Below are 57,400 nucleotides of genomic sequence, written 5' to 3' on the forward strand. Positions count from 1 at the left end.
CCATGAGCAGGGCCAGCGGCGTCACGAACACCATCGCGATGCCGTAGTTGCGACCGATGAACAGTTCAGCCGCGGTCTGCAGGAGCACCACGATCGCGATCACCGCGAGAGGGGGCAGGGCGAGACCGAGGACGGCCGCCGCGACGAGCACTCCGACCAGCGTTCCGAGCAGGCGCTGGATGCCGCGGATCACGCGCGCCGACGTGCGGGCACCGCTCACCGCGGCGACGGCGCCGACCATCGCCCAGTACCAGTGCGACTCCACGATGAGGAGTGCGGCGATGCCGGCCGCGAGCGTGGCGACGCCGACCGTCAGCGTCATCTCCCACGCGACCGCCCCCACGGGCAGGCGGGTCCTGCCGGCCGTCACGGGCGCCCGCCGCAGAACCACCGCGACCGTCGAGGTCACCGCGAGGGAGAAGAGCACGCTGATCCCGGCGACCCCCAGAACCGATGCGAACGACGAGGCGGTGGCCGGGATGCTGGCGCACGCGCCGGTGGCGAACACCGGGAAGAGAGCGCCCGGCGGGTGCCACCTCAGCGTGTAGCTGAGAAGGGTGACCCCCGAGGCGATCGCCGCGACGACGACGACACTGACGGCGGCGGGTGCGCCGACGACGGACAGTGCGGTTCCGCAGAGCATCGCGGCGATCATCATGGCACCGGCGCCCGCCTGCATGCGGATGCGGTCGCGGAACGGATCGTGGCGGCCGTACAGCGAGGCGAAGGCTCCGAAGCTCGCGTAGATGCTGAGATCGAGTCGCCCCAGAGCCCACAGCACGAGGAGGGGTACGGCGATGCTGACCGCCGCGCGGAGAGCCGCTCGGTGGTCGCCCTGGTGGGGTGCGACGCGGAGCACGCCGGTCCACACGCGTCCTCGGGAGTCTTTCACCGACCCAGCCTAGGCACGGGTCGGCCGCGATCGGTCGGTGCGCTCCCACTCGCCAGGAAACGACGAGGACCCCCGGCGCACGGCCGGGGGTCCTCGTGAGTCGGGGAAGCTCAGCGCACCTGTTCGGAGGCGATGAGTTCGGCGATATCGATCGGTTCGGTGGGCAGGTCCGGGAAGTGCATGCTGCGATTGTGCGGGGTGCGCGCGGGCGGAAGGCGGCCGTTGCGGCGATGCCCGCGAACCGCTAGGGGCGGCGCCGTCTGGCGAGAGGGCGGAACAGGCGCGCGACGGGCGCCGTCAGCATGAGCAGCAGCAGCGGGTAGTACGTGGTCGCCGGAACGAGGAGCGACACCACGAGGGCGATCGCGAACAGCGTCGTCGTAGCGAGTTGCACGCTGAGGCCGCGCGTGAGGTGCTCGGGATCGGCATCGAGCAGGTCGGGGTGGGCGCGCAGGTAGAGCCGTGTCACAAGCATGAGCAGACTCGTGACGAGCATGCTGCCGATGTAGACGAGTCGCACGAGCAGCCCGTCATCGCTGAACTCGCTCGACATGGCCGTGGCCACCGGGAGCCAGACGATCGTCAGCAACCACGCCATCGTCAGCCAGAGCAGCCCGCCCGAGACCCGTTCGACGTGGGCGTACATGCGGTGGTGGTTGATCCAGAACATCGCGATGATCGCGAAGCTGAGCACGAAGCTGAACAGCTGGCCGTCGTGCTCGGCGAACCAGTCGGAGGCCGAGGTGCTGGCACCGCCGGCGTCGCTGATGCTCTCCATGAGCGGCAGGATCAGCAGCGTCATCGCGATCGCCACGACCGCATCGGCGAAGGTCTTGGCGCGTTCGGCGGAGATCAGGGGCGAGAGCTGCTCGGCGGTCGCGTCGTTCTCGCTCATGGCGTCGATCGTACGCACCACGCGGTCAGACGATGCGACCGGATTCCATCCGCACCACCAGGTCGGCCGCGGCGAGCACCACCGGATCGTGCGAGACGCACACCACCGCCGCACCGCGGGCAGCCTCTGAGCGCAGGGCACCGCGGATGAGCCGGCCGCTCTCGGCGTCGAGCCCGGTGGTCGGCTCATCGAGAAGCAGCAGATCGGCGCTGCGCGCAAGACCCTGTGCGAGCAGTGCCCGCTGGCGTTGTCCTCCCGAGAGCGAGACGAACGGATGCTGCGACAGCCCCTCGATCGCGAGCCGCCGCAGGGCCTCGTCGATGGCGGCGCGGGCCGCCGCATCCGTTCTGCGCCAGGGGCCGAGCGCGCCCCAGGTGCCCACGGCGACGACGTCGCGCACCGACACCGGCAGGCGATCGGACGCCGCGGCGCGCTGGGGGACGAAGGCGATCGCGCCCCGAGCGAGCCGCTCGCCGGACGACGGCGGGCGCGTGCCCGCGATGACCTCGATCAGCGTCGATTTGCCCGCGCCGTTCGGCCCGGCGATGACGGTGATCGCGCCGGGAGCGATGTCGAGGTCGACGTGGCAGAGGGCTTCGCGACCGCCGAAGTCGACGTGCACGGCGCGCAGTCGGGCGACGTGCTCGGTGAGGGTGGGGGAGGATGGCACCCACCCATCATATGAGTTTGAGAATCGTTCTCAATAAAGCTACGGTCGACACTCGTGACCCTCCCGACCGATGCGCTCCTCGCGCCCTTCGCCCTCGACTTCGTGCAGCGCGCCTTCGCCGGCGGAGCACTCGTCGCCATCCTCTGCGGCATCGTCGGCACCTGGGTGATCGTGCGCGGCATGGCCTTCCTCGGCGAGGCGCTCGCCCACGGCATGCTGCCGGGCGTCGCCCTCGCGACCGTGCTCGGGGCCCCGGTGCTCGTGGGCGGAGCACTCAGCGCCGTCGCGATGAGTCTCGGCATCGCCGCCGTCCAGCGCCGCGGGCGGCTGTCGTACGACACCAGCATCGGTCTGCTCTTCGTCGCGATGCTCGCCGTCGGAGTGATCGTCATCTCGCACTCGGGCAGCTTCGCCACCGATGCGACGTCGATCCTCTTCGGCGACATCCTCGCGATCGCCCCGATCGATCTGGCGCTGCTGGCCGGTGCGACCGTCGTCGGCGTGATCGTCGCCGCGGTCTTCCACCGCCCGCTCGTCGCCCTCGCGCTCGACCCCCGTGTCGCATCGGTGCTGGGGCTGCGCCCCCGCCTCGCGCAGGCCGCACTCGTCGGGCTCGTCACCCTCGCCGTCGTCGCCTCGTACCAGGCCGTCGGGTCATTGCTCGTCGTCGGGTTGCTGCTGGCTCCCGCCGTCGCGGCGAGTCCGTGGACGACGCGCATCCCGACGCGGATGCTGCTCGCCGCGGGCCTCGGCGTCGTCGCCGTGCTCGCGGGGCTGCTCGTGTCGTGGCACGCAGCCACGGCCGCGGGCGCCTCGATCGCCGCCGCAGCGATCGCGCTGGCGGCGCTGTCGGGCGCCGCTCGCGCCGCGGTCGACGCGTTTCGTTCGCGCGGTACCCGCCCGCGTCGGCCTCCGCGCGGTACCCGCCCGCGTCGACCCGGAGTCGACGCCCACCGACCGGGTGTGCTCGCGTGATCGGCGCAGCATCCGTCGTCCCCCCTCGAAAGGACCCCGTGCGCTCCCGCATTCTTCCCGTCGCCGTCGCCCTCGCCGGCTCGCTCGCCCTCTCCTCCTGCGCGTCCGCCGCGCCCGAGCAGCGTGCGTCGACCCCGACCGGCGACGGTCACGGCGAGATCGCCGGCGCCGTCGAGCTCGCGGAGCCGGCCCTCGGGCTCACCTCCGTCGACGCCACCGGCACCGTGCATCATCTCGACCTGCTCGAGGAGAGCGTCACCGAGCTCGGGTCCACCGCCCCGCCGGTCGGCATGACGACAGACGGGCGCTACCTGTTCGTCGAGACGGCCGGCGGAGTCGAGATCGTCGACAGCGGCGTCTGGACCTGGGACCACGTCGACCACTTCCATTACTACCGCGCCGAGCCTCGCCTGCTCGGCACTGTCGAGGGGGAGGGCCCGGTGACCGTCGCGACGACGAACTCGTCGACGACCGGCGGCACGGGTCTGTCGTTCGAGGGCTCCGGTGAGTCGGTGCTGCTCGACACCGAGGCGTTGTCGAAGGGCGAGGTCGTCGAGCGGTTCCGGCTCGACGACGGCGGTCTCGTGGTGCCGGTCGGTTCGTTCGCCCTCGTGGGGCTGGGCGATGAGGTCGCCGTGCGGTCGGCCGACGGAGAGCCCACCGGGCAGAGCGCCGCGTGCGTCGACCCCGGCGGCACGATCACGACCCGCGTCGGCGCGGTGATCGGGTGCGACGACGGTGCGCTTCTCGCCACCGTCGCCGCCGACGGGGTGGTGATCGAGCGCATTCCCTACCCGGAGGGCACGACAGCCCCGCGTGCTGTGGCGTTCGCGAACCGCGAGGGGCGGCCGACCGTCGCCGCGCTCGCCGGCGACAGCGCCGTCTGGCTGCTCGACACGCGCCAGCGGGCGTGGACGCTGCTGCCCGTGCCGACGCCACTCGCCGCGGTGACCGCGGTCGACGATGCCGACGGGCACGTACTCGCGCTCGCGAAGGACGGACGGATGCTGGTGCTCGACGGCGCGACGGGCGCACAGCGCGCCGCGACCGAACCGCTCGTCGCCGCGTCGCTGTCGTCGGGCGCCGCCCCCGCGCTGATCGCCGATCAGCAGCGCGCCTACCTCAGCGCGCCGGCCGAGCAGCGGATGTACGAGATCGACTTCGCCGACGGCGCGCGCCTCGCCCGCACCTTCGAGACCGCGTCGGCCCCGGCGTTCGTCGCGGAGACGGGCCGATGATCGTGCGTCGGATCGGTGCGGTCGTGGCCCTCGCCCTGATGACCGTCCTCAGCGCGTGCACGCCCGGCGGCGGCGACCGGCCGCTCGTCGTGGTGTCGACGAACATCCTCGGCGACGTCGTCGGCGAGCTCGTCGGCGATCAGGTCGAGGTGCTCACCCTCATGAAGCCGAACGCCGACCCGCACTCGTTCGAGATCTCGGCGCAGGAGGCCGCCCGCGTGCGCTCTGCCGACCTCGTCGTCTCGAACGGACTCGGGCTGGAGGAGGGGCTGCAGCAGCACCTCGACGCGGCCGCCGCCGACGGTGTTCCGACCTTCGTCGCCGGCGAGACGATCGACGTGCTCGCCTATGCCGGAGGCGATGCGGAGGGCGCGCCCGACGCGCACTTCTGGACCGATCCCGCCCGCATGATCGACGTCGTCGACGCCCTCGAGCCCGCGCTCGCCGACATCGACGGGATGGATGCGGCGGCCCTCGCCGTGCGCACCGAGGCCTACCGGGAGCGTCTCGGACAGCTGGACGCCGAGATGACGGAGGCATTCGCCGCGATCCCCGCCGAGCGGCGGGCGCTGGTGACAAACCATCACGTGTTCGGCTATCTCGCCGACCGGTTCGACTTCACCGTGATCGGGGCCGTGATCCCCGGCGGCACGACGCTGGCCGCTCCCAGTGCCTCCGATCTCGCCGATCTGGTCGATGCCGTCGAGCAGACCGGAGTGCCGGCGATCTTCGCGGAATCGTCGTCGCCCGACCGGCTGGTGCAGGCCCTTGCGAGCGAAGCCGATGTGCACGTCGACGTCGTGGAGCTCTTCACCGAATCGCTCACCGGGCCCGACGGCGGAGCCCCCGACTACCTGACCATGATGCGCGTCAACACGCAGCGCATCGCCGGCGGACTCTCGCCCTGAGAATCCGCACACCGAGAGAGAAAGAAGCATCCATGCACCTCCCCACCGCACGAAGAATCGGACTGACGGCCCTCGCGCTCGGCGCCGCCGCAACGCTGGCCGCCTGCTCGACGCCGACGGCGAGCAGCCCGGGCGCCGCCGTCAGCACCACCCCGGAGGCGGGTGCGCGCGTCGCGGTCGCCTATGAGGGAGGCATCGTCGTTCTCGACGGCGACACCCTCGAGACCGTCGCCGACCTCGCCAGCGAGGAGTTCACGCGCCTGAACCCGGCCGGCGACGACCGGCACGTGATGGTCACGATGAGCAAGGGCTTCCAGGTGCTCGACACGGGTGCGGGCTCGACCGACCAGGCCGAGCTGACCGACCTGGTGTTCGCGGCCGACAAGCCCGGTCACGTCGTGCGCCACGGCGGCAAGACGATCCTGTACGCCGACGGCACGAGCGACACGACCGTGTTCGAGACCGCCGAGCTCGCAGCATCCGATGCCCTGCCCGAGGTCGAGACGATCGCGGGCGTCGACGCGCACCACGGTGTGTCGCTCGTGCTCGAGGACGGGACCTTCCTCACAACGGTCGGCAACGCCGACGGGCGCACCGGCATCACGGTGCAGGACTCCTCGGGTGCGACGGTCACCGGGAGCGCCGACTGCCCGGGCGTGCACGGCGAGGGCACCGCGGCGAACGAGGCCGTGGTCTTCGGCTGCGAAGACGGCGCGCTGCTCTACCGCGACGGCGAGATCACGAAGCTCACCGCGCCCGACCAGCCCTACGGGCGCATGGGCAACGCGTACGTCAGCGAGACGAGCCCGCTCGTCGTGGGCGACTACAAGAACGACCCCGACGCCGAGGGCTACCTGCTGCACGCGGTCACGCTGATCGACACCGAGGCCGGCACCTACGACGTCGTCGACCTGCCCGAGGGCGTGGAGTACACCTTCCGCGACATCGCGCGCGGACCCGGCGACCTCGCCTACATCCTGTCGGCCGACGGATCGATCCACGTGCTCGACCCCGCCACCGGCGAGATCATCGACGCGTACCCGGTCGTCGAGCCGTGGGAGAGCCCGATCGAGTGGCAGGACCCGCACCCGGCGATCGTGGTCTCGGGCGACATCGCCTACGTGACAGAGCCCGCCGCGAACGCGGTGCACGCGGTCGACCTCACCACCGGCGAGATCGTCGCGACGGCCGACCTCGCGGTGACGCCGAACGAGATCGCGGTGGCCGCGGGCTGATTCGCATCAGCTGGTGTCCCACTTTCGCCGGGAAAGTCCCGCCTGTTCCCGGCGGGAGTGGGACATCGTCGCCGGTGGAGAGGGTCAGGCCACCGGCACCGGCGCGCCGACCATGCCGAAGAGGTCTTTCGGGTCGTCCGGCTCGGCGATGAGGTCGATCGACTCGCTGAAGCGCGTGTGGGCCGTCGCGTCGCGGGTGTAGCGCAGCGCGGTGAAGTCCTCGATCGCGAAGCCGACCGAGTCGAACACGGTGATCTCGTCGGCGGAGACGCGTCCGGCGGCGAGTCCGGTGATGACGGTCCAGAATTCCGTGACCGGCCAGTCGGGCGGCAGCTGCTGCAGCTCGCCCTCGATGCGTGTCTGCGCCGTGTGCTCGACGAACAGCCGGTTGTCGCGCACGAGCGCGAGGTCGAGCTCGGTCTTCCCGGGGCAGTCGCCGCCGATCGCATTGATGTGGGTGCCGGGGCGCACCTCGTCGGCGCGCAGCACGACCGCGTTCGCCTTGTCGGCGGTGCACGTCGTGATGATATCGGCGTCGGCGGATGCGGCGGCCGCCGAGTCTTCGACGGTCACCTCGAATCCGAGCGGCCGAAGGTTGCGCGCCGTCGCCTCGGCCGCCGCCCGATCGGTGTCGAACAGGCGGAGCGTGGTGACCCCGAGCTGGGAACGGATCGCGAGGGCTTGGAACTCGGCCTGCGAACCCGCGCCGATCATGGCATGGACACGGCTGTCGGGCCGGGCGAGCCAGCGCGCCGCGAGGCCCGACACCGCGGCGGTGCGCAGGGCCGTGAGCAGCGTCATCTCGGAGAGGAAGAGCGGGTAGCCGGTCATCACGTCGGCCAGCACGCCGAACGCGGTCACGGTCTGGAAGCCGCGCGACGGGTTCGCGGGGTGCCCGTTGACGTACTTGAACGCGTACAGCTCGCCATCGCTCGTGGGCATGAGCTCGATCACGCCGATCGGGGAGTGGCTCGCGACACGCGGCTCGCGCTCGAAGCGCTCCCACCGGCGGAAATCGAGCTCGAGAGCATCCACCATGCCGGCGATGATCGCCTCGGGACCGGTCTCGCGGATCCACGCGGCCATATTGGTGACGCTCACGAAACGCATGACGGACGTCCTTTCGGGGGAGGATGCTGCGGGTATCGACATTCTCCAGAGCCCGTGAGTCGGCGCGATTGCGCGCACCGGCTGTCGCAATCCCGGGTTGGTCGAATTGCGGTGTACGGCGACGGTGCCGTGCCGGGCGCGCGGATACCGCGAGACTTCACCCCCGCTACGAGACTGCGCGTGGGGGGTGGAGTCTCGTATCCGGGATGACGTCTCGCGGTCGGGGACGGGTCAGCGCGCGGCGAGCTGCTCGCCGCGGCGGGCCGTGCGGGCGATGCCGTCGGCGAGCACGGGCCAGAGGGCGGGCGGGATGAGGTGGCCCATGCCGGGGTGGATCTGCAGCTCGGCCTCGGGGAGGGCGGCGGCCATGTCGATCGCCGCAGCCTGGCCGCAGACGTCGTCGTCGCGTCCGTGGAAGACGAACGCGGGAGCGGCGACCCCGCGCAGCTGCTCGAGACGTTCGGGGGCGCGCAGGAGGGCCGCCCACTGCCTCGCGAAACCCTCGGGCGCATCGCCGCGGTCGAACGCCTCGCCGGCGGCCCACCGCATCCACTCCGCGTCGATCGGATACCGCTCGCTGCCGGCGACGAGGGCGTACGCACCGGCACCCTCGACCTGCACCTCGCGCGGAAGCCGCACCGGCGGCTGCTGCAGCTCGGGCCGGTCGTCGTGGAGCACGTACCGCGGATCCTGTCCAGGGATGGTCGAGAGCAATCCGAGGCTCCGCACGCGCTCGGGGTTCCGGATGGCCACCATCTGGGCCATCATCCCGCCCATGGAGTGGCCGACGAGGTGCGCGGCCGGCACGCCCAGGTGATCGAGCACCCGCACGACGTCGTCGCCGAGGTCTTCGAGCCCGTAGCCGCCGTCGACGTCGTCGCGCCCGCCGAAGCGCGGAGAGAGTCCGGTGTCGCGGTTGTCGAACCGCACGACACGGAAACCCCGGTCGGTCAGCAGCCCGATGAACTCCTCGGTCCACGACAGCAGCTGCGCGCCACCGCCGGAGATCAGCACGACAAGCGGGGCGGTCGCGTCGCCGAACTCCTCGAAATAGAGGTGTACGTCGGTGGTGTCGGTGTAGGGCATCAGGGTTCCTCTCCGGTCTCAGTCTCGCGGTCAGTCGACCAGCACGGGGCGGTGGTCGATGCCGCCGGTGGGATTCGCCGCCGACCCCACGCCGAAGGTCGAGATGTCTTCGGTGGTCTCGCCGTCGACGGCGAGCTCGGCGAGGATGCGTCCGATGGTCGGAGTGAACTTGAAGGCGTGGCCGGCGCCGAGCGCGACGATGATGTCGGGATGCTGCGGCACCGGCCCGATCACGAAGTTGCGGTCGGGCGTGATCGCGTATTGGCAGGTGACCGTGCGGAGCGCCTCGCCGCTGCCGGGGATCGTCCTCCCCATGAACGAGGTGAGCTCGTCGAGGAGCTCCGGCGACGGGACGAACGTGCGCTCGTCGGGCGTCATGAGGTTGTCGGAGCGGTCGCGCGCGGCCTTGATGCTCGGCTCGCCGTAGGTGGGGAACCCGTAGAAGCAGAGCTCGTCCTCCCAGATCCACACCGGGAAGTTCGCGCGGTCGAAGGCCGCGGGGTCGCCGGGGGAGAAGTACGTCACCTGCTCCTGCATCGTGATGAGCGGGATCTCGGCGCCGAGAGGCCCCAGAAGGGTGTTCGTCCACGCGTCGGCGGCGAGCACCACCTTGCCGGCGTGCACGTCGCCGCTCTCGGTGTGCACGACCACCCCGGTCTCGTCGGGAGTGAGACGCAGCACCGGGGTGCGGTCGCGGATCACCGCGCCCTGCGCTCGCGCGTGCATCTGCAGCGCGGCGACCGACCGCGACGCGTGCACGATGCCCGAGTCGGGGGTATAGATCGTCTCGACGTCGTCGGGCAGCGCGAACTGCGGCCATCGCTCGTGCACCTCGTCGGGCGAGAGCAGCTCGTACGGCACCCCGACCTCGCCGAGGCTCGCCACGAAGTCGGATGCGGCGAACGGGCCGTTTCGGGGGATGAACACGAGCCCGCCGGTGATCGTCGTCACCCGCTCGCCCGAGACCTGCTCGAACTCGGCCCAGTCGCGATACGACGACTGCGCCAGGCGCACGTACGGCGGTGCGCCGTAGGAGGTGCGGATGATCCGGGAGGTGTCGTGCGAGGCGCCCCGCACGTGCCCGAGCTCGAACTGCTCGAACGCGACGGTTCTCGCACCCTTCCGCGTGAGGTGGTAGGCGGCGGCGCTGCCGAGTGCGCCCATGCCGACGACGGCGACGTCGAATTGCTCCATGTTTTCCAGCTCTTTCCTGCGGGGAGGCGGGTGAGCCCATTATTCGAAGGGCGTGGGTCGGCGCTGTTACCCTGCTCGCCAAGCGCAACTCTCAGACTCCGGGTTTGAGCATTCTGCGCAGGCGAGATGGAGAACGACATGACCGCACGGGTCGCGCTGGGGCTGCGCGTGATCGATCTCGTCGGCTCGCGCCTCGATCCGACCGCCCCGGTCGCGGTGGGGACGATCGCCCGTGAACTGGCCGTCCCTCTCAGCACGGCCTCGCGGCTGTGCGCCGAACTGGCAGGCCTCGAGATGCTCGCGCCCGGCGAGGGCTACGGCACATACCGGCTGGGTCGCGGTGCGATCCGCCTCTCCGGTCGGGCCGCCGCGCCGTCGGCCCCCGCCGTCCGATACGCCCTCACTCGCATCGCTCAGGAGACGGGAGAGACCGCGTTCCTCGCCGCACCCGCGCCACGCGGAGTCCGCGTCGTCAGCGTGGTCGAGTCGCCCTGGACGCTGCACGCACCCGCCGAGGTCGGCGAGTGGGCGGCTGGCCGCAGCGCGATCGTGCAGGCCTCGGAGCGCGGCGTGCAGACGACCGGAGCGCAGACCATCGAGACGACCGCGGGGAAAGTCGTCGAGGTCGCGGCCCCCGTTTTCGGGCCGTCGGGCGATTGCGTGGCGGTGCTGGCGGTGCGGATGCCGGTCTACCGCGCCAAGCGCGGTGCGCGACAGGCTGCCGCGGCCATCGTCACGGCCCGCCGCATCGTCGAGAAGGCGCTCGCCGCCGCACCGGTTCGACAGACGCCCGCCCCGGCGAGCACGCCCGCCGATGGGGCGTCCGCACTGGCGGCGGCGCTCAGCATCCTGTTCCACCTCGCCGACGGAGCCGATGCGCTCGTGGGCACCGCCCGCGCGGTGGGTCTGCGCGCCGACCGCACGCGCCGACTGCTGGAGTCGTGCGTGCGATCGGGACTCGTCATCGAAGATCCCGACGGCGGGTACCGCGTCTCCTGGGTGGTGCACGGCTGGTACCGCGCGGCCGCACCGCGCACGCTCGTCGACGAGGGGGCGCCGTTCGTGGCCAGAGCGGCTCATGAGACGGGGGCCTGCGCGTTCCTCACGATCCTCAAAGGCATGAGGAGCTTCACGCTCGTCGAGGAGCTCGCGGTGCTCGGAGAGGGCCTGCGGATGCGGGAATGGCTGGGCAGACCGCATCCGATCGTCGGATCAGACGGCGGGCCGACGCTCGTGATGGATCTCCGCGCCGAGGAGCTCGCCGAGATCTTCCCGTCGCGGCACACGCCTCAGGAGCTCGACGGGTTCCTCGAGCGGGTGGCGCGGGTCGTCCGCGACGGCGTGCTCTCGATCGGGTCGATCGAGGAGGTCGGCATCACGTCGGTCTCGGCCCCCGTGCGCGATGCGAGCGGCACAGTCGCCGCGGCCGCCTGCATCGTCGGCGCGACCGAGTCGGTGACCCCGCGCCTGCCGGAGTTCGAGCGCGCGGCGCGCGAGCTGGCCGCCCGGGTGTCGGCGCTGCTGGTGTGACCGGCGGAGGAGATCTCACGGGGGGAGGAGCATGCGGGTGCCGGGCGTCCTCCACCCGTGAGGTCTCCTCCGCTCGTTGCCGGCGGGGGCGGTCTACGCCGCGATCTCGTCGAACGCCTGCTGCAGAGCGGTCTGCACGGCGCGCAGAGCGGGGCGGCGCGACGCCCCCCGTCGCACGGCGGTGAAGACGTCGCGGCGCGGAGTGCCGGGCAGGTCGAACAGGCGCACCGGTGGCTCGTCGCCGGCGAAGACGAGGTCGGGGACCATCCCGACGGCGAGCCCCGACGCCACGAGGCGCACATGCGCCGTGAGGTCGGTGAGTTCGTAGGGCACGTCGGGGTCGAAGCCCGCGGCCCGGCACTGCTGCGTCGCCCACTGGCGGGCGGCGGTGCCGACGGGCTCCATCACCCAGGGGCGGTCGCGGAGCGCCGCGAGGTCGGTCTCGCGCTCGTCGGGGCCCAGGGCGAGACGGATGCTGTCGAGGCCGAGCAACGTGCGTTCGAGCCCCTCGCGGTGCTCGCGCGTATGGCCCGGGTACTGCTCGGCGACGACGAGGTCGAATCCGCGCGCGGCGAGTTCGAACAGTCCCTCCTCGGGAGGCAGCTCGGTCACCTCGAGCCGCAGCCCCGGCGCGCTCTCGTCGAGGAGGGCGAGCACCCGCGGGATGAGCCCGTGCACGGCCGACTGCATCGCGGCGATCCGCACGGGGGCGAGCGAGGGGCGCATCCGCTCGAGCTCGCTGCGCACCTCCTCGTCGGCGGCGAGCATACGCGCGGCGTGAGCGGCGAGGGCCTCGCCCTGGGCGGTGAGCCGCACGCGTCGCCCGTCGGGCTCGAGCAGGGCGACGCCCGCCTCGCGCTCGAGTTGGGCGAGCTGCTGCGAGATCGTCGACGGGCTGTAGGCGAGGGCCTCGGCGACGGCGGCGAGCGTGCCCCGCACCGAGAGCTCGTGCAGCAGCCGCAATCGTCGGAGGTCGAACACGAAGCATCCATTCATCGATGAAGCCGAACAGTACTCATCGTAAGCGGTCGCTTTTCTCGATGGGTCTCGACGCCGCAGACTGAGCGCATCCACGGAAGGACTCCCATGACTCCGCGCACCGCCTCCGCCGTCGCTCCCGCCGACGTGCGGCCCGCCGACCTCGCCGACGACGCCATCGCGCTCGTCCGGCAATGGCTCGAGCAGAGCCGCGCCGAGCCCGTCGATGCATCGGCCGAGCGTCTCGCCGGGGTGCTCCGCGACCCGCGCGGCCTTGACTTCACCGTCGGCTTCGTCGACGGGGTGGTGCGGCCCGAAGACACCCGCGTGGCCGCCCGCAACCTGGCCGCGCTGACCCCGCTCATCCCGTCGTTCCTGCCGCTGCCGCTCAGGGCCGCGATCCGTCTGGGAGCGTTCGCCGCGCCGATCGCGCCGGCGATCGTGGTGCCCGCCGCCCGCGCGGCGCTGCGGGCGATGGTGCGTCACCTCATCGTCGACGCGACCGACCGCAAGCTCGGCCCCGCGATCGAGAGGATCCGCGGCGGGGAGGGCGTGCGACTGAACGTCAACCTGCTGGGCGAGGCGATCCTCGGCAAGAAGGAGGCCGCTCGGCGCCTCGCCGGTACGCGCAAGCTCCTGATGCGCAGCGACGTCGACTACGTCTCGATCAAGGTCTCCTCGACCGTCGCCCCGCACACGCCGTGGGCGTTCGAGGAGGCGGTGGCGGATGCTGCGGCCGCGCTCCGTCCGCTCTACCGGGTCGCCCGTCAGGGGCGGAAGTTCCTGAACCTCGACATGGAGGAGTACAAAGACCTCGACCTCACCCTCGCGGTGTTCATGCGCATCCTCGACGAGCCCGAGTTCCGCGACCTCGAAGCCGGCATCGTGCTGCAGGCCTATCTGCCCGATGCGCTCGCCGCGATGATGCGCCTGCAGGAATGGGCCGCGGCCCGCGTCGCCGACGGAGGTGCCCCGATCAAGGTGCGCGTCGTCAAGGGCGCGAACCTGCCGATGGAGCGCGTCGACGCCGACATCCACGACTGGCCGCTGGCGACGTGGGAGTCGAAGCAGGCGACGGATGCGTCGTACAAGGCCGTACTCGACTACGCGCTGCGCCCCGAGCACACCGCGCACGTGCGGATCGGCGTCGCCGGCCACAACCTCTTCGACATCGCCCTCGCGTGGCTGCTCGCCGAGCGACGGGGAGTGACGTCGGGGATCGACGTGGAGATGCTGCTGGGCATGGCCACGGCCCAGGCCGCCGTCGTGCGACGCACGGTCGGGTCGATCCTGCTCTACACCCCGGTGGTGCACCCGCAGGAGTTCGATGTCGCGATCGCCTACCTGATCCGCCGCCTCGAGGAGGGGGCGTCGGCGGAGAACTTCATGTCGGCGGTGTTCGATCTCGACACCGACGCGGGGCTGTTCGCCCGCGAGCGCGACCGCTTCCTCGCCTCTCTCGCCGCCATGCCGACCGAGGTGCCCGCCGCGCACCGGGTGCAGGACCGCACGGTCGAGCCCGCCGCCTCGCCCGTGGTCGGGTTCGAGAACACGCCCGACTCCGACCCGGCGATCGCGGCGAACCGCGACTGGGCGGGCAGCATCCTCTCGCGCATGGAGCGCTCCGCCCTCGGGGTCGAGACGGCCGAGACCCACGTGCTGGCCGACGAGGCCGCCGTCGACGCGGCCGTCGCGGCCGCCGTGGCCGCGGGAGAAGCCTGGCGCGCGCTCGGCGCTGCCGGGCGCGCGGTGATCCTGCATCGCGCCGGCGACATCCTCGAGCGTCGCCGCGGCGACCTCATCGAGGTCATGGGTTCGGAGTGCGGCAAGGTCGTCGAGCAGAGCGACCCGGAGGTGTCGGAGGCGATCGATTTCGCGCACTACTACGCCGAGCAGGGGCGCCGCCTCGACGACGTCGACGGCGCGACGTTCACCCCCGCCCGCCTCACGATCGTCACCCCGCCGTGGAACTTCCCGGTCGCGATCCCGGCGGGCTCCACGCTCGCGGCGCTCGCCGCCGGCAGCCCCGTCATCATCAAGCCCGCCCGGCAGGCGCGTCGCTCGGGCGCGGTCATGGTCGAAGCGCTGTGGGAGGCGGGCGTTCCCCGCGAGGTGCTCACCTACGTGCAGCTCGACGGGCGCGCACTCGGCGAGCGGCTCGTCGCGCACCCGTCCGTCGAGCGCGTCGTCCTGACCGGTTCGTACGAGACCGCGCAGCTGTTCCGCTCGTTCCGTGCCGACCTGCCGCTCCTCGCCGAGACCAGCGGCAAGAACGCCGTGATCGTGACGCCCAGCGCCGACCTCGATCTCGCAGCGAAAGACGTCGCGTTCTCGGCGTTCGGACACGCGGGGCAGAAGTGCTCCGCCGCATCCCTCGTCATCCTCGTCGGCTCGGTGGGCTCCTCCGACCGCTTCCGCGGGCAGCTCGTCGACGCCGTCACCTCGCTCGAGGTCGGCCTGCCGTGGCAGGCGGCCACCCGCGTCGGGCCCCTCATCGGACCCGCTGACGGCAAGCTGCTGCGGGCGCTCACGACCCTCGAGCCCGGGCAGCACTGGCTCGTCGAGCCGCAGAAGCTCGACGCCGACGGGGCGCTGTGGCGGCCCGGCATCCGCGACGGCGTGCGCGCGGGCTCGGAGTTCCACCTCACCGAGTACTTCGGCCCCGTACTCGGCGTGATGACCGCAGCGACCCTCGACGAGGCGATCGACCTCGTCAACGCCATCGACTACGGCCTGACCTCCGGTCTGCATTCGCTCGACGACGGAGAGATCCAGACCTGGATGCGGCGCGTCGAGGCCGGCAACGCCTACATCAACCGCGGCACCACGGGCGCCATCGTGCAGCGCCAGCCCTTCGGCGGCTGGAAGAAGTCGGTCGTCGGCGCGGGCACCAAGGCCGGCGGACCGAACTACCTCACGGGCTTCGGCACGTGGGCGGATGCGGCGCCCGCGGCCGTTCGCACGCGACCCGACACGTTCGCGTCCGCCGCTCTCGCGGCCGTCCCGGCCGACGACCGGCCCTGGCTCTCCGCCGCCCTCGCGAGCGATGCGGCGGCATGGAACGACGAGTTCGGGGTCGCCCGCGACGCCTCGGGCCTGGAGTCGGAGCAGAACGTCTTCCGCTACGCGCCCGTGCCGGTGACGGTGCGGGTCGAGAGCGCGCCCGACGTCGCCCTCGTTCGGGCGGTCGCGGCCGGCGTGCGTGCCGGTGCCGAGATCGCCGTCAGCTCCGCCGAAGCCCTGACCCCCGCCGTGCGGGCGTGGCTCGAGGGCTCGGGGGTGTCCGCCCGCGTCGACGACGCCGCATCCTGGACCCGCCGCGCCGCAGCCCTCGCCCGTTCGGGCGGACGCGTGCGGCTGCTCGGCGGATCGGCCGCCGACTTCGCGGAGGCCGTCGGCGGTTCGCCCGCGGTGGCGCTGTACGACAACCCGGTCGTCACGGCCGGGCGCATCGAGATGCTGCCCTTCCTCCGCGAACAGGCCGTGTCGATCACCGCGCACCGGTTCGGAACCCCGCGCCGCTACCCGGTTCCGGCGGCCGCCGGCGGCGTCCGATGAGGCACACGCCCGACTACGCCGTCGGCGATGCGGAGTGGGTGAAGACCCTCGTCCGCGAGAACCCGTGGGCGTCGATCGTGTCGTACGTGCCGGGGAAGGGGCTCGTCGCCTCCCACTATCCCGTCCTGCTCGAGGAGGACGCGGAGGGCATCGTGCTCGTCAGCCACGTCGGTCGCCCCGACGAGCGTCTGCACGAGCTCGGTCAGCACGAGCTGCTCGTCATGGTCTCCGGACCGCAGGGGTACGTCTCGCCGGGGTGGTACGACGTATCGCCGGCCGTGCCGACCTGGAACTTCGCGGTCGTGCACGCGTACGGCACCCCTGAGCTGCTCAGCGACGAGGAGAACCTCGCCGTCCTCGGCCGCATGGTCGAACACCTCGAGGGTCCGCTGCCCGAGCCCTTCCTCATGACGGCGACCCTTGAGAACGACGGTTACGCGCGGCGGATCGTCGGCGGCACGGTCGGGTTCCGCATGAAGGTCGATCGCTTCGAGGCCAAGGAGAAGATGAGCCAGGACAAGCCGCAGGCCGTCGTCGATCGCGTGCTCGACCGCTTGCGCGAACCGGGTCCGTACGAGAACCGGGCTCTCGCCGACAGGATGGAGCGGGTGCACCACCCCCGCCGAGGAACGGAGAACGCATGACCGCCCCCGACCTGCTGCTGCGCGGCGCCCGAACCTACGACGGCGGTGCTCCGCTCGACGTCCGCCTGTCCGGAGGGCTCGTCGACGCGATCGCGCCGTCGGGCATGCTCGACGCCGACGGTGCCGAGACGGTCGAGCTCGAGGGCCGGTACATCGGGCCCGGACTCTGGGACGCGCACGTGCACTTCACGCAGTGGGTGATCCAGCAGCGCCGGGTCGATCTCGCCGGAACGAGGAGCGCGGCGGACGCGGTCGCCGTCGTGCGCGAGGCGCTCACGAACGGATTCCCGTCCACCGACGGCGTGCTCTTCGGCTACGGCTATCGCGACGGCCTGTGGGGCGAACCGGTGACACGGGCCGCGCTCGACGTGTTCGCGCAGCCGGTCGTGCTCATCAACGGCGACCTGCACAGCGCGTGGATGAACTCCGCGGGAGCGGCACGGCTCGGCCTCCACCCCGACGCGACCGGTGTCGTGAGCGAGGGGGAGTGGATCGGCACGCTGCAGCGCTTCCACGCCGAGGCCGCGCTCCCCGTGGGCGACTACCGCACCGCCGCAGCCGCGGCCGCCGCCCGCGGCGTCGTGGGCGTCGTCGAGTACGAGAACGTGCTCAACATCGACGAATGGGCCGAGCGTGTCGCCGCCGGGGTCGACAGCCTGAGGGTGGATGCGGCGGTCTGGCCCGACGAGCTCGACACCGCGCTGGCGCGAGGACTGCGCACCGGCGACCCCGTCGAACCGACCGGACTCGTCACGATGGGGCGGCTGAAGGTCGTCGTCGACGGGTCGCTCAACACCCGCACCGCCTACTGCTGGGATCCGTATCCGGGTCTCGACGCGCATTCCGCGCACGGCTGCGGCGTGAGCAGCATCCCCGTCTCCGAGCTGCGCGACCTGCTCGTCCGTGCACGCGCAGGTGGCATCGAGGCCGCCGTGCACGCCATCGGCGACCGTGCCAACACCGAGGTGCTCGATACCTTCGAAGAACTCGGGATGAGGGGGATCATCGAGCACGCGCAGCTCGTGCGCAGCGACGACTTCGCGCGGTTCGCCCGTCTCGGCCTCATCGCCAGCGTGCAGCCCGAGCACGCCATGGACGATCGCGACGTCGCCGACCGCTACTGGGCCGGTCGCACCGACCGCGCCTTCGCCTTCGGGTCGCTGCACGCGGCCGGGGTGGCGCTGCGGCTCGGATCGGACGCACCCGTCGCTCCGCTCGATCCGTGGCACGCGATCGCCTCGGGCGTCTCGCGCAGCCGCGGCGACCGCGCGGCGTGGCACCCCGAGCAGTCGCTGCCGCTCGACGTCGCGCTCGGCGCGAGCACGCGGCATCCGCTCGCCGTCGGCGCCCCGGCCGACGTCATGATCACCGACGCCGACCCGTACGCGCTCGACCGTGACGCCCTCCGCGGCATGCCGGTCTCGGCCACGCTGCTGGCAGGTCGCTTCACCCACCGCGCGCTCTAGCGCGTGCCGCCGGGCCGTTCGGCGAGCTCGGGGACCGGCGGGGCGGTGAGCGACCCGCAGGACCCGGGCGCCGCGAGGCCCGGGCGCTGGGCCCGTCGATGCGTCCACCGCCGGGTCAGACGTCGAGGGTGAGCGCGGGGGTCAGCGAGCGCGAGACGCAGGAGTAGACCACCGAGGTGCCCTCGGTGCCGAGCGAATCGCGGTGCTCGGGTACTCCGTCGAGCACCGGCAGGGCGCACGAACCGCACACGCCGCGCAGGCACGATCCGGGCGCCTCGACGCCGGCTCCTCGAAGGGCCTGCAGCATCGTCCACTCCGCGGGCACCGCGACCTCGCGTCCGCTGCGGGCGGCCCTCACCGTGAACGCCTCGTTCGGGCGGAACTCCCGCTTCGCCGGCTCGAACCGCTCCAGGTGCAGGCGCGATCCCTCGGGCAACGCCTCGCGCAGCCCGGTCAGCGCATCGGCGAAGCGCTGGGGTCCGCAGGCGTAGACGTCGGTGCCGGATGCTGCCGAGCCGAGCACCTCGCGGAGGTCGACCCTGCCCTCGGTGCCGCTGAGGTGCACGCGCACCCTGTCGCCGAACGCGGCGAGCTCTTCGGTGAACGCGACGTCTTCCGCGCGGCGGCTCAGATACAGCATCCGCCACGGCGCCCCGACGGCGTCGAGGTGCCGGGCCATCGCGAGGATGGGCGTGATGCCGATCCCGGCGGCCAGCAGCAGGTACCCGGGAGCCTGGCCGAGCGGGAAGAGGTTGCGCGGCGGGCGCACGTACACGCGGCGTCCGACCTGGAGGTGCCGGTGGATGTAATGCGATCCGCCGCGCGACAGCGGCTCGTCCAGCACGGCGATGCGGTAGCCGCGCGTGTCGGCCGGATCGCCGCAGAGGGAGTACTGGCGCTCCTGACGCGTGACGAGCTGCACGTCGACGTGCGCGCCCGGCTCCCATGGCGGCAGCACGTCGCCGTCGGGGCGGGCCAGGCGGATGCTGACGATGGACGGCGTCTGCCGGACGATCTCGCTCACGACGAGCGGCATCATGTCGCTGCGGTCACGCATTCAGTACAGCACCCGGTTGCCCTCGACGACCGCGCGGTCGATCGCGTCTCCGACCTCGGCATCGAGCCCCGACATACTGGCCCAGATCGCGCCCGACGTCGGCACCTCGTCGGCGAGGTCCTGCATGTCGGCATCCCAGATGCCGCCGCGCAGGAGCGCCCGCCCGCAGTGCAGGTACACCTCCTCGGTCTTCACGACGATCGCGAGCTCGGGCACCGAGTGGTCCTGCTCCAGCATCTGCAGCAGACCCGGGTCGTCGGTGATGAACGCGGTTCCGTTGATGCGCAGCGTCTCGCTCATGCCGGGCACGAAGCACAGCATGCCGACGTGCGGGTTCTCGAGCATGTTGCGGAACGAGTCGACCAGCCGATTGCCGAGCCGGTCGGGGACCACGAGCGTCCGAGCGTCGAGTGCGCGCACGAATCCGGGGTAATCGCCCCTCGGCGAGCAGTCGCAATTGCCCTGGGCGTCGGAGGTCGACAGGCAGAAGAACGGCGAATGCGCGAGGAAGCGCAGGCAGTTGTCGTCGAGATGATCGAGGATCTTGTCGACGGCGGCCTGGCTCGGTTCCCCGAGTTTGGCGCGGATGCCGTCGAGGTCGACCCGCGCGAATTCCGTCGAGAGCATCCTTCGACGATAGGCGAACCGCCCCGGGAAGCAACGTGCCCCGGGCACAGCGTTTCCCTTCGAGATGTGCTTCGAACACAACTCCTGCAATCCATCCGTCAGGTAGCACGACACGCCGCGGGTCGCCGGTCCGCGGGGCGCCGTGCAGGAGTCGTGCCCGCGCGGCGGAGCGCGGTCAGCGGCTCCCGCCGAGGAGGCGCACGCGGCAGGCGAGTTCGACCGAGAAGCGGATGTCGGGGTCGTCGAGGTCGAGCTGCAGCACCTCGCGGATGCGTTTGAGCCGATACCCGACGGCGTTCGGGTGGAGGTTCAGCTCGCGCCCGGCGCTCGCGAGCGAATTGCGGTGGGCGAGGTACGCGAGGAGGGTGCGCACCGAGGTCGTCGCCCGTTCGGCCCCGAGCGCGTCGAGCGGCGCGAGCACGTCGTGCAACAGGCTCCGGCTGATCGGCGAGGCGTAGAAGTCGAGCAGCACGCGCTGCAGGCCGGTGACGTCGGTGAGCTCCACTCCGCCCGGGCGGCCCGAGGCGACGGCGGAGTCGGCGGCGATACGCGCCTCCGCAGCCGACTGCCGCAGCCCGATCGCCCCGAGCTGCGGCGTGCCGAGGCCGAGCGTGTACGCCCACCCCGGGCCTGCGAGCCGCCGCGCCTGCTGCTGGAGCCGGATGCCGACCTCCCGCAGCCGCCGTTGGTGATCGCCCGCGCCGTGCTCCTCGGTGCTGACGAGCAGCATGTCGTCCTGGATGAAGGCGACGTGCCACATCTCGTCGCGCCCCTCGACGAGCTGCAGCGCGAAGAGCTCCAGCGCGGGCTCGACCCCGCGCGGCGGCCGCGCGTCGGGGTCACCCAGCGCGGTCGGCTTGAGCCAGCCCGCGACGTGCGAGAGCTGCAGCGGGAAGCCGAGCCGCGCGGCCTGCCCGACGAACGCCTCGACCCTCGACGACTCCGCGAGCACGAGCTCGACCAGCAGGTCGGCGCGGGACTGGGTCGGGGCGTAGCGGTCGCGCATCTGGCGCTGCATCGCGCGGGAGAGGAGCGACGCGACGACCGGGCGCGCGACGTCGGCCGCCGCATCGGTCCGGTGCGCGACGAGCCGGCCGATCGGCACCTCTCCGACGCAGACGGCGTCGTTGTCGCTCCAGAGCACCGTCGGGTCGTCTTCGAGCGACAGCGGCACGCCGAGCGCGCGGCCGGCGGCCTCGAGGATGTCGTCGACCGAGCCGTCGGCTCCGGCGGCTGCGGCCGTCGCCTGCTCGATCGCGTAGGCGGCCCGCGTCATGGCCTCCGAGGCGCCGCCCGACAGGAGCCGGTCGATCGCGACGGCGAGGTCGGAGGGCTTCGCGTGCGGGGCGGCCAGCACCGGCACGCGCCCGCGCTCGGCGAGCGCCACCGCGGTCTCGGCCAGGGCGAGGTCGGTGGTGAAGACGAGGCCGGCGAGCCCCCGTGCGCTCGCCCGGCGGAGGGCGACGTCGAGGCGGTAGGGGGCGGGGTTCTCCTCGCCGGGGATGATCGCCAGCGTGCCCGCCGCGAGAGCGTCGAGAGTGTCGAGGGTCGCGATGTCGACGAACTCGATGTCGGTGCCGCTCGGGGGTCCCGCGGCGAGGTCGAGTCCCAAACGCTCGCGCTCGGCGAGGAGATCTCGTACGGAGAACTGTGCCATGGGCACAAGTGTGCCGGATTCTCTAGGGGTTGGGCACATTGTCGGCCACCGGAACCGTGCCTACTGTCGGTACATGGTCCACGCCCCTACCGATGCCCCGACGCGCGAACGGCTCACCTCCGTCGCCGCCGCAGACGTCGCTCCGCTCGCCGCCGGTTGTGCCATCTTCGGCACCGGTGGCGGTGGCGCGGTCTACACCTCGCAGCTGGCGACAGAGCAGGCGCTGGAGGCCTCCGGTCCCGTCGAACTGGTGACCGTCGACGACCTCGACGCCGACGACGCGGTCATCATCATGTCGGGCATCGGCGCTCCCACGGTCGGCATCGAGATGCTCTCGTCGGCCAGCCAGATCGAGGCGCTGCTCGCGGGTGCCGAGGCCGCCGCCGGTCGCCGGATCACGACGCTGATGGCCGCCGAGATCGGTGGCAGCAACGGCGTGAGCCCCGTCGGCTGGGCCGCACGCCTCGGACTGAAGCTCCTCGACGCCGACGGCATGGGCCGTGCGTTCCCGGAGGCGACGATGATCGCGATGAACGTCGCCGGGGTCGCGTGCGACTTCGCCGTCATGGCCGACGTGGTCGGCAACGTCGTCACGATGAAGACCGTCGACCTCGCCTGGCTCGAGCGCCACGCCCGCGCCGTCACGGTCGCCAGCGGCGGCCTGTGCCTCGGAGCGCACTACCCGCTGACGGCCGAGACCGCGCGCGGCGCCGTGATCGAGGGCACCGTGAGCGCCGCCGTGCGCGTCGGCCACGCGCTGCTCTCGTCATCGGAGCCCGTGCGCGCCGTCGCCGACGAACTCGACGCATCCGTTCTCATCTCGGGCAAGGTCATCGACGTCGCTCGGCGCACCGAGGGCGGCTTCGTGCGCGGGTCGGTCACCATCGCCGGGGTCGGCTCCGACCGGGGGCGCCTCCAGCGCATCGAGCTGCAGAACGAGAACCTCATCGTGCTCGAGGACGGCGAGGTGCTCGCCACGGTGCCCGACCTCGTCACGATCGTCGACTCCGAGACCGGCCACGCGATCTCGACCGAGATGCTGCGCTTCGGCCAGCGGGTGTCGGTGCTCGCCTGGGCGTGCGATCCGCTGTGGCGGACCGTCCGCGGACTCGAGCTCGCCGGCCCGCAGGCCTTCGGCTACGACCTGCCCTACGTGCCGTTCGAGGGAGCACAGCGATGAACGACCCCCGCACCCTGTCGATCGGCGTTGACGTCGGCGGAACCAACACCGACGCGGTCGTGCTCGACGAGCTCGGCACCGTGATCGCCTCGACCAAGCAGCCCACGACCCCCGACGTCACCGGCGGCATCCGCGCGAGCATCGCCCACGTGCTGGGGCAGATCGGCGACGACCGTTCCCGGGTCTCGCGCGTCATGCTCGGCACGACCCACGCGACGAACGCCATCGTCAGCCGGCGCGAGCTCGGACGGGTGGCGATGGTGCGCCTCGGCGCCCCGGCCGCGACCGAGTACCCGCCGCTGAGCGGGTGGCCGGCCGATCTCACCGCGACCGCTCTCGCCGGAACGGCCATGCTCGGTGGCGGTCACATGGTCGACGGCACCCCGATCTCGACGCTCGACCGCGACGGCATCCTCCGTTTCCTCGACGGACTGGACGGGTTCGACGCCGTGGCGGTGGCGGGCATCTTCAGCCCGTCGTTCCCCGAGCAGGAGCTCGAGGTCGCCGCTCTCATTCGCTCGCACTTCGGCCCCGACGCGCAGGTGTTCCTGAGCCAGGACATCGGTCCCATCGGCCTGCTCGAGCGCGAGAACGCCACGGCGCTCAACGCGGCGCTCTACGGCGTGGCACGATCGGTCACGCGCGCCCTGCTCACGGTCGTCGACGAAGAGGGCCTCGACGCCGTCACCTACTTCGCGCAGAACGACGGCACGCTCATGTCGCTCGACTACGCGGCCCAGTACCCGGTGCTCACGATCGGATCGGGGCCTGCGAACTCCATCCGGGGCGCCGCCTATCTCTCCGGCGTCGACGATGCGATCGTCGTCGACGTCGGAGGCACCACCTCCGACCTCGGGGTGCTCGTGAACGGGTTCCCCCGCGAATCGACCCTTCCGCGCGAGATCGGCGGGGTGCGCACGAACTTCCGCATGCCCGACATCCTGAGTCTCGGCGTCGGCGGCGGCACGATCGTCGACCCCGCGACGGGCCGCGTGGGCCCCGGCTCCGTCGGCTACCGCATCGAGAGGGAGGCGCTGCTGTTCGGCGGAACCGTCCCGACGCTGACGGATGCTGCGGCCCTCGCCGGCGCGTCGGTCGACGGCCGGTCGCTCCCGAGCCTGCCGGCCGCCACCCGCACGGCGCTGCGGTCGGCTCTGGGGCGCGCGCACGAGCGTCTCGAGGAAGCCGTCGAGCGCCTCTCTCTCGGGCGCCTCGACCTGCCGCTCGTCGTCGTCGGCGGGGGAGCGTTCCTCGTGCCCGACGACCTCCCCGGCGCCGGCCCGGTCATCCGCCCGAACCACGGCGGCGTGGCCAATGCCGTGGGTGCGGCGATCTCCCTCGCCGGCGGACGCGCCGACCAGATGAGCGACATCGAAGACCGGGATGCGGCGATCGAGGCCGCCTCGAAGGCGGCGATCGCGAAGGCCATCCAGGCCGGCGCCGATCCGCTGCAGGTCGCGGTCGTCGACGTGCTCGAGACCCCGGTCTCGTACACCACCCGTCCCACCGTCAAGGTCTCGGTGAAAGCCGCCGGTCCTCTCGCGCACCTCGGTGCGTTCGCCCCCGCCGCGACCTGACAGCACCACCCGCAACCGCACCAGCAACCCGAGGAGTAATCATGCACAGACGCAGCACCATCCCGGCGTTACTCGCCGGTGGAGTCATCCTCGCGATGACCGTCACGGCCTGTTCCGGTTCGTCGAGCGAAGATCCCGCCGTCGTCAGCGGTGGCACGTTCGTCCAGGCCATCAGCGCCGACCCGGGCGACCTGAACCCGATGCAGGCGATCGACTTCAGCACCTTCGAGGTCATCAACATGGCGTACGAAGCGCTTATCTACATCGACCCCGAGGGTGAACTCCAGCCCTGGCTCGCCGAGAGCTGGGAGTCGACCGGCAGCGAAGTCACCTTCACGCTCAAGGACGGCATCACCTGCGCCGACGGCTCGCCGTTCACCGCCGAGACGGCCGCCGCCAACATCGCTTACAACGTCGATGCCGAGAACGCCACCTTCTACTACGGCTCGCAGGTCACCGACGGCATGACCGCCGCCGCGGACGGCAACACCCTCACCGTCACCAGCGCGACCAACAACCCGTTCCTGGTCGAGAACATCGGCACCATCCTCATGGTCTGCGACAAGGGTCTGGCCGACATCCCGTCGCTCTCCGACAGCACCGACGGCACGGGCCTGTTCCCGCTGACCGCGTCGGAGCCCGGCACGACGTACTCGTTCACCAAGCGCGCCGACTACACCTGGGGCCCGGGCGACGTGTCCAGCGACACCGAGGGTCTTCCCGACGACGTCGAGCTGCGCGTGCTGAGCGATGAGAGCACGATGGCCAATCTCCTCCTGTCGAAGGAGGTCAACGCCGCGGTCATCACCGGCCCGGAGCGCAGCCGCCTCGACGGCTCCGGACTGGAGTACACCGGGGTGCGCAACCCCGTCGGCGAGATCATGTTCAACGAGCGCAGCGACCGCCCGACCTCCGACCCGCTCGTGCGCGAGGCGCTCGTGACGGCTCTCGACCGCGACGAGGTCGGACCGGTCATCGCCGGCGGCGAGGCACTCCCCTCGCAGTCGCTCGTCGTGCGCAACCCCCTCCTGTGCGTTCCGGACGAACCGTCGTGGACCCTCCCCGACACCTCGCTCGAGCGCGCGGGCGAACTGCTCGACGAAGCGGGCTGGACCCTCGGTTCCGACGGACTCCGCTCGAAGGACGGCCAGCCGCTCTCGGTGAAGTTCATCTACGACGCCCCCACGGCCACGCACGCCCCGGCGGCCGAGCTGGTCTCCGAGACGTGGCAGGAGCTCGGCGTCACCGTCGAGCTGTCGGCCAACGACGGCGCCGCATGGTCGGAGCAGCTGTACTCGACCTACGACTGGGACAGCGGATGGGTGCAGGTCGCCCCGGGCGGCCCCGCCGTGCTCTCGCTCTTCTTCGCCGGTGCCACACCCGACCAGGGCGGTCTGAACTTCGGATGGGTCGACAACCCGGAGTACAACGCGCTCGTCGCCGAGGCCGCGCAGGCCTCGCCGGAGGACGCGTGCGGTCTGTACCTCGAGGCCGAGGCGGAGCTGATCAACCGCTTCGACATCTTCCCGCTGGCCGACAACATCCTGCCGACCTACTACAATGGCGCGACGTTCGACCAGCCGAACTTCATCATGCCGACCACGATCCGGATGGTGGGCTGATCCGATGACCGTCTCCCCGCTCGCTCAGGCCGCACCCGGCGGAGTCACGCCGCTGCCCGGGCGGCGGGGAGACCGTCGCGTCCTCCCCGCGATCCCACCCCGTCTCGACTTCCTCCTCCGGCGCCTCGGGCGCCTGGTGATCTCGCTCGTCGTGGTCGTGATCGCCACTTTCCTCATCATCCATCTCGTCCCTGGCGACCCGGTGCGCGCGGCGCTCGGGCCGAGCGCCAGCCCGGAGCTCGTCGCCGGCATCCGTGCCGAGCTCGGACTCGACAAACCGATCTGGCAGCAGTTCGTCGACTACGTCGGCGGTCTCCTGCGCGGAGACCTCGGCGTCTCCATCAGCACGCAGCGCTCCGTGGGGGCGACCATCGCGCAGAGGTTCCCCGCCACTCTCACCCTGGCGGTGCTCGCCTTCGTCGTCGCCCTGTTCGGCGCGCTGGTCATCGGTATCCTCTCGGCCGTCTCGGTGCGCAGCGCCCGCCACCGCGCGAGCGACAACGTCTTCACCGGCTTCCTCGGGACGCTCATCGCCATCCCCGACTTCCTCCTCGCCGTCGGCCTCATCGCGCTGTTCAGCGTGACGCTCGGCTGGTTCCCCGCCGCGGGGTGGGGATCGCCCCAGCAGGCGGTGCTCCCCGTGCTCGCGCTCTCGCTCGGGCCGATGGCCTACCTCTCGCGCATCGTGCAGGTCGAGATGATCGGCGTCCTCGGCTCGACGTACATGATCACGGCCCGCAGCAAGCGGCTGCCGGCCCGCCTCGTCTACATCCGTCACGCACTGCCGAACATCATCACGGCGTCGTTGACCGTCGGCGGACTCCTCCTCAGCGGTCTGACCGCGGCGACGGTGCTGATCGAGACCGTCTTCGCGATCCCCGGCATGGGGCAGGCGACGGTGGCCGCCGTCGGCAGCAAGGACTACCCGATGATCCAGGGCGTCGTGCTCGTCTACGCGCTGACGGTGCTCGGCATCAACCTGGTCGTCGACCTCATCCTCATCACCATGGATCCCCGATCCTCGATCGTGGAAGGCTGACACATGAGCCGAACGACCGCCCGCTCCCGCCTCCTCTCCGCTCCCGCCATCGCGGCGATGGTGGGCGCGCTCCTCCTCCTCCTCATCGCGCTCTTCGCCGAGACGATCTGGGGCGCCGCCGCGACGACGACCGTCGTCCCCGAGCGTCTGCTGGGCCCGAGCCTGTCTCATCCGTTCGGCACCGACGACCTCGGGCGCGACGTGTTCGCCCGGGTGATGGTCGCCACCCGGCTGTCGCTGCTCCTCACGCTCGGTGCGACCGCCATCGGCATGACCGGCGGCATCGTCGTCGGACTGGTCGCCTCGATCCTGCCTCGGCGGCCGCGCCGGGTGGTGACGGGGTTCATCGACATCCTCCTGTCGTTCCCGTGGCTCCTGCTCGTGCTCTTCTTCTCGGCCATCTGGGGTGCGAGCGCCCTGGGCGCCATGCTCGCGATCGGGTTCGCCGGCATCCCGTCGCTCGCCCGACTGGTCTACACGATGGCGTCGTCGCTGTCGGGACGCGACTTCGTCCGCGCCGCGCGCGTGGTCGGCGTGGGCACCTTCGGAGTGCTCGGCCGGCACGTGCTCCCGAACATCGCGAACCCGTTGCTCGTGAACACCGCCGCCGCGGCGAGCGTCACGCTGCTCTCCTTCGCGGGGCTGTCGTTCCTCGGGCTCGGCGTGCAGGCGCCCGAGTACGACTGGGGTCGCCTGCTCAACGAGGGAATCCTCCGCATCTACATCAACCCGATCGCTGCGATCGGTCCCGGACTCGCGATCGTGCTCGCCGGCCTCGTCTTCACCTTCACCAGCGAAGCCCTCACCGCGCGCCGCGGTGCCGGCATCCGCGCCGTCTCGCGCCTGGCCTCCCGCGCCGTCGGCATCCCCGCCGAAGACGAGGACCTGCTCGAGACGGATGCGGCGAAGCGGCCCGTCGCCGAGACCCGCGGCCTCCGGATCGCCTTCCCCGACGGCGAGGGCGGGTCGGTCGACCGGGTGCGAGGAGTCGACCTGGTCATCGCCCCGGGCGAGACCGTCGGCATCGTCGGCGAGTCGGGATCGGGGAAGTCGCTCACGGCGATGGCGCTCGCCGGGCTCCTGGAGGAGCCCGCGGTCGTCACCGCCGACGTGCGCCGTTTCGACGGGATCGACATGTCGCGCCCCCTCAGCCGCGCCGAGGCGAGCCGCGTCGGTCAGGAGCTCGGCATGGTCTTCCAAGACCCGCTGACGTCGCTGAACCCCGCGCTCACGATCGGCCGGCAGCTCACCGAGGTGCCCGAGGTGCACATGAGGATGTCGCGATCCGACGCCCGCACGCGTGCCGCGGACGCCCTCACCTCGGTGAGCATTCCCGACGCCCGCGAGAAGCTGCGGAAGTTCCCGCACGAGTTCTCCGGCGGCATGCGCCAGCGCGCCATGATCGGCATGGCCCTCACCGGCCGCCCCCGGCTGATCATCGCCGACGAGCCCACGACGGCCCTCGACGTGACGGTGCAGCGTCAGGTGATGAGCGTCCTGCGCCGCGCGCAGCGCGAGACGGGGGCCGCGATCGTCTTCATCTCCCACGACATCGCGCTCGTGTCGGCGTTCTGCGACCGGGTCGTGGTCATGAAGGACGGGCTGATCGTCGAGGAGCTGGCGGCCGACCGCATCCGCAAGGATGCGCAGCATCCGTACACCCAGGCCCTGGTCCGGTGCCTGCCCGACATGAGCTCCGACCGCACGCGGCCGCTCCCGGTGATCTCCGCCGAAGCCGCCGCCCCGATCGCGGAGGCGACACCGTGAACGCACTCGAGATCGACGACCTCGTTGTCCGCTACAAACGCGAGACGGCGGTAGACCGCGTCTCGCTCGCGGTGCCCCACGGGCGCACCGTCGGCCTCGTCGGGGAGTCGGGGTCGGGCAAGAGCTCGATCGCCGGCGCCATCGTGGGCCTGGTGAAGCCGTCCGGCGGCGACATCCGCGTCGAGGGCGTCAGCATCGTCGGGCGGGGCGCCGAGGCGACGCGCGCGCGCCGGCGCACGCAGCTCGTCTTCCAGGACCCGTTCTCGGCCCTCGACCCGCTGATGTCGGTCGGCGAGTCGATCGCCGAGGCGACGCGCGCCACCGGTCGCCGGTGGAGCGCCGCGCAGAAACGCGACCGCGTGCGCGAGCTGCTCCGGCAGGTGCACATCGACCCCGATCGCGCCGGCGAGAAGCCCTCGGCGTTCTCGGGAGGGCAGCGCCAGCGCATCACGATCGCCCGAGCCCTGGCGGGGGAGCCCGCCGTGCTCATCGCCGACGAGGTGACCTCGGCCCTCGACGTCTCGGTGCAGGGCGCGGTGCTGAATCTCCTTCGCGAGCTGCAGCAGAAGCTCGACCTGTCGATCCTCTTCATCTCGCACAACCTCGCCGTCGTCCGCTACATCAGCGACGAGATCTGCGTCATGCGCCACGGGCGGATCGTCGAGGCCGGCGAGACGGAGAGCCTGCTCGACAACCCGACCGAGACCTACACGCGCGAGCTGCTCGACGCGGTGCCCGTGCTCGGTCGCCGCATGGAATTCGGCGAGTGACGCCGCGATGACGCTCGATGACTGACCCCGGATATGTTCGAGGAGTGACCCCTCCGATCATCGCCCCGCCCGAACTGCTGTCGTCGCTCGTCTCGCTGCGACGGCTGCTGCACGCCGAGGCCGAGGTCGGGCTCGACCTGCCCCGCACGCAGCGGCGCATCATCGAGGCGCTCGCCGACCTCGATCTCGAGATCACGACGGGCGAGCGGCTGAGTTCGGTCACGGCCGTGCTCCGCGGAGGCCGGCCGGGGCCGGTCGTGCTCTTGCGCTCAGACATGGACGCCCTGCCGGTCGTCGAGGCGACGGGGCTGCCGTTCGCCGCCGACGGTGCGATGCACGCCTGCGGTCACGACCTCCATATGGCGGGTCTCATCGGGGCCGCGCGGCTGCTCGCGGCGCACCGCGATGAGCTGCCGGGCACCGTGGTCTTCATGTTCCAGCCCGGGGAGGAGGGCTACGGCGGCGGGCGCATCATGCTCGAGGAGGGTGTGCTGGATGCTGCCGGCGACCGCCCCGTCGCCGCCTACGCCGTCCACGTGGACTGCACGACCGAGGGCGGCACCGCCGTCACCCGGCAGGGACCGATCATGGCGAGCGCCAGTGGGCTCCGGGTGCGCGTGCGGGGAACCGGCGGCCACGCCGCCTGGCCCGAGAACGCGATAGACCCGATGCCCGTCGCCGCCGAGATCGTGCTCGCCCTCCAGTCGTTCGTCTCCCGCCGTGTGCCCGCGACCGACCCCGCCGTGGTGTCGGTCACCCGCATCTCCTCCGACTCCGCGGCCGGCAACGTGCTCTCGGCGACGGTCGACCTCCAGGCGAGCGTGCGCACGCTCTCGCCTCAGACCCTCCAGCTCGTCCGCGAGGAGCTCCCGCGCCTGGTGACGGCGATCGGCGAGGCGCACGGCTGCACCGTCGACGCCGCGTTCATCGAGGGCTACCCGGTGACCGTGAACGACCCCGACGAGACCGCAATCGTCCTCGGCATTCTCGACGAGCTCTACGGGGCCGACCGGGTGGTGCGCATGCCCCAGCCGTCCATGGCCTCGGAGGACTTCGCGTACGTGCTCGAGGAGGTGCCCGGCACGCTCGTGTTCCTCGGCGTGCGCCCGGAGGCCACGCCCGCAGCATCCGCCCCGGGCATGCACTCCGAGGGGGCCGTCTTCGACGACGGACTTCTCGACGCTCACGCGGTGCTGCTCGCCCAGCTCGCCTGGCGCCGCCTCATCCGCTGAGCCCCGCATCGTCCCCTCCCCAGAGGTCGTTCTCGGGCCGGGAGTCGCGGATGCCGCGCAGCACCGGTCGCAGAACGCGGCGCGTGACAGGATGGAGGCGATTCCGTCGCGGAGGAGGACCACCATGACCGCTCCCCACTCACCGTCCCCGTACTCCGGGCCCCCCGCTCCGGCGGACCACGAAGGCACGCCACGTCCGCAGCTGCTGCGCTGGGCGATCTGGGTCGCGATCTTCGCGCTCATCGCCGCGGCCATCGTCTGCGTCGTCTGGGTGCTCGTCGGTCCCGAGAACGGGCTCATCGGGCGTGCGTTCCTCACGATCCTGCTGCTGGCGGCCTTCGCCGGCGTGGCGATCCTCGAGACGCATCTCGCTCCGCGCCGACCCGACTGGTTCGCGCTGACGAGCATGGTCGTCTGGGTCGTCACGCTGCTGCTCGGCGCGTTCCTCATCTGGATGCCGGTCGACCCCTTCGACTACACGGGCGGCTTCGGGCGCTTCGTGTCGTTCCTCGCGATCATCCTGGTGCTGCAGCTGGCCGTGCTCCACGTGCGCCTGTTCGCCAAGGCGATGGCGCGCAACAGCACCGGGTTCACCCGCGCCACCGGCTTCATCACCATCGGCCTCGTCGCCGTCCTCGCGGTGCTGCTCGTGCTGCCGCTCACCTTCCACGAGTTCATCGACTTCCACGACCTGTACTGGCGCATAGTGGTCGCCGTGACCATCCTCGCCGCGGTCGGCACCGCGCTGGTGCCCCTCGTGAACGCGCTGTTCGCGCCCAAGCGCGAGCGTCCGGTGCCCGATGCGTCCGGATACGCACCGGTCGCGCAGGCGCCCGGGTACGCCCCCGGCTACCCGCAGCAGCAGCAGACTGCGGGCTACGCGCATCCCGCCCAGCCGGCCGCGCAGCCGTGGCCGACCTACGCCGACGGGGTCACTCCGCTCCCGGTGCTGCCTGACGGCTCGCCCGACTGGAACGCGTACTACACCGGCCAGCCGAGCCAGCCCGCTCCGCAGCATCCGCCCGTCGACCAGCAGGCGCCGCAGCCGCCCGCACCGCCGGCCGGCTACCAGGGCTTCCCGCCGCCGCCCCCGATGCCCCCGAGCTGACCCGTCGTTCCTGAGATGCCCCGATCCGGGCCCACCGCCGTGTGGGAGGCCCCGGGTCGGGACATCTCGCGCATCAGGCGCCGAGGAGCTCCAGGGCGGCCATCGCCGCATTGTGTCCGCCGATGCCGCTGACCGCACCTCCGCGGCGGGCCGACGACCCGCACAGCAGCACGCGCTCGTGTCCGCTGTCGACGCCCCAGCGGGCCGCCGGGCGGTCGAGGTCGTCGTCGTCGTCGGCCCATGGCCACGAGAGCGGGCCGTGGAAGATGTCGCCCCCGACCATCCCGAGCGACCGTTCGAGGTCGGCGGTCGTGCGCGCCTCGATGCACGGCGTGCCGTCGGGCGCCTCGTAGACGACATCGGCGATGGGCTCGGCCAGCACCGAGTCCAGCGAGCGCTGCGCTGCGGCCAGCAGGGCGGCGCGGCTCGCCGCAGCATCCGTCCCCTCGACCAGCCGGTGCGGAACCTGCAGCCCGAACAGGGTCAGGGTCTGAGCGCCCTCGGCGCGCAGCTCCGGGCCGAGGATCGAGGGGTCGGTGAGCGAGTGGCAGTAGATCTCGGCCGGGAGCGGTGACGGCACGCGCCCGGCCACGGCCTGTGCGTAGGCCGTGTCGAGCTGGGTCATCGTCTCGTTGACGTGGAACGTGCCGGCAAACGCCGCCTCGGGGGCGACCGTCTCGTCATGCAGGCGGGGGAGCCGGCGCAGCAGCATGTTGACCTTGACCTGCGCGCCCTCGGCGACCGGGGGCGCGGGGGTCGGCGGGGGAGTGACGTGGGCGGCGGCGCCGGCGGCCAGCAGCCGTTCGAGCACGTCGCGCCCGACGCCGCTGAGCACGAGGCGTCCGCGCAGCACCTCGGGATCGCGGCCCCCGACGTGCACCTCGCCGTCGGGGGTCACCGAGGTCACGTCGGCGTTCACCCGCACCTCGGCGCCGGCCTCGCGCGCGGCGCGTTCGAGTTCGGCCGAGACGCGTCCCATGCCGCCGACGGGCACGTCCCAGTCGCCCGTGCCGCCCCCGATCACGTGGTAGAGGAAGCACCGGTTCTGGGCGAGAGAGGGGTCGTCGGCCGATGCGAAGGTGCCGATGAGCCCGTCGGTGAGTGCGATGCCGCGGACGAGGTCCGACTCCAGCGAGCGCCGCAGCGCCGTGCCCAACGGGCGCTCGACGACGTCGGTCCACAGGGCGTCGTCGCCGAGCCGCTCGCGCATGGCCGCCGCAGTCGTGAGGGGTTCGGTCATCGACGGGAAGATCGTGCGCGCGAGCGGCCCCATCCGCGACGTGAACGCCGCGTAGCGGGCGGCCTCGTCGGGGTCACCGACGGTGCGCGCGAAAGAGGCCTCGGTGGCCGCCGCATCCGCCGTGTCGACGAGGATCCCGCGGCTCGGGTCGGCCGGGTCGGGCGTGTACGACGAGAACCGTCGGCGTCGCAGATCGATGCGCAGGCCGAGGTCGTCGACGATGCGGCGGGGGAGCAGGCTCACAAGGTACGAGTAACGCGACAGCGACGCATCCACGCCGGCCCACGGGCGCTCCGACACCGCGGCCCCGCCGACGGCGCCGAGGCGCTCGAGCACGACGACGCTGCGCCCCGCCCGCGCGAGGTACGCGGCGGCGACGAGCGCGTTGTGGCCCCCTCCGACGATGACCACGTCGTGCGTGCGGGAGAAGGGTGCGCGGCTCATGCCTCCACGCTACCGACCTCGCCCGCCGGGGTTCACGGCTTGCGAGGCAGCCGTCGGTCGGAGCGAGCCGGGCACGGGGAGGAGGGGCGAGGACGGATGCTGCGCGCCGCACTAGCGTGGAGGCATGACCTCTCCGAGCGAGCTGCTGAGCCTGGCCGTCGACATCGCCCTCGAAGCGGGAGAGCTGGCGCACCGCCGCCGCACCGAGGGCGTCACGATCGCAGCGACGAAGTCGGCGCTCGCCGACATCGTCACCGAGGCCGATCGGGAGGTCGAGACGCTCGTGCGCGACCGTATCGCCGCAGCGCGTCCCGACGACGGGTTCCTCGGCGAGGAGGGCGGTGCGGGGCGTGGCAGCACGGGGATCACCTGGGTGGTCGATCCGATCGACGGCACCGTGAACTACGCGTACGGCATCCCGGCCTGGGCCGTGAGCATCGCCGCCGTCGAGGTGGCCGACGGCGACGGCGAGCCCGACACGGCGACCTGGACCGCCCTCGCCGGCGTCGTCTACAACCCCGTCGTCGGAGAGCTCTTCCGCGCCTCGCGCGGCGGCGGCGCCTGGCTCGGTGAGCATCGACTGCACGTGAACGACGAGGTGGGCCCGGCCGGCGCGCTGCTGGCGACCGGCTTCGGCTACGACCCCGCCACCCACGCCGCGGCGCTCGAGCAGCAGGCGCGCATCATGCCCATCGCGCGCGATATCCGTCGGATCGGTGCGGCCTCGCTCGACATCGCGTACGTCGCCGCGGGACGGCTGGACGGGTACTACGAGCGAGGGCTGCAGCCCTGGGACCACGCGGCGGCCACCCTGCTCGTCACCGAGGCCGGTGGCGTCGCGGCGGGCGCTCCGGGCGGTGCGCCGGGTCGAGAGATGACGATCGTCGCCGGACCGGGGCTTTTCCCGCGGCTCGACGCCCTGATCGACTATTGAGCCCGTCGGTCGGGGTCGCCCACATGGCATTCCCAGGGCGTCCCATGTAGTGTTTACCCGATCGTTATCTTCGTCGCCCGAACGGCGGAGACGCCCCGAAAAGCCCGATTCCGTCGCGCCTGCGACACGACCCGAGAGCACTCTGCGCGTTGTCCGAAACCCCCGAAGTCGAGCCCGCTCGCACGCGACGGTCGACTCGCCCCTCCGCGGCGCCCGCCGCCGAGCCGCGGCAGCTGACTCGAGCCGAGCTGCGGCGTCTCGCCCAGGGCGCTCCTGCGGCTGAGACCGCGATCGAGCCTCGACCCGCCGTCTCCGCTCCCGCGCGCCGCCGTGCGCGTCCCGCCGCCGACGTCCCCGCCGCATCCGTTCCCGTCTCGGAGGCCGTCGTCGCCACGGTCGAGCCGACGCCCACCCTGCTGCCGACGTCGCCGATCGTCCTGCCCGCTGCGTCGCGCCGCTCACGTGTGCGCCCTCCTCGTGAGACCCCCGCGGTCTTCGAACTCCTGACGCCGGGTGATGCGTCCAACGGCCCGATCGCCTTCGCCGCCGCCGCGGCCGACGAGGCGCTCGCCGCCGACACCGCCTCGGCCGAGGCCGCCGCCGATGCCCGGGCGCAGGAAGCGCTCGACGAGTTCGAGGCCGCTGCACGCCTGTTCGCCTTCACCGGCGAGACCCCCGTGCAGGTCGCCGCCGAGGCGCTCGCCGATGATGCTCCCGCCGAGGCCCCGCACGTGCCCGCACGTCGTCAGGGCCTCTTGTCGTTCAAGCGCGTCGCGACCGCCTCCTTCTCGGTCGGCGTCTTCGGCGTCGTGGGGCTCATGGCCGTCGGTATGACGACACCGGTCGGAGCTGTCGCTGCGGCTCAGGGATCGTCGTCTACGAGCACGAACCTCCTCGTGGCCTCGGACGTCGCGAGCGAGCCGGGCGAGATTCAGGCGTATGTCGCCCCCGCCGACGTGCAGGCCGGTGCGCTGGAGCGCACCGACGGGTACGAGGCCGCGTCGATGGCCAAGATCGCCGCCGACTCGGGCATCACGAACTTCTCCGACTTCTTCGTCAACGATCCGACGGCTGCCATCCAGTGGCCGTTCTCGGTGGGCGTGCCGATCAGCTACGGCTTCGGCATGCGCTCGGGCACGATGCACGAGGGCGCCGACTTCGTGCCGGGTGCCGGCTCGCCGGTGCAGGCGATCGCCGACGGCACGGTGCGGATCGCGACCGAGTCGGGCGGCGCCTACGGCGTCACGGTGGTCATCGACCACATCATCGACGGCGAACTCGTCTCGAGCCGTTACGCCCACATGCAGTACGGGTCGCTCAAGGTCTCGGCGGGCGAGAAGGTCACCGTCGGAACCGTCATCGGCAACACCGGCAACACGGGCCGTTCGTTCGGCGCGCACACGCACTTCGAGATCCTGGCGGGCGGCACGACCGCCATCGACCCGATCCCGTGGCTCCGGGAGCACACCGGAGGCTGACACGATTTCTTGAGGATGCCGGGGCTCTGGTATTCTCTTCTAGTTGCCCAGCATCGCTGGGTACGCCCCGATAGCTCAGTGGTAGAGCACTTCCATGGTAAGGAAGGGGTCGACAGTTCAAACCTGTCTCGGGGCTCGAAGCATCCACGTCACTCCACCGGATGCTGTGCGGCGGGGTAGCTCAGTTGGTGAGAGCGCACGACTCATAATCGTGAGGTCGCGGGTTCAAGCCCCGCTCCCGCTACCGCGAAAAGCGCCCCTGTGAAGGGGCGCTTTCCTGTTTGTGCTCCGTGCTGCGTCGATCTCGACGGCGGTCTTCGCCGTAGGCGATGGCGCCGAGGTAGGACGATATTGCGAGGATCGTCCTACGTTCGCGCCGTTTCCTACGTTGGGAACGACGGGCGGATGCCGCGCGAGAGACCCGCTCTGCGGAACGTGACGAGAGCCGCGCTCAGCCGAGCTCGTCGGGATGCGTCAGCCGCCACCACTCGCTCGGGGGCTTGATCTCGCCCTGGATCGTCACGGGGGCGGTGGCGGTGTGCGGCCCGGCGGTCCACGTGACGGTGCCGACGACTTCGCCGTCCTCGTAGGTGACGGGTGCCGTCGTATTCATCGCGACCGTGATCGGCGTGTCCGACCACGTGAAGATCGATGCGTCCTCGGCGATGACCATCCGTGCCGACGACCCCCACGCGGTGGTGAGCGAACCGACCTGCTCGCCGGCCGTGGCGACCGGCACGGTGTGGAATCCGCTGCGGAGGCTCTCGAGCGTCGCGACCACGCTCTCGTTGATCGCGGCAGTGGAGTAGCCGCCGAGGGCGACACCCGTCACGCTGAGCGGCGCGGCCGCGCCGACATCGAGGCTCGCCGTGTACAGGAGGTTGTAGGTGCCCTCGCCGAGGTTCCCCGTCTTCAGGCCGGTGATCCCGGCGGTACCGATCAGGCCGTTCGTGTTGCGGACGGTGCCCGCACCGCCCAGAGTGATCGCCGGAGTCGCGGCGATCCGCGCGATGACGGGGTTCGCCGCGGCGATCTTGCCGAGGGCGAGCAGGTCGGTCGGCGTGCTCGTGTTGCGCCGGTCGAGGCCGGTGGGCTCGACGAGGGTCGTGCTGTCGAGGCCGTTCGCGGCGAGCCATCGCCGTGCGGCGCTGACGAAGGCGCCCTGCGATCCGAATGCCCAGGTCGACACGACTTCGGCGTAGTTGCTCGCCGACGGGATGAGCATCGTCGAGAGCGCGTCGCGCAACGACATCTCGCTGCCGGTCGGCATCGCAGCGATCGTCGCACCGCGCACGTAGTACTCGTCGTAGAGGTCGTTGTCGGCCTCATCGAAGGTGAGCGTCGGCCCGACGTCTGTGCCGTCGAGGGGCCATGCCTCGAGTACGACCAGCGCGGTGATGAGCTTGCTGATGCTCGCCATCGGCCGAACCTCGTCGGTGCCGCTGGTCAACCAGACGCCGCCGGTGTCGGGTCCGAGGTACTCCTCGCCCCCCGAGACGCTGATCGCCGCCGCACCGTCGCGGAGCAGCAGGATCGCGGCCGGCGCACCGGCGGGAGCGGTCGGCGTCTGCGATGTCACCGTCGGCGAGGCCACCGGCGCGTTCAGGGCCCACCCGACGTATGCCGTCGGGGTGCCGATCACGATCGCCAGCACGACCAGGGCGGCGATCAGCCCCCACCGCCGACGTCGGCGTCGACGCCCCGGGTCGACCTCGTCGACGGAGTCCGCGGGATCACGGCTCCACAGCTCGTCGAGTCCCACCAGTCCGTCTGGTGACGTCGTCATCGCGGGCCCCCGTCCGTAATGCTGTGTCCATCATGCACCGCGGTGCGACGGGGGCGACGGGGCGGATGCTGGGAGGCTCTGGCATTACCCGTCACGCCCGACCCTCCCGTCGCGTCGCGAAACACGATGGACTGACTACCCGCCCGCATCGGGCGGACCCTCGAAAGAAACGAAGGACTCATGAAGGCCACGTTCATGTACGGAGCCGGCGACGTGCGCGTCGAGACCGTCGCCGACCCGACTATCCAGCAGCCCACCGATGCGATCGTGCGGGTCGTGCGAGCCTGCGTGTGCGGTTCCGACCTCCACCCCTTCCACTCCATGGAGCAGTCCGACCTGGGCAGGCCCATGGGGCACGAGCTCATCGGCGTGGTGGAGGAGATCGGTGCAGCCGTCGGCTCGCTGAAGAAGGGCGACTTCGTCGTGGCTCCCTTCGCCTTCAGCGACAACACCTGCGCCTTCTGCCGCGACGGGTTCCAGACCTCCTGCCCGCACGGAGGTTTCTACGGGTCGCGCGAGGTGGGCGGGCTCCAGGCCGAGTTCGCCCGTATCCCGCAGGCCGACGGATCGCTCGTCGTCGTACCCGACGTCGACCCGGGCGCGGCCGATGAGAAGCTGCTCGCGTCGCTGCTGACGCTCTCGGACGTCTACCTGACCGGCTACCACGCCGCCCACATGGGCCGCGTCGGACCGGGCAAGGTCGTCACGGTCATCGGCGACGGTGCCGTCGGACTGTCGGCGGTGCTCGCCGCTCGGCAGCTGGGCGCCGAGCAGATCATCCTCATGGGCCGTCATCGGTCCCGCACCGATCTGGGCGTGGAGTTCGGCGCGACCGAGGTCGTGGCTGAACGGGGGGAGGAGGGGATCTCCCGTGTCATGGATCTCACCCGCGGCGAGGGCAGCCATGTCGTCCTCGAGGCCGTCGGCCACATGCCGGCCTACGAACAGGCTTACGGGATCGTCCGTCCGGGCGGCATCATCTCGCGAGTCGGGGTGCCGCAGTACGAGGAGGCGCCGATCGGATTCGGATCGCTCTTCGGCAAGAACGCCACCCTGACCGGCGGGCCGGCGCCCGTGCGCGCCTACATGGAGCCGGCGATCCGTCAGGTTCTGACGGGCGAGATCGACCCCGGTCGTGTGTTCGACCGGGTGGTCGGCATCGACGAGGTGCCCGCGGGCTACGCCGCGATGGATGCGCGCGAGGCGCTGAACGTCATGGTCAAGATGTGAGGCCGTCGCGGGCGTCGGGTGTCAGAGGACGGCGGATGCTGCGGAGTCGGCCGCGTTCGCCGCATCCTGGCTCGCAGCCCACGAGGCGAGCATCTTCAGGGCGTCGGCGGTCGGCGACCCCGCGGGCGCGGTGTAGACGTTCATGACGAGTCCCGGTTCGCTCGGCAGTTCCATCGACTCGTAGTTCAGGTCGAGGTCGCCGACGACGGGGTGATGGAGCCGCTTGACGCCGCTGCGGTGGTATTTCACATCGCGCGAGGCCCACCGCTGGCGGAACAGCTCGCTCTGGGTCGAGAGCTCGCCCACGAGGCGGATCAGCCCTTCGTCGTGCGGGGCGCGCCCCGCTTCGAGGCGTAGCATCGCGGCCGCATCGTTCGCGACCTGGTCGTAGTCGCGCCAGAACTCGCGGGCAGCGGGATTCAAGTACGTGAATCGGGTGGTGTTCACCGGTCGGCGCGGATCATCGAACACGGGGGCGTACAGCGCGCGCCCCATTCGGTTCGCGGCCAGGATGTCGTGCCGCCCGTTGCGCACCCACGCCGGTGCATCGGCCATGGCATCGAGCACCTGCGCCACCGCCGGCCGCACCTCGACGTGCGTGCGCGCCGCGCGCGTGCGCCCGGGCCCCGCATTGCGGGCGAGATCGAAGAGGTACTCGCGTTCCGCTTCGTCGAGCTGCAGCGTTCGTGCAAGCGCGTCGAGCACGCTCTCGGAGGCCCCGGCGAGATTGCCCCGTTCGAGCCGCACGTAGTAGTCGACCGAGACGCCGGTGAGCATCGCGACCTCCTCCCGCCGCAGGCCGCTCACCCGGCGGTTGCCCCCGTAGGCGGGCAGGCCGGCCTGATCCGGGGAGAGGCGGGCCCGACGGGAGGTGAGGAATTCCCGGACCTCGGCGCGTGCGTCACTCATCCCTCCACGGTATTCCGGAGGGGCCCGCGGTGGGAGGCCTTGGCGCTACCTCCCACCGCGAGCCGCGGGCGCGTCGTCAGGAACGACGTGAGCGCGTTACCCGCACCCTCACGGCGACGAAGGCCGCACCGAGGGCGAGGATCCCGAGGGCCACGATCGGAAGCAGGGCCGGGGCCTCCGCGCCGGTCGCCGCGAGGGCACCGCTCGCAGGCGGCGTCGCGCGGACGGTCGGGGTCGGGCTCGCCGTGGGCGAGCCGGCCGTGACGACACCGGATGCGTCGGCGCGCAGCGACAGCGAGGCGAAGCCCGCTTTCGTGCCGGTGACGGTGGCGCTCAGGCGCTGCCCGAGGTCGGCCTCGACCGGCGTGTACGCGAGGCCGGTCGCCCCCGAGATGACCTCGCTGCCGCGGTACCACTGGTACGACAGCTGCACCGGGGCCGGCCCCCAGGTTCCCGGCGTCAGGGTGAGGGGATCTCCGACGACGGGCGCGCCGTGGATCGACGGAGTCCCCGCGGTCAGGGCCTCGAGAGCCGGCGTCGCGTTGATCAGCCGCAGCACTCCGTCGCGTGCTTCGAGGGTGGGCGTGTACCCGGCGGGAAGGCCGGTGAACCGCACGGCGTCCTCGTCGATCGCGGGCGCCGAGCCCGCGTAGGTCGCGATCACGACGTCGTCGGCGGGCACGAAGCCGTCGGCGACGGTGACTGTGAGCGACCCGTCAACGTCGATGTCGCCGGCCACCCGCAGCGCGGGCTCGGCGGAGTCGACCGTCAGTCGCAGCTCGCCGCCCGTTCCCACGGTCAGATCCCCGGCCACGACGACGGGGGCCGTCGCCGTCTCCGAGACGATGGCGTCGTCCACCGTGAGCGAGCCGGCACCGAGAGCGGTGGCCGACGATGCGACGAGCTCGCCGCCCTCGACGATCGTGTCGCCGGTGTAGGAGTTGTCGCCGGCGAGAGTGAGCGAACCGGTCCCGGTCTTGGTGAGCGCTCCCGGGCCCTCGATATCGTTGCTCCACGTGTCGGCGGCGGAGAAGCCGCCGTCGGCGGCGTCCATGTCGACGGTCACGTCCTCGACGAACGCGCTGTACCCGTCGGCGGCGGCGTAGAGGTTGAGGCGTCCCCATCCCTCGGCGTCGTCGAGCAGCGCGTACCCGGACTCCAGACCGGTGGACTGCAGCACCCACCGACGCTGGTCGGCGGTGAGGTAGGGCTGGCGGGTCTCGAGCAGCACCTCGGCTCCCTTGGGCACCGCGACGGGGAGCGTCGTGTCGCCCACGCGGGGGAGGCCGTAGGTGAGTCGTTCCGCGTACAGCGCCTCGTTCGCCTCGCCGTCGGCGAACGCGTCGTCGGCCGCGGGCGTGGTCTCCAGGAGAGCCGCGGCGGCATCGAGGGCGCGCTGCTTCAGCTCGGCGTTGACCGGGTTGTTGAGGGCGGCGGCGGCCACGGCGGTCGACATCATGCGCCCGCCGATGACGTCGGCGGGGGAGTGCATGCCCGCCACGATCCGCGTGTTGCCGATCTCGGAGCCGCTGGTCAGGAGCTCCTGGAACCGTTCGGGGGTCGCGTAGGCCAGCGCGTAGGTCGCCAGCCAGCCGGCGTTGGTGTGACCGCTCGGGTACCCGCCGTCGTCCTTCCATTCGGCATCGGACTTCTTGGCCGGCTCCAGGGTCGGAAGAACGTGCACGTCGTCGCTCCAGCGGAAGGGGCGCGCGTAGTTGTAATAGGCCTTCGAGGGGTTGGTGGATGCGGAGCTCGCCCGGAAGGTGTTGACGAGCTCGACCATGGCGCCGTAGGTCGTGCCGGTGTCGGCCCAGGTGCGGTTCGAGTTGCCCGCGTCGTCGTACTTCACGGTCGTCGCGTCGGCGGGGATCTCGTCGGGGATCGAGGTGCCGGCATTCGTGCCGGTTCGGAACTCCGCAGCGTAAGGGCCGAGACCGGCGATCGCGGAGTAGTTCTGGTTGCGGCGATCGGTGAGGTACGCCGCGATCGCCTGCTCGGGGGTGCGCGTCCGGGTGATCCGCGCCGACTCGGCGATGTTCGCGTCGAGCACGGTGCGGTTCTTCACGGTGCCCACGCTCTCGGGAAGGAACTTCCCGTTCGCGTCGAACTCCGCCGTCGGCGAATCCTCGGGAGTCCAGTACTGGAGCATCGGCGAGAGGAGGCCGATCGCCGCGTTCGTCTCGGGCGTCCTGTTCGCCGACTCGTTCGTGTTCCAGGAGTCCACGAAGTAGCGTCCCCAGGCGTCGGGGACCGGCGTGATGGAGTCTGCCGGCTCGGCGTGCGCGGGTGCGGCGATGCCGCACGCGAGCGCGGCGGTCAGGGCGGTCGCGAGTGCGACACGGAATCGACGCTCGTGGCGCGCGATCGGTGCGTTCATTCGGAGTTCTCCAGCGAGATCGTCGCCCGCGCCGGTGCGCGGGTCGATTCGATTGAAGACACCGATGGTCAACGGTCTGCGAACCGCAGGTGAACGGCGCGCTCTCTCGGGCGCCCCTCGCGGGTCAGTGGGTCTCGGCCGAGACTTGGTCGACGGCGTCCGCCATCCGCTCCAAGAAGGCGACGATCGCCTCGGCCTCCGACTCGCCGACCTCGCGGGTCGCACCCATCATCCGCTCGTGCATGTCGCCCAAGGTTGCGCGCACCGAATCGTCTGCGCTCTCCGTCGCCGAGATCGTCACACTCCGGCGGTCGGTGGGGTGGGGGCGGCGCGTGATGTAGCCGGACGTCTCCAGACGATCGAGCAGAGCCGTCGTGGATGCGGTGGACACGCCTAAGTACTTCGCCACCTCTGTCGGTGTGGCCGTGCCACTCTGCGTCCCGCGTCGGATGACGAATCTCAGAGCCGCGAGTTCGTTCTCGCCCATCGACATCGCGGCACGGGTGCGGCGGCGCATCGCCACCTCGGCCGCCTGATAGAGCCGGAGCGCCTGAAGGAGCCGGCGACCGCGCGCCGCCTGCTCCTCACTGGAGTACCAGTAGGCGCTCGTGTCGTTCAGCGTCATGGAAACCATCCTCGAGATCGGCGTTTGCCTAATTGCTAGCCTAACTAGTAACGTAACCAGCGAGCAACAAGGCATACGAGTTATCAGGGAAACGGGGTCAGTCATGGCACAGCTTTACTACGGCAACAGCGCCGATCCGATCGAGATGCCCGACAGACTGCTGGCCCACGTGAAGGTCGTCCTCGCGACCAAGCTGCGTCGAAGCGAAAGCTTCACCCTGTCGTGGCAGCACCCCGATGACGCCGTCGGTGCGCGGTCCACCATCTGGATCCAGCCCTCCATACCCCTGCGTTTCGTCTTCTCCTCCCCAGAGCCCGAGGCGCTCGATCCCGCCTTCCTCAAAGAACTCGCGAATGCCGCGAACTCGTCAGGCGGTCTGACCATCGACACGAGCACTCCGGTGCCGGCCTCCGAGGCGGCTCCCGATCGCCCCCGCGCCGTTCTCCGGGCCGCATGATGACCACCGTCGCCCCGGCACTGCGGAGCTTCGCCGCGCTGCGATGGTCGGAGGTCGAACCCGGCTTCCACGTCGGCGAGCGCGACGGGGAGTTCGTCGGGTATGTCGATACGAATGCCGACGGGACGTTCGTCGCCTTCGACGGCCACTCCACCGCGGTAGGCCGGTTCCGATCGCTGGCCGAAGCGAAAGCGTCCCTCCTGACGACCGATCACCCCGCGAACGTCCGCCGCGACCGCCTCACGCGGCGCGTCGCGCTCGGCGTGGCCACCGGCGTCGGGGCGGTCGCCGCGGGTCTCGCCCTCACCGCCGGAGTCCTCGCTCCCTTCCTTTGATCCCCCCTCAGGTCGCGAAGCAGAGGACCCGGCCGCCCTCACCAGGGCGGCCGGGTCCTTCTCCCTTACGGGTCAGCTCTTCATGGCTTCGAAGGTCATGTCGATGTCGGCCATCTCCATCGCGGCGGTCGCCTCGATGAGATCGCGCAGCTCCTTGTCGGCGCCCGGCGCGAATTCCTCCGGACGTTCAGGAGCAATCTCCAGGGGAGCTCCCTCAGGCGCCTGCTGCGACGCATCCAGCTCGGTGCCGTCGTTCGACGGTGACATGCCCTGGAAGATCTTGCCGGCTTCGGACTGGTCGCCCAGATCGAACGAGAACTGCTTGCTCTGCAGACCGAGGTCGACGAGGCGCTTGACCTCGGGGAACCGCTCCGCGTTCGTCTTCGGGATCGGCAGCGACGTGCGCCAGTTGACGCCCAAGGTCTCGAGAGCCTTCGCGTAGGCGTTCTCGTGAGCCTGGTCGCGCACGATCAGGTACGAGATCGTCGAGCGGGCGGTCTTGTTGTCGGTCATCTCGTACATCCGGCATTTCTGCAGGCGCCCAGTCGACTCGAGCATGAGGTTGTAGAGCAGATCGAGCACGAGGTTGCCGGAGTTGTAGACGTAGCTGCCGCTCCACGGGTTTCCTGCGGCATCGACGGGGAGGGCGCCCTGAGCGCCCACCAGGTAGTGATGGATGTTGCTGTGGTCGAGCGCGATGTTCAGCGGCGTCGCCCCTGCGGCTCCGGGCTTGTCCACCGGGTCGGACTTCTTGCCGCTGTACTGGGGCGAACCGTCGAGCAGCCGGGAGATCGTGGTGCCGATGAGTTCGACGTGCGAGATCTCCTCGGTACCGATGCCCTGGATGAGGTCCTTGTAGGGCTTGCCCGACGGCCCGCGGAAGTTGATGCTCTGGAAGAGGTACTGCATCATCGTGCGCATCTCACCGAACTGGCCGCCGAGCCCCTCCTGTAGTGCGTTCGCGGCGGCCGGGTCGGGCTCGTCCTGCTCGATGGGATTGATCAGGCGTTGGAGGTGGAAGTACACGGTGGTTCCTTTCGGGGGGAGGGAAGCCACGATCCGCCCCCTCCCTGGACGATCCGACCGCCTAGCCGAGCCCCCTGCGGTCGACTACTGTCGACGGGCCGATCGGCCGACGAAGGAGAGTGCGATGAAGACACGGATGCTGGCGCAACGCGAAGTCTCGGCGATCGGCCTCGGCGCGATGCCCCTCTCCATGAACAACGACGGGGTCTACCCCACCCCCGATGAGGCCGTCGCGACCGTGCACGCCGCCCTCGACGCCGGCGTCACGCTGATCGACACCGCCGACATCTACGCGCCGGCCTGGAACGAGGTGGGGCACAACGAGCGCATCGTCGCCGAGGCCGTCCGCACCTGGGCGGGCGACGCATCCGGGGTCCTGCTGACGACCAAAGGCGGGATCACCCGCGCCGAGGGCGAGCAGTGGGGGCGCGACGGTTCCCTCGACTACCTCCGCTCCGCGGTCGAGGCGTCGCTGCGCAACCTCGGCGTCGACAGGATCGAGTTGTACCAGTACCACCGGCCCGACCGCTCGCTCGTGTACGCCCGCATCATCGAGAACCTCGCGACGCTGCGCGATGAAGGACTCATCGGTGCGATCGGCGTCTCCAACGCCAGCGTCGAGGAGATCGAGATCGCGCAGGACGTGCTCGGCGAGGGAGGGCTCGCGAGCGTGCAGAACGAGTTCTCGCCGCGGCACCCGGGGAGCATCGACGAGCTGCGCCACTGCTCCGAGAACGGCATCGCCTTCCTGCCGTGGAGCCCGCTGGGCGGAACCGGCGGCGGAGCTCGCACCGTCGGGGATCGATTCGCCGCCTTCGCCGAGATCGCCCGAGCTCACGACGTCAGCCCGCAGCGGGTGGTGCTCGCGTGGGAGCTCGCGCTCGGCGAGACGGTGATCCCGATCCCGGGGGCGCGACGCGCATCGTCGATCGTCGACTCGGCGTCGGCGGCCGACCTGGTGCTCAGCGACGACGAGGTCGCGCGGTGCTCCTTCTCTGTGGGCATCGACGCGTGACCGCGTAGCCCGTCGTCAGAGGAGGCTGTCGGTGCCGTCGTCGTCGGCCTGGGCGGCGCGCTCGCGTATCTCGTCCTCGTCGAGGGGGATCGAAGACGTGGCGGGCGCGGACGGCGGTTCGGTCTCGGGCCGCGGGCGACCCTCGTCGTCGCCGACGGGTGGGGTGCTCTCGGTCATCGTCATTTCCTTCTTTCGGGCCGTGCGCCGGGGCCGGTGAACGGACGGGTCATCCCGACACCTTGAGGCCTGTCAACCCCCTGGGGACCCGGTGTGCACCGGCGGAGGGTGAGAGTACACCCCCGAACGAATGGAAGTGCCCCTGACATGAAGGCTCTCACGTGGCAGGGGCGGCGCGACCTCGCCGTCGTCGACGTCCCCGATCCCCGGATCGAAGAACCCGGTGACGCGATCGTGCGGATCACCTCGTCGGCCATCTGCGGCTCCGACCTGCATCTCTACGAGCTCTTCGGTCCTTTCCTGGACAAGGGCGACATCCTCGGTCACGAGCCGATGGGCGTCGTCGTCGAGGTCGGTGCCGGGGTGACGAAGCTCAAGGTCGGCGATCGCGTCGTGGTGCCGTTCAACATCTCCTGCGGCGAGTGCTTCATGTGCCGCCACGGTCTGCAGTCGCAGTGCGAGACGACGCAGGTCACCGAGTACGGCAGCGGCGCTTCGCTGTTCGGGTACACCAAGCTCTACGGGCAGGTGCCCGGCGGCCAGGCGGAATACCTGCGGGTGCCGCTGGCCGACTACAACTCCGTCGTCGTGGGCGCCGACCTCCCCGACGAGCGCTACCTCTTCCTCAGCGACATCCTGCCCACCGCCTGGCAGGGCGTGCAGTACGCCCAGGTGCCCGACGGCGGCACGCTCGCGGTGATGGGCCTCGGGCCGGTGGGGCAGTTCGTCGCCCGCATCGGCGCGCACCTCGGGTACCGCGTGATCGCCTCGGACCCGGTCGCCGAGCGGCGCGCGCTCGCTGAGAAGTACGGTGTGCAGGTCGCCGATCCCGACGAGATCGAAGGTCTCGTGAGCGAGGCGACGGAGGGGCGCGGCGCCGACGGCGTGGTCGACGCGGTCGGCATGGAGGCGCACGGCAATGCGCTCGTCTCGGCGTTCCAGAAGGCCACTGCGGTCCTGCCTGACGCGCTCGCCCGTCCCTTGATGGACAATGCGGGCGTCGACCGACTGGCCGCGCTCCATTCGGCGATCGACCTCGCTCGCCGCGGCGGGACGGTATCCATCAGCGGCGTGTACGCCGGTGACGCCGACGTGATGCCGATGAAGACGATGTTCGACAAGCAGCTCACTCTCAAAATGGGTCAGTGCAACGTCAAGCGGTGGGTCGACACCCTCCTGCCGCTCGTCGAAGACCCCGCCGATCCGCTCGGTACGACCGATCTCGTGACGCACACGGTTGGGCTCGACGACGCGCCCCGCATGTACGAGGTCTTCCAGAAGAAGGAGGACGGATGCATCAAGGTGGTGGTGAAGCCCTGACGGGCCGGTGGGCGCGCAGCAGCGCCACGCGGCCCATCGAGATCCCGCACCTGCCGCCGCTCGCTCCGCGGCAGCCGCGCACGGGTGCGGAGGGCGGGGGAGCAGCCTCTCCCCAGACCGGCGACGTGCGTGGCACGCGCCGCATCGAAGGTGCAGCGTGACCTCGGGCGCCCCGGTGAGGTTTGGATGCTGCGGACGAATGCCGTAGTCTGTCCCTTTGGTGCCTCCGCCTGACGGAGGTCACTGCGAACGTGAGCCCTCCACCGGCCTGTTCCCCGCTTTTTCCGCGGGGCAACGACCACCGGAGCGGGATTCACGAACTCCTCCGTTCGAACCAGAAAGCAGTCTCACTGTGACGCGCACATTTACCCCCAAGGCTGGCGAAATCCAGCGCGAGTGGCTTGTCATCGACGCGACCGACGTCGTGCTCGGTCGTCTCGCCTCGCACGCGGCGGTCCTCCTCCGCGGCAAGCACAAGGCGACCTTCGCCAACCACATGGATGCCGGTGACTTCGTCATCGTCATCAACGCCGAGAAGGTCGCCCTGACCGGCCAGAAGCTCGAGAAGAAGAAGGCGTACCGCCACTCCGGTTACCCGGGCGGCCTCAAGTCCGTCACCTACGGCGAGCTGATCGAGAAGAACCCCGAGCGCGCGGTCGAGAAGGCCATCCGCGGCATGCTCCCCAAGAACAGCCTGGGCGCGCAGCAGCTCCGCAAGCTCAAGGTCTACCGCGGCGCCGAGCACCCCCACGGTGCACAGCAGCCCAAGACCTACACCTTCGACCAGGTCGCCCAGTAGGCGCGAGAGATTTAGAGGATAACTATCGTGTCGGACATCGACCCCACCAACTACTCCACCGAGACGCCGCTCGACCAGGCGGCAGCCGAGGCCCCGCGCCCCGTGCTCTCCGTTCCCGGCGCGGCCGTCGGTCGCCGCAAGCAGGCCATCGCCCGCGTGCGCATCGTCCCCGGTTCGGGAACGATCACGGTCAACGGCCGCTCGTTCGAGGACTACTTCCCGAACAAGCTCCACCAGCAGCTGATCAACGACCCGTTCACGGTGCTGAACCTCACCGACGCCTACGACGTCATCGTGCGCGTCTCCGGTGGCGGCCCCTCGGGCCAGGCCGGTGCCGTGCGTCTGGGCATCGCCCGCTCGCTGAACGAGATCGACCTCGAGAACAACCGCCCGGCGCTGAAGAAGGCCGGCTTCCTGTCGCGCGACGCTCGCGTCAAGGAGCGCAAGAAGGCTGGTCTCAAGAAGGCCCGTAAGGCGCCTCAGTACTCGAAGCGCTGAGTCCGGCTGCCCGTATGCCGCTGTTCGGCACGGACGGGGTGCGGGGGCTGGCCAACGGCCCCCTCACCGCCGATCTCGCACTTCACCTGGCCCAGGCGACTGCCGTCGTCCTGGGCCAGGGCCGTTCTGCCGAGGCGCGTCGCGCCGAAGGCCGCCGGCTCACCGCCGTGGTCGCACGCGATCCGCGTGTCTCGGGGGAGTTCCTCTCCGCCGCCGTGGCGGCCGGCCTGGCATCTTCGGGCGTCGACGTCCTCGACGCGGGCGTGCTGCCGACCCCGGCTGCCGCCTACCTCATCGCCGACATCGACGCGGACTTCGGCGTCATGGTCTCGGCGTCGCACAATCCCGCGCCCGACAACGGCATCAAGATCTTCGCCCGCGGGGGAGTGAAGCTCCCCGACCTCGTCGAGCAGCGCATCGAGGCCGCGCTCGACGCCGAGAAGCTGCAGCCCACGGGTGCCGGCGTAGGACGCATCCGCGTCTTCGCCGACGCCGAAGACCGCTACGTCGTCCATCTGCTCGGATCTCTTCCGCACCGGCTCGACGGCATCCACGTCGTGCTCGACTGCGCGCATGGCGCAGCCTCGGGGGTCTCCCCGGAGACGTTCAAGGACGCCGGTGCGACGGTCACCGTGATCGGTGCCGACCCCGACGGCCTCAACATCAACGACGGCGTCGGCTCGACCTACCTCGACCACCTCGCCGAGACCGTTGTGCGCCTCGGCGCCGACGTGGGCATCGCGCACGACGGCGACGCCGACCGCTGCCTCGCCGTCGACGCGCAGGGCACGCACATCGACGGCGACCAGCTCATGGCGATCCTCGCGGTTTCGATGAAGGAGCGCGGCGTCCTCGCGTCCGACACGCTGGTCGCAACGGTCATGAGCAATCTCGGGCTCCATCGCGCGATGGAGGATCACGGCATCCGGGTGCTGCAGACGGCGGTCGGCGACCGTTACGTCCTCGAGGCGATGACCGAGGGGTCGTACTCGCTCGGGGGCGAGCAGTCGGGACACGTCATCATGAGCGAGCACGCGACGACGGGCGACGGTCTGCTGACCGGCCTCCACATCGTGGCCGAGATGGCGCGTCAGAAGAAGACGATGGCCGAGCTCGCCTCGATCATGACGGTCTACCCCCAGGTGCTCGTGAACGTCCGTGGCGTCGACCGCGCCCGCGTGGCCACGGACGCCGAGCTGCAGCGCGCGGTCGAGGAGGTGCGCGTCGAGCTCGGCGACACCGGACGCGTGCTCCTGCGCGCCTCGGGCACCGAGCCGCTCGTGCGCGTCATGGTCGAGGCTGCGGACGAGGCCTCCGCCCGGGAGTACGCCGACCGGCTCGCCGCCGTCGTGAGCGACCGACTGGCGCTCTGAGCACCGACACGCGAACCGCCGGGCCCCTGCGGCCGTGGGGGCCCGGCGGTGCTGTGCGCCAGGAGGCCCGTGGTCAGTCGACCGGCTCGGTGAGTCCCTCGATCATCGCCAGGTAGGCGAGGGCGGCCAGCGTCCACTCGACGGGCTCGCCGTCCATGCCCGGGGCGGTCAGCATCTCCGACTCGGGGGGAGCACCCATGCGGCGGTGGGTGACGACGCCTTCGACGATCGCACCGCCGGCGGTGGCGAGGTGGTGCCACTCGACCCCGGCTCGGGGGCGGCGGCCGAGGCGCTCGCACGCGGCGGCATAGAACTCGGTCATCGTCTCGCGGAAGTTGCGGTCCGACTCGCGCAGGGCCTCCGCGACGCGCTCTCGACGCCCGGGGGGAAGGCTGGGCAGGGTCGCGGCCAGCGCTTGACATGTCTGCCAGTGCGCCGAGGCCGCTGTGTCCTCGACGTTCTGGCGCAGTGTGAGCCGTATCGTCTCGCGGAGCACGGCATACGACCCGTCGCGGTCCCGAGATCCGTCGGGGCGCACCATCCGGTGTCCGTGCTCGGCAAGGGTCCGTTCGACGACATCGAGGGTCTCCTGGAAGATGCCGTCCGAGCCGTCGCTCTCGCTCAGCAGTTGCACCATCAAGCCGGTGAGCAGCTCCTCCTTCCCCCCGAATGCGGCGAAAGCGGAGCTGCGAGGCACTCCGACCTGCCGGATGAGTTCCTCCATGTTGAGGTGATGCAGGCTCACCGTGATGCCGCCCTCCGACAGCATCGCGCTTCCGGCTCGAAGGACGCGGGATCGGAGCTCGGCCCGGGGAAGCCGTCGGGAGCGCGTGTTTTGGACTGTGAGTCCTGAGTCTTGTCTTGTCGCGCTCTCTGCCATATCGTCGAGACTACCGACGGGATGCGCACCGTGCTCCGCACACGAAATCGCATCGCACCGGGGGGTCGTCGGTGTTCGCACCGCGTGCCCGGGACGCTCGTGCCTGACACGACTCCCGGGCACGTGCGCGTGCGCCCGCGAGACCCGAGGATGACGTCGTGTTTCGTGCCTCGCCCTTCGCCGCCCGGACGTGCTTATAGTGGAGGGGCAACGTAAGCCGTTGTGGGCCACCGGGCCAAAAGATCTCGGTGGAATGTGAGAGACGTCGACGTCGTCGAGTCCGCATGGTCCTCGGCTGATCTCCTCGTCGTCTCCTTTCCTGTTCCTCCGGCGGAAGTGCGAGATCTCGAATGACGGTAAAAGTAGCGGTGGTCGTGGGCAACCCGAAGCCGCAGTCCAGAACGCTCAAAGTGGCGACCACTCTCGTGGATCGCCTGCTCGAGCCCGGGTCGTTCGACCTGACGGTGATCGATCTCGTCGATCACCAGGCAGAGATCTTCGCGTGGCCCAGCGACGAGCTCGCACGGCTGAACACGCTGGTCGCCGAGAGCGACCTCGTCGTCTTCGCGTCTCCCACCTACAAAGCCACGTTCACCGGGCTGCTGAAGTCGTTCCTCGACCGCTACCCGGCCAACGGCCTTCGCGGCGTGGTCGCGATACCGGTGCTGACGGGGGCCGACCAGACCCACTCGATGGGGCCTACGTACACGTTCGCTCCGCTGCTCGCCGAGCTGGGGGCCGTCGTCCCCGGTCGGGGGTTCTACTTCGTCTCGAGCCAGATGGATCGCCTCGACGAGCTGGTGGAGACCGCCGCGGAAGAGTACCGCTCGAATCTCGCCCGCATCGCCGCTCTCGCGACGGCAGCTACCCGGAAGGAGGAGGTGGCACGATGACGATCTCGCAGCATCCGTCCGCCGCCATCGACCAGCGCACCCTGCGCGACACGCTCGGGCACTTCGCGTCGGGCGTCACGATCATCAGCGGAATCGACGACGCCGGACCCATCGGCTTCACCTGCCAGTCGTTCTACAGCGTCTCGATGGACCCGCCTCTGGTCTCCTTCAGCGTCATGAAGACCTCCACGACCTACCCGCGCATCCGCGAGACGGGCGCGTTCGCCGTCAACGTGCTCTCCGACCATCAGCACGGGATCTCGTCGCAGTTCGCGCGCAAGGGGACCGACAAGTGGGCGGGAGTCTCCTGGCGTCCGACCGCCGCAGGCAACCCGGTCATCGACGACTCGTCGATGTGGCTGGACTGCGAGATCTGGGCCGAGCACGAGGCCGGCGACCACCTCATCGTGATCGGCCGGGTGGTCGAGACGAGTCCCGCGGAATGGCACCGGCACGAGCCGCTGCTGTTCTTCAAGGGTGCGTACCGGCACCTCCGCGACCTCGCCAGTTGAGGCGAGACCCCGCTCAGCCCTGGGCGAGCGATTCGATGTAGCGCAGCAGCACTCCCTCACGGAGCGCCCACGGCGAGACCTCGAGCTCGTCGACGTCCATGGCCTTCATCGCCTGGTGCAGCACGACCGCACCGGCGACGATCTGGAACGTGCGATCGGGGGTGATCCCGGGAAGCTCCTGCCGCGCCTCGGCGGGGATGCGCGCGAGACGCGGTATCCAGTCCTTCAACGCCGCGCGCGGCAGCACCATGCGTTCGATCCCCGACCAGCCCGGTACGGGGAATCCCGCGAGCTTCGCGAGGGAACGGATGGCCTTCGACGACCCGACGACATGATCGGGGCGTGGGAGTGCGGCGAACCTCTCGGCGACGGGGGCCAGCACGGATGCGGCGTGGTCGCGCAGGGCCTCGATCTCGTCGTCGCGGGGAGGGTCGTCGGGAAGGAACTGCACCGTCATCCGGCCCGCGCCCAATGCGACGGATTCTGCGAGGTCGGGGAGTTCGTCGGCGCCGCCGGCGATCTCGAGCGAACCGCCGCCGATGTCGAAGAGCAGGATCTGACCGGCCGACCACCCGAACCACCGCCGCACGGCGAGGAACGTGAAGCGGGCCTCGGTCTCTCCGCCGAGCACCTGCAGCGGCTGGCCGAGAGCCGCCTCGATGCGCGCGATCACCTCGGCGCCGTTGACGGCGTCGCGGACGGCGGAGGTCGCCGTGGCCAGCAGCTCGTCGACGCCCTCGGTCTCGGCGCGGTGCCGCGCGCGGGTCACGGCTTCGACGAGGGCGCTCACGCCCTCCTCGGAGATCGCGCCGTCGGGAGTGAGGTACCGCATCAGGCGCAGGACCGTGCGGTCGCTCGTCCGTGCGGTCGGGCGCCCTCCGGCCCTGGCCGTCGCCACGAGCAGATGGACGGTGTTCGAACCGATGTCGAGAACCCCGAGACGCACCCTCCGACCTTACCGGCGGCGCGTCGGCTGCCTGCGCAGGGTGTCGGTCGGCCGGAGGTAGGGTCGGAGGGTGTCCGCTGCCGAGACCGCTGCACCCGCACCGTCGCTGAGCCCGTATCGCGACATCGCCCGCGCCGAGTGGGCGCGGATGGCCGCAGGCATGCCGCAGCCGCTCACCGAGACCGAGGTCGTGCAGCTGCGCGGAATCGGAGACCGGCTCGACCTGCGCGAGGTCCGCGAGGTGTACCTGCCCCTCAGCCGGCTGCTCAGTCTCTACGCCATGGCCACTCGACGGCTCGGTGCCGCGACGAGCGACTTCCTCGGCGAGCCCGATGCCACCACTCCCTTCGTCATCGGCGTCGCGGGGTCGGTCGCCGTCGGCAAGTCCACGATCGCGCGTCTGCTGCGCGAGCTGATGAGCCGGTGGTCCGACACGCCACGGGTGGAGCTCGTCACCACCGACGGCTTCCTCTACTCCAACGACGAACTCGAGCGGCGCGGCATCATGCACCGCAAGGGGTTCCCCGAGTCGTACGACCGCCGCGCCCTGGTCGATTTCGTCAGCCGCGTCAAGAGCGGCGATCCCGTGGTGCAGGCGCCGTTCTATTCGCACATGCGGTACGACATCATGCCCGACGCGCACGTCACCGTGAACCGTCCCGACGTGGTCATCGTGGAGGGGCTGAACGTCCTGCAACCACCGCCCTCGCCGAACGAGGTGGCCGTCAGCGACCTGTTCGACTTCTCCATCTACGTCGACGCGCACGCCGCCGACATCGAAGCCTGGTACGTCAGCCGGTTCCTGGCTCTGCGTCAGGGCGCGTTCGCCGATCCCACCTCCTACTTCCGTGTCTTCGCCGAGCTCAGCGATGACGAGGCGGTACAGACGGCATTGAAGTACTGGAACGAGATCAACCTCCCCAACCTGAAGGAGAACGTCCTCCCGACCCGTCACCGGGCGACCCTGGTGCTGCAGAAATCAGCCGACCACTCGGTCGAGCGCGTGCTTCTGCGCAAGGTCTGACGACGCGGCATCCCTTCCACCCGTGGTGGCGCGCCTGTCGTGCGCCCGTCGTCCGCGCCGGCTCGGAGGTCGGTGCGATCGCGTGATCCCGTCGGATCCCAGTAGGCACTACTGAGATCACGGAGTCGACGCGCCTCAGTAGTACCGGTACTCGGGAATACCTACGGGCATGCCCCAGCAACTGTTCAGGTCGCTCACAGGTTCACCTACGTTCGGGGCTAACGCCGCGCGCTCGCCCACAGATGCGCGGAGATCGTCAATGACGGCCGGAGCCGGGAGCAGCACACCATGAGTCTCGATCGCACACGCGTCCCCAAGATCAGGCAGAAAGTCCGTGCCCGCACTCGGAGCCTCGCGCTCCGGGCGACGGCGATGGTCGGCGTCAGCGCATTGGCGGTGTTCGGCGGGGCCACAGCGGCGCACGCAGCGCCGGGCGACTCATCGAACGCCAGCGGCACCTTCCTCGGCGGCTCGATCCTTGATCTCATCGATCTCGACGCGCTCGTCAACCTCGAAGGCGCGCAGGCGAGCAACGACGGGACGCCGCCCGAGGTGGTCGACTTCAACACCCTCGACCTCGGTGCGCTCGGCGTGGTGAACGTGACAGCCGAGGGCGGGATCCAGATCCCGGTCAGCTTCGCCGACGCGGGCGTGCTCGGGCAGTACGCCAGCGCCGACTCGGACGGATCGTCGTACGGTGCCTCCGGCGCCGTCGGCTCCGACGGCGTCGTCGGTGTCGGTCCGGTGCCCGGTTCGCCCCCCGGCCCCCTGACCCTCGACCTGACCGCCGCGGCCGGAGCACTCGGGTTGCCGCCCGCTCTGGTCAACGACGTCGCCGATGTCGACCTCTCCGTCGGCGTCGTGTCGGCCCAGGCCGAGCTCGTCGGCGCGACCGGCGTGACCCGTGACTACACCATCGCCGACGCGACGCTCACGCTCCAGAGCAACACCGTCTCCGGCCTCGCGGGCACCGTCAACTCGGCCATCGCGCCGCTGCAGACGACCGTCAACGGGCTGCAGACCACGATCAACGACCTGGTCAACGGCGTCGCCGGGTTCGCGCTCTCGTCGAACCTCACGGTGGGCACGACCAGCCTGACGGGCGCCGTCTCGAGCCTCTTGACCGGCCCGATCACGAGCCCCGACTATCCCGGAGTGGTCGTCAACCTCTCGACGGGCGTCATCTCGGTCGATCTCGAGCAGATCGTCGATCTCAACAACCTCGGAGTCGGGCAGGAGATCCTCAGCGCAGCGACCGTGCAGTACATCGAGGAGGCGGTGCTCGACGCGATCGAGGGCACGCTCGACGACGTCACCCAGACTCTCGTTGACGCCATCCGCGGCCTGACGGTCACCGGCGGCGTCTCCATCGACCTCGGCTTCCTCGGCACTCTGGACGCGCTCACGGTCAACACCACCGTGGGTGCGCTTGCGGACGGCAGCACGGCCGGAATCACCCTTCTCGGTCTCCCCGTACCCGTCCCGGGTCTGATCGGCGCCGTCGTCGGCGTGCTGACCGCGCCGCTCGACGCCGTCATCGACTCCGTGGCCGGAGTCGCCACCGCGGCACTCGGGCCGGTGAACGACGTGTTGCTCGAGGTCATCGATCTCGTCCTCCCGGGAGTGATCAGCCTGACGGCGAACAACCAGTCGGAGGCAGCGGGCGAGTACTCCATCACCGCGTTGATCCTCACGGTGCTCCCCGGAGTCGGCGGGGGCGTGCTCACGATCGACCTCGCGAACGCCACGGTCGGTCCCAACGTGATCGACGCCAGCCCCGATGTCACGATCATCGCGCCGACCCCGGGCCAGGTGTTCACGGTTCCCGACGCGGATGACACGTCCGACGTGACGGTCAGCGGTACGGGTGCCGACGGCGCGAACATCAGCGTCGCCATCCCCGGCCAGACGACCCAGACCGTGCCGGTCGTCGCGGGTGCCTGGACCGCGACGTTCCCCGACCTGCCGGTCGGCACGTACACCGCGACTGCGACGCAGGACGTGGACGGATCCACAGCATCCGTCACCTTCTCGGTCGCCGCGGCTCCCGACGTCGTCATCACCGCCCCGGCCGACGGAGACCAGTTTCCCGTCGCCGGCCCGCTCGACACGACCGACGTGGTCGTCTCGGGCACCGGCGCGGTCGATTCCATCGTCGATGTCGAACTCAGCAACGGCGACAGCGAGCCCGTCACCGTGGGTCCCGACGGCACCTGGACGGTGACCTTCGAAGACCTTCCGGTCGGGTCGTACACCGCCACCGCCACCCAGGAGATCGACGGCTCGACCGATACGGTCGACTTCTCCGTCGTCGAAGCGGTCGACGTGCAGATCCAGCAGCCGGTCGACGGGGCGGAGTTCGTCGTCGACGGCCCCGGTGACGTCACCGACGTGACCGTTTCGGGCATCGGCGCTCCGGGAGCCTCGATCGAGGTGACCATCCCCGGCATCGGAACGGAGTCGACCGACGTCGATCAGGACGGGGAGTGGGAGGTGGTCTTCGAAGACCTCCCTGTCGCCGAGTACACCGCGACCGCCGTGCAGGATGCCGACGGTTCGACCGACTCGGTGACGTTCGAGGTCGTCGCGGCCATCGACGTGACGATCCTCGCCCCGGTCGACGGCACGAACATCTTCGTGGACGACGACGGCGACACTGTCGACGTCACCGTCTCTGGTACGGGCCAGCCCGGCGAGACCGTCACGGTGACCATCCCCGGCCAGCCGACGCCCGCAGCAGCCACCGTGCTGGCGGACGGGACGTGGTCGGTGACCTTCCCGGGCCTCCCCGTGGGCGACTACACCGCCACCGCGACCCAGAGCGACGGGTCGACCGACACGACGTCGTTCGCGATCGTTCCCGAGGACGACGTGGCCATCGCCACGCCGACGCCGGGCCAGGTGATCGTCGTGCCCGACACGGGCGACGTCGCCGACGTGCTCGTCTCGGGTACCGGCCAGCCGGGAGCGATCATCACCGTCGTCCTCGATGAGGACGAGACCCTGACCGACGAGGTCGACGGCGACGGCAACTGGAGCGTGCTCTTCGACGACGTGGGCGAGGGCGGACACACCGCTGTCGCAACCCAGGACGTCGACGGATCCAC

The 57,400-nt window shown here is 70.9% G+C and carries 49 protein-coding genes and 2 tRNA genes (2 of these 51 running past the window's edge); 32 read left to right on the forward strand and 19 right to left on the reverse strand.

The features are described 5' to 3' along the window. The 3 genes from FVP77_RS16240 to aztA form a co-directional block, all read right to left on the reverse strand. On the reverse strand, positions 1–892 hold the 5' portion of the coding sequence (locus FVP77_RS16240) for an FUSC family protein (protein ID WP_187266996.1). Its footprint begins 146 nt before the window's first position; only the first 892 of its 1,038 coding nucleotides appear in the window; it begins with the start codon at positions 890–892; the stop codon falls past the left edge of the window. A 244-nt stretch (positions 893–1,136) separates the two neighbouring features. Then, positions 1,137–1,787, reverse strand: a complete 651-nt coding sequence (locus FVP77_RS16245) for a TMEM175 family protein (protein WP_147895557.1) — start codon at positions 1,785–1,787, stop codon at positions 1,137–1,139. A gap of 25 nt (positions 1,788–1,812) precedes the next feature. Further along, a complete protein-coding gene (aztA, locus tag FVP77_RS16250) occupies positions 1,813–2,457 on the reverse strand; it encodes a zinc ABC transporter ATP-binding protein AztA (protein ID WP_147895558.1) in 645 nt (214 codons plus the stop codon). Positions 2,458–2,511: 54 nt separating this feature from the next. Between aztA and aztB the strand changes: the two genes are divergently transcribed. From aztB to aztD, 4 genes are read left to right on the forward strand one after another with little or no spacing between them, the layout of a single operon-like run. Beyond that, positions 2,512–3,432 (forward strand): zinc ABC transporter permease AztB, encoded by a 921-nt coding sequence (gene aztB / locus FVP77_RS16255; RefSeq protein WP_147895559.1) that lies wholly within the window; start codon positions 2,512–2,514, stop codon positions 3,430–3,432. Between the two features lie 38 nt (positions 3,433–3,470). Beyond that, positions 3,471–4,670: an ABC transporter gene (locus tag FVP77_RS16260; protein WP_147895560.1), complete on the forward strand. Its 1,200-nt coding sequence runs from the start codon at positions 3,471–3,473 to the stop codon at positions 4,668–4,670. Continuing rightward, positions 4,667–5,578, forward strand: a complete 912-nt coding sequence (gene aztC, locus FVP77_RS16265) for a zinc ABC transporter substrate-binding protein AztC (protein ID WP_187266997.1) — start codon at positions 4,667–4,669, stop codon at positions 5,576–5,578. The genes FVP77_RS16260 and aztC overlap by 4 nt, the downstream gene beginning before the upstream one ends. Before the next feature lie 32 nt (positions 5,579–5,610). Next, positions 5,611–6,813: a zinc metallochaperone AztD gene (gene aztD / locus FVP77_RS16270; protein WP_147895561.1), complete on the forward strand. Its 1,203-nt coding sequence runs from the start codon at positions 5,611–5,613 to the stop codon at positions 6,811–6,813. 84 nt (positions 6,814–6,897) lie between these two features. On the opposite strand, the gene FVP77_RS16275 is transcribed toward aztD, so the two are convergent. The 3 genes from FVP77_RS16275 to solA all read right to left on the reverse strand — a co-directional run bounded on the left by FVP77_RS16275 (position 6,898) and on the right by solA (position 10,203). Continuing rightward, positions 6,898–7,923 carry an ornithine cyclodeaminase gene (locus FVP77_RS16275; RefSeq protein WP_147895562.1) on the reverse strand — a complete coding sequence of 342 codons (1,026 nt, stop codon included), beginning with the start codon at positions 7,921–7,923 and terminating at the stop codon, positions 6,898–6,900. Positions 7,924–8,154: 231 nt separating this feature from the next. Continuing rightward, entirely contained in the window at positions 8,155–9,009 is an 855-nt protein-coding gene (locus FVP77_RS16280; RefSeq protein WP_147895563.1) for an alpha/beta fold hydrolase, read from the reverse strand. Positions 9,010–9,039: 30 nt separating this feature from the next. After that, positions 9,040–10,203: an N-methyl-L-tryptophan oxidase gene (solA, locus tag FVP77_RS16285; protein WP_147895564.1), complete on the reverse strand. Its 1,164-nt coding sequence runs from the start codon at positions 10,201–10,203 to the stop codon at positions 9,040–9,042. A gap of 138 nt (positions 10,204–10,341) precedes the next feature. Between solA and FVP77_RS16290 the strand changes: the two genes are divergently transcribed. Then, complete coding sequence (locus tag FVP77_RS16290; protein WP_187266998.1) at positions 10,342–11,733, forward strand: IclR family transcriptional regulator domain-containing protein; 1,392 nt, start codon at positions 10,342–10,344, stop codon at positions 11,731–11,733. A 93-nt stretch (positions 11,734–11,826) separates the two neighbouring features. Here the strand turns inward: FVP77_RS16290 and FVP77_RS16295 are convergent, their stop codons facing one another. Next, positions 11,827–12,714, reverse strand: a complete 888-nt coding sequence (locus FVP77_RS16295) for a LysR family transcriptional regulator (protein WP_147895723.1) — start codon at positions 12,712–12,714, stop codon at positions 11,827–11,829. Between the two features lie 105 nt (positions 12,715–12,819). On the opposite strand from FVP77_RS16295, the gene FVP77_RS16300 reads away from it, so the two are divergent. From FVP77_RS16300 to FVP77_RS16310, 3 genes are read left to right on the forward strand one after another with little or no spacing between them, the layout of a single operon-like run. Next, positions 12,820–16,269 carry a bifunctional proline dehydrogenase/L-glutamate gamma-semialdehyde dehydrogenase gene (locus FVP77_RS16300; RefSeq protein WP_147895566.1) on the forward strand — a complete coding sequence of 1,150 codons (3,450 nt, stop codon included), beginning with the start codon at positions 12,820–12,822 and terminating at the stop codon, positions 16,267–16,269. Next, a complete protein-coding gene (locus tag FVP77_RS16305) occupies positions 16,266–16,913 on the forward strand; it encodes an FMN-binding negative transcriptional regulator (protein ID WP_147895567.1) in 648 nt (215 codons plus the stop codon). Before FVP77_RS16300 ends, FVP77_RS16305 begins: the two co-directional genes overlap by 4 nt. Next, positions 16,910–18,379 carry an amidohydrolase gene (locus FVP77_RS16310; protein WP_147895568.1) on the forward strand — a complete coding sequence of 490 codons (1,470 nt, stop codon included), beginning with the start codon at positions 16,910–16,912 and terminating at the stop codon, positions 18,377–18,379. The genes FVP77_RS16305 and FVP77_RS16310 overlap by 4 nt, the downstream gene beginning before the upstream one ends. A gap of 115 nt (positions 18,380–18,494) precedes the next feature. Here the strand turns inward: FVP77_RS16310 and FVP77_RS16315 are convergent, their stop codons facing one another. The 3 genes from FVP77_RS16315 to FVP77_RS16325 form a co-directional block, all read right to left on the reverse strand. Then, positions 18,495–19,436, reverse strand: coding sequence for a PDR/VanB family oxidoreductase (locus FVP77_RS16315; protein ID WP_222707751.1), 942 nt, complete (start codon positions 19,434–19,436; stop codon positions 18,495–18,497). Beyond that, complete coding sequence (locus FVP77_RS16320; protein WP_147895569.1) at positions 19,437–20,063, reverse strand: MSMEG_1061 family FMN-dependent PPOX-type flavoprotein; 627 nt, start codon at positions 20,061–20,063, stop codon at positions 19,437–19,439. It abuts the gene before it with no gap. 175 nt (positions 20,064–20,238) lie between these two features. Continuing rightward, entirely contained in the window at positions 20,239–21,720 is a 1,482-nt protein-coding gene (locus FVP77_RS16325) for a PucR family transcriptional regulator (protein ID WP_147895570.1), read from the reverse strand. Positions 21,721–21,793: 73 nt separating this feature from the next. Here FVP77_RS16325 and FVP77_RS16330 point away from each other — a divergent pair, with 73 nt between their 5' ends. From FVP77_RS16330 to FVP77_RS16365, 8 genes are all read left to right on the forward strand, one after another. Beyond that, positions 21,794–22,900 carry an S-methyl thiohydantoin desulfurase family protein gene (locus FVP77_RS16330; protein WP_147895571.1) on the forward strand — a complete coding sequence of 369 codons (1,107 nt, stop codon included), beginning with the start codon at positions 21,794–21,796 and terminating at the stop codon, positions 22,898–22,900. After that, positions 22,897–24,477: a hydantoinase/oxoprolinase N-terminal domain-containing protein gene (locus tag FVP77_RS16335; protein WP_147895572.1), complete on the forward strand. Its 1,581-nt coding sequence runs from the start codon at positions 22,897–22,899 to the stop codon at positions 24,475–24,477. Before FVP77_RS16330 ends, FVP77_RS16335 begins: the two co-directional genes overlap by 4 nt. A gap of 41 nt (positions 24,478–24,518) precedes the next feature. Further along, positions 24,519–26,099 carry an ABC transporter substrate-binding protein gene (locus FVP77_RS16340; RefSeq protein WP_147895573.1) on the forward strand — a complete coding sequence of 527 codons (1,581 nt, stop codon included), beginning with the start codon at positions 24,519–24,521 and terminating at the stop codon, positions 26,097–26,099. Positions 26,100–26,103: 4 nt separating this feature from the next. Next, complete coding sequence (locus FVP77_RS16345; protein ID WP_147895574.1) at positions 26,104–27,138, forward strand: ABC transporter permease; 1,035 nt, start codon at positions 26,104–26,106, stop codon at positions 27,136–27,138. A 3-nt stretch (positions 27,139–27,141) separates the two neighbouring features. Further along, positions 27,142–28,905: a dipeptide/oligopeptide/nickel ABC transporter permease/ATP-binding protein gene (locus tag FVP77_RS16350; protein WP_147895575.1), complete on the forward strand. Its 1,764-nt coding sequence runs from the start codon at positions 27,142–27,144 to the stop codon at positions 28,903–28,905. Further along, positions 28,902–29,675, forward strand: a complete 774-nt coding sequence (locus FVP77_RS16355) for an ABC transporter ATP-binding protein (RefSeq protein WP_147895576.1) — start codon at positions 28,902–28,904, stop codon at positions 29,673–29,675. Before FVP77_RS16350 ends, FVP77_RS16355 begins: the two co-directional genes overlap by 4 nt. Positions 29,676–29,719: 44 nt before the next feature. After that, positions 29,720–30,907 carry a M20 metallopeptidase family protein gene (locus FVP77_RS16360; protein ID WP_246134144.1) on the forward strand — a complete coding sequence of 396 codons (1,188 nt, stop codon included), beginning with the start codon at positions 29,720–29,722 and terminating at the stop codon, positions 30,905–30,907. 124 nt (positions 30,908–31,031) lie between these two features. Continuing rightward, positions 31,032–32,015 carry a hypothetical protein gene (locus tag FVP77_RS16365; protein WP_147895578.1) on the forward strand — a complete coding sequence of 328 codons (984 nt, stop codon included), beginning with the start codon at positions 31,032–31,034 and terminating at the stop codon, positions 32,013–32,015. 73 nt (positions 32,016–32,088) lie between these two features. On the opposite strand, the gene FVP77_RS16370 is transcribed toward FVP77_RS16365, so the two are convergent. After that, positions 32,089–33,699, reverse strand: a complete 1,611-nt coding sequence (locus tag FVP77_RS16370; RefSeq protein ID WP_147895579.1) for a phytoene desaturase family protein — start codon at positions 33,697–33,699, stop codon at positions 32,089–32,091. Positions 33,700–33,823: 124 nt separating this feature from the next. Between FVP77_RS16370 and FVP77_RS16375 the strand changes: the two genes are divergently transcribed. From FVP77_RS16375 to FVP77_RS16390, 4 genes are all read left to right on the forward strand, one after another. Then, complete coding sequence (locus FVP77_RS16375; RefSeq protein ID WP_147895580.1) at positions 33,824–34,633, forward strand: inositol monophosphatase family protein; 810 nt, start codon at positions 33,824–33,826, stop codon at positions 34,631–34,633. A gap of 149 nt (positions 34,634–34,782) precedes the next feature. Beyond that, complete coding sequence (locus FVP77_RS16380) at positions 34,783–36,111, forward strand: M23 family metallopeptidase (RefSeq protein WP_187266999.1); 1,329 nt, start codon at positions 34,783–34,785, stop codon at positions 36,109–36,111. 64 nt (positions 36,112–36,175) lie between these two features. Next, a tRNA-Thr gene (locus tag FVP77_RS16385) sits at positions 36,176–36,247 on the forward strand. Positions 36,248–36,281: 34 nt separating this feature from the next. Then, positions 36,282–36,355, forward strand: a tRNA-Met gene (locus tag FVP77_RS16390). A gap of 207 nt (positions 36,356–36,562) precedes the next feature. Here FVP77_RS16390 and FVP77_RS16395 read toward each other — a convergent pair. Next, a complete protein-coding gene (locus FVP77_RS16395) occupies positions 36,563–37,897 on the reverse strand; it encodes a D-alanyl-D-alanine carboxypeptidase family protein (RefSeq protein ID WP_147895581.1) in 1,335 nt (444 codons plus the stop codon). 180 nt (positions 37,898–38,077) lie between these two features. Between FVP77_RS16395 and FVP77_RS16400 the strand changes: the two genes are divergently transcribed. After that, the gene (locus tag FVP77_RS16400) at positions 38,078–39,127 is read left to right on the forward strand and encodes a zinc-binding dehydrogenase (protein ID WP_222707752.1); all 1,050 of its coding nucleotides are present in this window, start codon (positions 38,078–38,080) and stop codon (positions 39,125–39,127) included. Between the two features lie 21 nt (positions 39,128–39,148). Here the strand turns inward: FVP77_RS16400 and FVP77_RS16405 are convergent, their stop codons facing one another. The 3 genes from FVP77_RS16405 to FVP77_RS16415 all read right to left on the reverse strand — a co-directional run bounded on the left by FVP77_RS16405 (position 39,149) and on the right by FVP77_RS16415 (position 43,038). Next, positions 39,149–40,036 (reverse strand): helix-turn-helix transcriptional regulator, encoded by an 888-nt coding sequence (locus FVP77_RS16405; RefSeq protein ID WP_147895582.1) that lies wholly within the window; start codon positions 40,034–40,036, stop codon positions 39,149–39,151. Positions 40,037–40,112: 76 nt separating this feature from the next. After that, the gene (locus FVP77_RS16410) at positions 40,113–42,413 is read right to left on the reverse strand and encodes an acid phosphatase (protein ID WP_147895583.1); all 2,301 of its coding nucleotides are present in this window, start codon (positions 42,411–42,413) and stop codon (positions 40,113–40,115) included. Between the two features lie 124 nt (positions 42,414–42,537). Further along, on the reverse strand, positions 42,538–43,038 hold the full coding sequence (locus FVP77_RS16415) for a MarR family winged helix-turn-helix transcriptional regulator (RefSeq protein ID WP_147895584.1): 501 nt from the start codon (positions 43,036–43,038) through the stop codon (positions 42,538–42,540). Positions 43,039–43,141: 103 nt separating this feature from the next. Between FVP77_RS16415 and FVP77_RS16420 the strand changes: the two genes are divergently transcribed. Continuing rightward, a complete protein-coding gene (locus tag FVP77_RS16420) occupies positions 43,142–43,495 on the forward strand; it encodes a DUF7882 family protein (RefSeq protein WP_147895585.1) in 354 nt (117 codons plus the stop codon). Beyond that, on the forward strand, positions 43,492–43,830 hold the full coding sequence (locus tag FVP77_RS16425; protein ID WP_147895586.1) for a hypothetical protein: 339 nt from the start codon (positions 43,492–43,494) through the stop codon (positions 43,828–43,830). Before FVP77_RS16420 ends, FVP77_RS16425 begins: the two co-directional genes overlap by 4 nt. A 72-nt stretch (positions 43,831–43,902) precedes the next feature. On the opposite strand, the gene FVP77_RS16430 is transcribed toward FVP77_RS16425, so the two are convergent. Continuing rightward, positions 43,903–44,856, reverse strand: coding sequence for a manganese catalase family protein (locus tag FVP77_RS16430; RefSeq protein WP_147895727.1), 954 nt, complete (start codon positions 44,854–44,856; stop codon positions 43,903–43,905). Positions 44,857–44,980: 124 nt separating this feature from the next. Between FVP77_RS16430 and FVP77_RS16435 the strand changes: the two genes are divergently transcribed. Beyond that, the gene (locus tag FVP77_RS16435; RefSeq protein WP_147895587.1) at positions 44,981–45,871 is read left to right on the forward strand and encodes an aldo/keto reductase; all 891 of its coding nucleotides are present in this window, start codon (positions 44,981–44,983) and stop codon (positions 45,869–45,871) included. A gap of 15 nt (positions 45,872–45,886) precedes the next feature. Here the strand turns inward: FVP77_RS16435 and FVP77_RS16910 are convergent, their stop codons facing one another. After that, positions 45,887–46,048, reverse strand: a complete 162-nt coding sequence (locus FVP77_RS16910; RefSeq protein ID WP_187267000.1) for a hypothetical protein — start codon at positions 46,046–46,048, stop codon at positions 45,887–45,889. Between the two features lie 147 nt (positions 46,049–46,195). Here FVP77_RS16910 and FVP77_RS16440 point away from each other — a divergent pair, with 147 nt between their 5' ends. From FVP77_RS16440 to glmM, 4 genes are all read left to right on the forward strand, one after another. After that, positions 46,196–47,368, forward strand: a complete 1,173-nt coding sequence (locus tag FVP77_RS16440) for an alcohol dehydrogenase catalytic domain-containing protein (protein ID WP_147895588.1) — start codon at positions 46,196–46,198, stop codon at positions 47,366–47,368. A gap of 352 nt (positions 47,369–47,720) precedes the next feature. Beyond that, positions 47,721–48,167, forward strand: coding sequence for a 50S ribosomal protein L13 (gene rplM, locus FVP77_RS16445; RefSeq protein ID WP_116648633.1), 447 nt, complete (start codon positions 47,721–47,723; stop codon positions 48,165–48,167). A gap of 18 nt (positions 48,168–48,185) precedes the next feature. Beyond that, positions 48,186–48,665 (forward strand): 30S ribosomal protein S9, encoded by a 480-nt coding sequence (gene rpsI, locus FVP77_RS16450; RefSeq protein ID WP_116648634.1) that lies wholly within the window; start codon positions 48,186–48,188, stop codon positions 48,663–48,665. 14 nt (positions 48,666–48,679) lie between these two features. Beyond that, positions 48,680–50,038, forward strand: a complete 1,359-nt coding sequence (gene glmM / locus FVP77_RS16455) for a phosphoglucosamine mutase (protein WP_147895589.1) — start codon at positions 48,680–48,682, stop codon at positions 50,036–50,038. A gap of 73 nt (positions 50,039–50,111) precedes the next feature. Here glmM and FVP77_RS16460 read toward each other — a convergent pair whose 3' ends face one another. Continuing rightward, on the reverse strand, positions 50,112–50,807 hold the full coding sequence (locus FVP77_RS16460; RefSeq protein WP_147895590.1) for a hypothetical protein: 696 nt from the start codon (positions 50,805–50,807) through the stop codon (positions 50,112–50,114). 461 nt (positions 50,808–51,268) lie between these two features. Between FVP77_RS16460 and FVP77_RS16465 the strand changes: the two genes are divergently transcribed. Beyond that, positions 51,269–51,811, forward strand: a complete 543-nt coding sequence (locus tag FVP77_RS16465; RefSeq protein ID WP_147895591.1) for an NADPH-dependent FMN reductase — start codon at positions 51,269–51,271, stop codon at positions 51,809–51,811. Next, positions 51,808–52,323 carry a flavin reductase family protein gene (locus FVP77_RS16470; protein ID WP_147895592.1) on the forward strand — a complete coding sequence of 172 codons (516 nt, stop codon included), beginning with the start codon at positions 51,808–51,810 and terminating at the stop codon, positions 52,321–52,323. Before FVP77_RS16465 ends, FVP77_RS16470 begins: the two co-directional genes overlap by 4 nt. A 13-nt stretch (positions 52,324–52,336) precedes the next feature. Here FVP77_RS16470 and FVP77_RS16475 read toward each other — a convergent pair whose 3' ends face one another. Beyond that, on the reverse strand, positions 52,337–53,269 hold the full coding sequence (locus tag FVP77_RS16475) for a Ppx/GppA phosphatase family protein (protein ID WP_147895593.1): 933 nt from the start codon (positions 53,267–53,269) through the stop codon (positions 52,337–52,339). Positions 53,270–53,339: 70 nt separating this feature from the next. Here FVP77_RS16475 and coaA point away from each other — a divergent pair, with 70 nt between their 5' ends. Then, positions 53,340–54,293: a type I pantothenate kinase gene (gene coaA / locus FVP77_RS16480; RefSeq protein ID WP_147895594.1), complete on the forward strand. Its 954-nt coding sequence runs from the start codon at positions 53,340–53,342 to the stop codon at positions 54,291–54,293. Positions 54,294–54,581: 288 nt separating this feature from the next. Then, positions 54,582–57,400, forward strand: partial view of a choice-of-anchor G family protein gene (locus tag FVP77_RS16485; protein WP_147895595.1) — the 5' portion only. Its footprint extends 2,428 nt past the window's final position; 2,819 of the gene's 5,247 nt are visible here — the first part of the coding sequence; its start codon is at positions 54,582–54,584; its stop codon lies off the right edge, out of view.

The sequence above is a fragment of the Microbacterium hatanonis genome (assembly GCF_008017415.1).
In the GTDB taxonomy this organism is placed as follows: domain Bacteria; phylum Actinomycetota; class Actinomycetes; order Actinomycetales; family Microbacteriaceae; genus Microbacterium; species Microbacterium hatanonis.

Bases quoted from the DNA above. Each gene is read 5' to 3' on its own strand.
- FVP77_RS16245 (WP_147895557.1), bottom strand. From the start codon at position 1,787: ATGAGCGAGAACGACGCGACCGCCGAGCAGCTCTCGCCCCTGATCTCC.
- aztC (WP_187266997.1), top strand. From the start codon at position 4,667: ATGATCGTGCGTCGGATCGGTGCGGTCGTGGCCCTCGCCCTGATGACC.
- aztD (WP_147895561.1), top strand. From the start codon at position 5,611: ATGCACCTCCCCACCGCACGAAGAATCGGACTGACGGCCCTCGCGCTC.
- FVP77_RS16275 (WP_147895562.1), bottom strand. From the start codon at position 7,923: ATGCGTTTCGTGAGCGTCACCAATATGGCCGCGTGGATCCGCGAGACC.
- FVP77_RS16280 (WP_147895563.1), bottom strand. From the start codon at position 9,009: ATGCCCTACACCGACACCACCGACGTACACCTCTATTTCGAGGAGTTC.
- solA (WP_147895564.1), bottom strand. From the start codon at position 10,203: ATGGAGCAATTCGACGTCGCCGTCGTCGGCATGGGCGCACTCGGCAGC.
- FVP77_RS16290 (WP_187266998.1), top strand. From the start codon at position 10,342: ATGACCGCACGGGTCGCGCTGGGGCTGCGCGTGATCGATCTCGTCGGC.
- FVP77_RS16300 (WP_147895566.1), top strand. From the start codon at position 12,820: ATGACTCCGCGCACCGCCTCCGCCGTCGCTCCCGCCGACGTGCGGCCC.
- FVP77_RS16305 (WP_147895567.1), top strand. From the start codon at position 16,266: ATGAGGCACACGCCCGACTACGCCGTCGGCGATGCGGAGTGGGTGAAG.
- FVP77_RS16310 (WP_147895568.1), top strand. From the start codon at position 16,910: ATGACCGCCCCCGACCTGCTGCTGCGCGGCGCCCGAACCTACGACGGC.
- FVP77_RS16315 (WP_222707751.1), bottom strand. From the start codon at position 19,436: ATGCGTGACCGCAGCGACATGATGCCGCTCGTCGTGAGCGAGATCGTC.
- FVP77_RS16320 (WP_147895569.1), bottom strand. From the start codon at position 20,063: ATGCTCTCGACGGAATTCGCGCGGGTCGACCTCGACGGCATCCGCGCC.
- FVP77_RS16325 (WP_147895570.1), bottom strand. From the start codon at position 21,720: ATGGCACAGTTCTCCGTACGAGATCTCCTCGCCGAGCGCGAGCGTTTG.
- FVP77_RS16330 (WP_147895571.1), top strand. From the start codon at position 21,794: ATGGTCCACGCCCCTACCGATGCCCCGACGCGCGAACGGCTCACCTCC.
- FVP77_RS16335 (WP_147895572.1), top strand. From the start codon at position 22,897: ATGAACGACCCCCGCACCCTGTCGATCGGCGTTGACGTCGGCGGAACC.
- FVP77_RS16340 (WP_147895573.1), top strand. From the start codon at position 24,519: ATGCACAGACGCAGCACCATCCCGGCGTTACTCGCCGGTGGAGTCATC.
- FVP77_RS16345 (WP_147895574.1), top strand. From the start codon at position 26,104: ATGACCGTCTCCCCGCTCGCTCAGGCCGCACCCGGCGGAGTCACGCCG.
- FVP77_RS16350 (WP_147895575.1), top strand. From the start codon at position 27,142: ATGAGCCGAACGACCGCCCGCTCCCGCCTCCTCTCCGCTCCCGCCATC.
- FVP77_RS16365 (WP_147895578.1), top strand. From the start codon at position 31,032: ATGACCGCTCCCCACTCACCGTCCCCGTACTCCGGGCCCCCCGCTCCG.
- FVP77_RS16370 (WP_147895579.1), bottom strand. From the start codon at position 33,699: ATGAGCCGCGCACCCTTCTCCCGCACGCACGACGTGGTCATCGTCGGA.
- FVP77_RS16375 (WP_147895580.1), top strand. From the start codon at position 33,824: ATGACCTCTCCGAGCGAGCTGCTGAGCCTGGCCGTCGACATCGCCCTC.
- FVP77_RS16395 (WP_147895581.1), bottom strand. From the start codon at position 37,897: ATGACGACGTCACCAGACGGACTGGTGGGACTCGACGAGCTGTGGAGC.
- FVP77_RS16400 (WP_222707752.1), top strand. From the start codon at position 38,078: ATGAAGGCCACGTTCATGTACGGAGCCGGCGACGTGCGCGTCGAGACC.
- FVP77_RS16405 (WP_147895582.1), bottom strand. From the start codon at position 40,036: ATGAGTGACGCACGCGCCGAGGTCCGGGAATTCCTCACCTCCCGTCGG.
- FVP77_RS16410 (WP_147895583.1), bottom strand. From the start codon at position 42,413: ATGAACGCACCGATCGCGCGCCACGAGCGTCGATTCCGTGTCGCACTC.
- FVP77_RS16415 (WP_147895584.1), bottom strand. From the start codon at position 43,038: ATGACGCTGAACGACACGAGCGCCTACTGGTACTCCAGTGAGGAGCAG.
- FVP77_RS16420 (WP_147895585.1), top strand. From the start codon at position 43,142: ATGGCACAGCTTTACTACGGCAACAGCGCCGATCCGATCGAGATGCCC.
- FVP77_RS16425 (WP_147895586.1), top strand. From the start codon at position 43,492: ATGATGACCACCGTCGCCCCGGCACTGCGGAGCTTCGCCGCGCTGCGA.
- FVP77_RS16435 (WP_147895587.1), top strand. From the start codon at position 44,981: ATGAAGACACGGATGCTGGCGCAACGCGAAGTCTCGGCGATCGGCCTC.
- FVP77_RS16910 (WP_187267000.1), bottom strand. From the start codon at position 46,048: ATGACCGAGAGCACCCCACCCGTCGGCGACGACGAGGGTCGCCCGCGG.
- FVP77_RS16440 (WP_147895588.1), top strand. From the start codon at position 46,196: ATGAAGGCTCTCACGTGGCAGGGGCGGCGCGACCTCGCCGTCGTCGAC.
- glmM (WP_147895589.1), top strand. From the start codon at position 48,680: ATGCCGCTGTTCGGCACGGACGGGGTGCGGGGGCTGGCCAACGGCCCC.
- FVP77_RS16460 (WP_147895590.1), bottom strand. From the start codon at position 50,807: ATGCTGTCGGAGGGCGGCATCACGGTGAGCCTGCATCACCTCAACATG.
- FVP77_RS16465 (WP_147895591.1), top strand. From the start codon at position 51,269: ATGACGGTAAAAGTAGCGGTGGTCGTGGGCAACCCGAAGCCGCAGTCC.
- FVP77_RS16470 (WP_147895592.1), top strand. From the start codon at position 51,808: ATGACGATCTCGCAGCATCCGTCCGCCGCCATCGACCAGCGCACCCTG.